This window comes from Pseudacidovorax sp. DMC4, from assembly GCF_056314265.1.
This window is the reverse complement of sequence record NZ_JBQUYR010000006.1, coordinates 115,344-169,966: the sequence shown is the minus strand read 5'-3', so window position 1 is coordinate 169,966 and position 54,623 is coordinate 115,344. Positions and strand designations below refer to the sequence as shown.

Sequence of the window (54,623 nt, the reverse complement as noted above, 5' to 3'; positions counted from 1 at the left end):
GGCGCCCCCGACCACCAAGCGCCTGGGCGATGCCGCCGAGGACGCCGCACTGGCCCACCTGCGCAAGGCCGGGCTGGGGCTGGTGGCGCGCAATTATCGAACCCCGGGCCGCGGCGGCGGCGAGGTGGACCTGATCATGCGCGAGCCCGGCGGCACGCTGGTCTTCGTCGAGGTGCGCAGCCGCTCCCGCGCCAGCCATGGCGGCGCAGGCGCCAGCATCACCTTCGCCAAGCAGCGGCGCATCATCTTCGCGGCGCGGCACTACCTGATGCGCCTGCCTTCGCCGCCGCCCTGCCGCTTCGACGCGGTGCTGGTGGAGGACGAGATCCGGTGGTTGCGGGGCGCGTTCACCGTGGAATAACCGCCCAGGCGGCGCGCTTCGCGTTCCGCCGCCTGCTTTTGCAAGGGGCCAGGAGGCGCGTCTTGCGAAATGGCCCGCTCCGGCATTGGGTGCATCGGTCGTGGAAGTCTTGCGGGTGTTGCCGCGACGCCTTGTTGCCAACTGGCGGGAACCTGACACGGCCGCGGCAGTCGCAGGCTGGGCCCCTTGGCCCGAAAAGCGCACGTCTATGATTCCGGACAGCATGGTTGAACAACGTCTACAACAACATTTCATCGACAGCGCCGATCTCAAATACCAGGCCGGGCCCGTGCTCAGCAAGCCGCTCGGGCTGGCCGTCCAGGCCCTGCTGGCGGGCGTGACCAGCGGCCGCAAGGTGCTGGCCTGCGGTGCCGGTGTCTCCGGTCTCCTGGCCGCCCAGTTCGCGGCCCAGTTTGTCGGCCGCTTCGAACGCGAGCGGCCTTCCCTCGCGGCCCTGGCGCTGCCCTGCATCCCCGACGATCCGCTGGCCGACACGCGCCAGTGCGCCGATGCGGCTGGCTTGGCCCGGCAGGTGCGGGCGCTGGGCGAGGCCGGCGACGTGCTGCTGGCCATCAGTCCGCGCGGCGAGTCGGCCGCCGTGCTGGCCGCCGTGGGGGCGGCGCACGAGCGCGACATGTGCGTCATCGCCCTGACCGGCGGCGTCGGCAGCGGCGCGGGCGGTGCGCTGGGCCGGGCCCTGAGAGAAACCGATGTGCAGGTCTGCGTGCCGCATGACCGCCTTTCCCGCATCCACGAAGTCCACCTGGTGCTGCTGCACTGCCTGTGCGATGCCGTGGATGCCCAACTACTTGGTGAACAGGAGCTTTCCGCATGACCACCTCCCCGACGACGATCTTCCGACGTGGCCAGCGCCTGGCCTGCGCCTGCCTGGCCGTTGCCGCACTGGGCGGCAGCCTGGCGGGTTGCGTTCCGCTGGTGGTGGGCGGTGCCGCGGCCGCGGGCATCGGCACCCTGGCGCTGGACCGTCGCAGCTCCGGGGCGCAGCTCGACGACCAGGCCATCGAGTTGCGCGCCGCCGCCCGCATCCGCGAGATCGCCAACGACGACATGAACGTCACGGTGATCAGCTTCAACCGCACGGCCCTGCTGACCGGCACCGTGGGCAGCGAGGCCGACAAGCAGCGCGCCGGCGAGGTGGTGCGCACCGCGCCCAATGTGCGCGCCGTCGTCAACGAGGTGGTGGTGGGGCCGGCCCTCAACATCGCCCGCCGTTCCAACGACACCTACCTGACCACCAAGGTCAAGGCCTCGCTGCTGGACGCGTCCGACGTGCCCGCCAACTCGATCAAGGTGGTGACCGAGGGCGGGGTGGTCTACCTGATGGGCCTGGTCACCCGCCGCGAGGCCGACCGCGCGACCGACATCACGCGCGGCATCTCCGGCGTCGAGAAGGTGGTGCGGGTCTTCGAATTCGTCGGCGACGACGGCCAGTCCCTGCCCGGCGGCGTCGGCCCCTCGCAGACCGTGCCCGGCACCGACGGCTCGCGGGTGCCGCTGCCGCCCATGGCGCCGCTGCCCGCCCCCGCCGCTCCTGCCGCCGCACCGGCACCCGTGCCCGGCGTGGTCACTTCGCCCGTGCGCTGATCGGTTCCTGCAAACCGACCGTCCGCGCAGACCACTTGAGCGCGTGCGCACTGTTGGGCCGGCAACAGGCGGATGCGCCAAGGCGTTCGCAACGCCAGCCGCGCTGGTGCTCGACTGACTCGAGAGGCCGCGGAGCAGGCCACGCCAGTGCACCCCAGGAACTGGCTTTGCCAGGCCTGCGGGTGCGCCCCCCTCCAAGCCGAAGGCGTCAGAGAGGGGGGAGCCGCGAAGCGGCATGGGGGGTGTTCTCTACTTCAGTCGCGTGATGAGGCTGGAGGTGTCCCACCGGGCGCCGCCGGCCTGCTGCACGTCGGCATAGAACTGGTCCACCAGCGCCGTCACCGGCAGGCGCGCGCCGTTGCGCTTGGCCTCGTCCAGCACCAGGCCCAGGTCCTTGCGCATCCAGTCCACGGCAAAGCCGAAGTCGAAGCGGCCGGCCACCATGGTCTTGCCGCGGTTGTCCATCTGCCAGCTCTGGGCGGCGCCCTTGCCGATCACCTCCAGCACCTTCTCCATGTCCAGGCCGGCACGCTGGCCGAAGGCGATGGCCTCGGACAGGCCCTGCACCAGCCCGGCGATGCAGATCTGGTTGACCATCTTGGCGAGCTGGCCGGCGCCGCTGTCGCCCAGCAGCGTGACGGCGCGGGCGAAGGCACCGATCGCGGGCTCCACCTGCGCGAACACCGTCGCGTCGCCGCCGCACATCACCGTGAGCATGCCGTTCTGCGCGCCGGCCTGGCCACCGGAGACCGGGGCGTCGATGAAATGCAGGCCCTGGGCGCTCGCGGCGGCGGAAAGCTCGCGCGCCACCTCGGCCGAGGCCGTGGTGTGGTCCACGAAGACCGCGCCGGGCTTCATGCCGGCGAAGGCGCCCGTCTCGCCCAGCACCACGGAGCGCAGATCGTCGTCGTTGCCCACGCAGCAGAACACGATGTCGGCGCCGGCCGCCGCCTCGCGCGGGGAGGGCGCCGAGGCGTGCGCGGCGCCGAATTCCTGCACCCAGGCGGCCGACTTGGCGGCATTGCGGTTGTAGACGGTGACGCGGTGGCCCGCGGCGGCGAGGTGGGCCGCCATGGGATAGCCCATCACGCCGAGGCCGAGGAAGGCGACGGAGCGGGCCGATACGGCGGCGTAGGACTTGGGGTGGAAGGAGGGGGAGGGTGTGCTCATCCCCCGAGCTTAGCGGCGCTGCGCGGCCTGCGGTGCCGCCGGCCTCGTCAGACCACCGACAGGTGCTCGGTGCCCGAACTCAGGTCCCGGCTGCGCGCGCGCTGGCTGTGCAGCTTGATCTGCAGGCGCAGGTCGTTGGTGGAGTCGGCGTTGCGCACGGCATCCTCGTACGAGATGGCGTACTGCTCGAACAGGTCGAACAGCGCCTGGTCGAAGGTCTGCATGCCCAGGTTGCGGCTCTTGCGCATCACTTCCTTCATCTCGCCGACCTGGCCCTTGAAGATCATGTCGGCGATCAGCGGCGTGTTGAGCATGATCTCCACCGCCGCCACGCGGCCGCGGCCGTCTTCGGTGGGCACCAGCCGCTGGGAGATCATCGAGCGCAGGTTGAGCGACAGGTCCATGAGCAGCTGCTCGCGCCGGTCGTCGGGGAAGAAGTTGATGATGCGGTCCAGCGCCTGGTTGGCGTTGTTGGCGTGCAGCGTGGCCAGGCACAGGTGGCCGGTCTCGGAGAAGATGATCGCGTTCTCCATGGCCGTGCGGTCGCGGATCTCGCCCATCAGGATCACGTCGGGCGCCTGGCGCAGGGCGTTCTTGAGCGCCGTCTCCCAGCTGTCGGTGTCGATGCCGATCTCGCGCTGCGTGACCACGCAGTTCTTGTGCGCATGCACGAACTCGATCGGGTCTTCGACGGTGACGATGTGGCCCTGGGTGTTCTCGTTGCGCCAGTCCAGCATGCCGGCCAGCGTGGTCGACTTGCCGGAGCCGGTGGCGCCCACCACGATCACCAGGCCGCGCTTGGTCATGGTGACTTCCTTGAGCACCTGCGGCAGGTTCAGCCCGTCGATGGTGGGTGGCGTGGTCGGGATGGTCCGCAGCACCATGCCCACGCGGCCCTGCTGCACGAAGGCGTTGACGCGGAAGCGGCCGTAGCCGGCGGGCGAGATGGCGAAGTTGCATTCGCGCGTGCGCTCGAACTCCGAGGTCTGCCGGTCGTTCATCAGCGCCCGCGTCAGGGCCAGCGTGTGCTGCGGCGACAGCGGCTGCTGCGAGATCTTGACCACCTTGCCGTCGATCTTCACGGCCGGCGGGAAGTCGGCCGTGATGAACAGATCGCTGCCCCCGCGGCTGACCATGAGTTTCAACAGGTCGGTGATGAACTGGCTGGCCTGATCGCGTTCCATGGTGGCTCCAGAAAGGTGGGAATGGGGGACGGGCGGGACGGCAGAGGGGGCGCCCCAGGGAATGGAGGAAGGGCGCCGCCCCGGGTCAGCCTGGGAAATTCTCGGGCGTCTTGGCCTTGCCGCGGGCCTCGGCCGCGCTGATGACCCCGCGCCGCACGAGGTCGACCAGGCACTGGTCCAGCGTCTGCATGCCCATGCTCTGGCCGGTCTGGATGCTCGAGTACATCTGCGCCACCTTGGCCTCGCGGATCAGGTTGCGGATGGCCGGCGTGCCCAGCATGATCTCGTGCGCCGCCACGCGGCCGGCGCCGTCCTTGGTCTTGCACAGCGTCTGCGAGATCACCGCCTGCAGCGATTCGGACAGCATCGCCCGCACCATCTCCTTCTCCTCGCCTGGGAAGACGTCGATGATCCGGTCGATGGTCTTGGCGGCGCTGGAGGTGTGCAGCGTGCCGAACACCAGGTGGCCCGTCTCGGCCGCCGTGAGCGCCAGGCGGATCGTCTCCAGATCGCGCAGCTCGCCCACCAGGATCGCGTCCGGGTCCTCGCGCAGCGCCGAGCGCAGGGCGTTGGCGAAGCTCAGGGTCATCGGCCCGACCTCGCGCTGGTTGATCAGGCACTTCTTGGACTCGTGCACGAACTCGATCGGGTCCTCCACCGTCAGGATGTGGCCGTACTCGGTTTCGTTGAGGTGGTTGACCATCGCCGCCAGCGTGGTCGACTTGCCCGAGCCGGTCGGCCCCGTCACCAGCACCAGCCCGCGCGGCTTGAGCGCCAGCTCGCCGAAAATCCGCGGCGCATTCAGCTGCTCCAGCGTCAGCACCTTCGACGGAATCGTCCGGAACACCGCCGCGCAGCCGCGCTGCTGGTTGAAGGCATTGACCCGGAAGCGCGCCAGGCCCTCGATCTCGAACGAGAAGTCGATCTCCAGGAACTCCTCGTAATGCTTGCGCTGCGCGTCGTTCATGATGTCGTACACCATGGCATGCACCTCCTTGTGCTCCATGGGGTCGAGGTTGATGCGGCGCACATCGCCATGCACGCGGATCAGCGGCGGCAGGCCGGCCGAGAGGTGCAGGTCCGAGGCCTTGTTCTTGACGCTGAATGCCAGCAACTGGGTGATGTCCACGCGCGACCTCTCTAGACTTCGTGACGTTTTGAAACGGTTTCAGCAATTATGACTACGACGAGTGAGCAGCTCCAGCAGGTTCATGCACGGATCGTGCGCGCCTGCGAGGCGACCGGCCGCGATCCGGCCGGCGTGCGGCTGCTGGCCGTCTCCAAGACCTTCGGCCCCGAGGCGGTGCGCGACGCCTTTGCCGCCGGACAGCGGGCCTTCGGCGAGAACTACGTGCAGGAAGGCCTGGACAAGATCGCCGCCCTCGGCGACCTGCGCCCGCAGCTCGAATGGCACTGCATCGGCCCGCTGCAGAGCAACAAGACGCGGCCGGTGGCCGAGCAGTTCGACTGGGTGCACAGCGTGGACCGGCTCAAGATCGCCCAGCGGCTGTCGCAGCAGCGGCCGGCCGGTCTGCCGCCGCTGCAGGTGTGCCTGCAGGTCAACATCGACGGCGGGGCCAACAAGTCGGGCGTGGCGCCCGAGGAGGCGGTGGCGCTGGCACGCGAGGTGGCGGCGCTGCCGCAGCTGGCGCTGCGGGGGCTGATGGCCATTCCCGAGCCGCAGCCCGATGCCGCGGCCGAGCGGGCGGTCTTCGCCGAGGTGGCCGATCTGGCCGTCCGGCTGCGCGACGCGCTCGGCCTGCCGCTGGACACCCTGTCGATGGGCATGAGTGCCGACCTGGAATCGGCCATCGCCGCCGGCAGCACGATGGTGCGGGTGGGCACGGCCATCTTCGGCGGCCGGCCGCGCGCCGGGGCCGCCGCCGCGCCGGCCGCCTGATGCAGGGCCCGGCGGCGAGGCGGCCGGACTGATCGAGCGCCCGGGCGCCCCGCCTTGCCGCTCGCGCATAAGGTCCGCCGCCGGCTGCATGGCCACTGGCGCGGCGCGGGCGGCCGGCCTATCGTCGCGGCCATCCGCACCACCGAGGCCTCCTCACCATGCAGCAGTCCAGCGAACTCTCGTACGTCCACCCGTCCTCCACCAGCCCCTGGGGCACCTACCTGTCGCAGGTCGACCGGGTGGTGCCCTACCTCGGCCACCTGGGCCGCTGGGCCGAGACCCTCAAGCGTCCGAAGCGTGCGCTGATCGTGGACGTGCCGATCGAGATGGACGACGGCACCATCGCCCACTTCGAGGGCTTCCGCGTGCAGCACAACCTGTCGCGCGGCCCGGGCAAGGGCGGCGTGCGCTTCCACCCCGACGTCACGCTGGAAGAGGTGATGGCCCTGTCGGCCTGGATGACCGTCAAGTGCGCGGCCGTCAACCTGCCCTACGGCGGCGCCAAGGGCGGGATCCGCGTCGATCCCAAGAAGCTGTCGCAGAACGAGCTGGAGAAGATGACCCGCCGCTACACCAGCGAGATCGGCCTCATCATCGGCCCGCATTCGGACATTCCGGCGCCGGACGTCAACACCAACGGCCAGATCATGGCCTGGATGATGGACACCTACTCGATGAACACCGGCTCGACCGCCACGGGCGTGGTCACCGGCAAGCCGATCCACCTGGGCGGCTCGCTGGGCCGGGTCAAGGCCACCGGCCGGGGCGTGTACGTGACCGGCCGCGAAGCGGCGCGCCGCCTGGGCCTGCCGCTGCAGGGCGCGCGCGTGGCCGTTCAGGGCTTCGGAAACGTGGGTTCGGTGGCGGCCGAACTGTTCGCCGAGGCGGGCGCCAAGGTGGTGGCCGTGCAGGACCACACCGGCACCCTGGTGAACGAAGGCGGCTTCGACATGCCGGCGCTGATGGCCCATTCGCGCCGCACCGGCGGCATCGCGGGATTCGGTGCTGGCGAGCAGGTGGACAACGAGGCCTTCTGGGACGTGCCCACCGACATCCTGATCCCGGCCGCGCTGGAAGGCCAGATCAGCGCCGAGCGCGCCCGTCGCATCACGGCCCGCCTGGTGCTCGAAGGCGCGAACGGCCCGACGGTGCCGCAGGCCGACGACATCCTGGCCGAGCGTGGCGTGCTCGTGGTGCCCGACGTCATCTGCAATGCCGGCGGCGTGACGGTCTCGTACTTCGAATGGGTGCAGGATTTCTCCAGCTTCTTCTGGACCGAGGACGAGATCAACCAGCGGCTGGACCGGATCATGGTCGGCGCGCTGGAGCACATCTGGAACAAGGCCGACGAGCACCACATCGCACTGCGCACTGCGACCTTCGCGGTGGCGTGCGAGCGCATCCTGGCCGCGCGCCAGGAACGCGGACTGTATCCATGACCCACCCCGTTTGGTTTTCTCACTGCGTGTAGAAAACCCATCCCCCTCAAGGGGCACACCCGCGGGCCCGGCAAAGCCGGTTCCCAGGGTGCACTGGCGTGGCCTGCTCCGAGGCCCTCCCGGCACGAGGGAGCGCGTGTCAGACCGGCGGTAGAAGTCGCGCGGTGCGGTGTGGCGCGCTTGGGTCCAGCACGGCAGCGGGACGGCGCTGCTACGGGGAACCGGGCCCATCTCGCGGCATCCAAGCCACGCCCCGGCCGTCGGCCGGGCGACACTTGCGGGATGACGACGATGCGAACTAAAGCGGGGCGCGGCTGGAGCGCCGTGGGGATGGTGGTGCTGGCCGCCGTGCTGACCGGTTGCGGCAGCGCGCCGAAGGGCAAAGGTGCCAAGGACCTGGCGACCGAAGACTTCGAGGCGACCAACACCCACACTCGCATCTACGATGCCACGGTGGGCCAGACCTGCGAGGCGGCGCGGCGGGCATTGCTGAGCCAGGGCTACATGATCACCGCGGCGGCCGCCGAGCAGGTGACGGGGCGCAAGAGCTTCCAGCCCGAGGGCGAGGTGCATGTGGAGGTCGAGTTCCGCGTGGTCTGCGCCCAGGAGCAGGGCGACAACGGCCAGCCGGCCGCCATCGCCTTTGCCACCGCCGTGCAGGACCGCTACGGGCTCAAGAAGGTCAACAACTCGGCGAGCGTGGGCGTCGGGGCCTTCGGGTCGCTGTCGCTGCCCTTCACCTCCAGCAACGACGCCATGGTCAAGGTGGCCAGCCAGACGCTCACCGACGACCGCTTCTACGAAGGCTTCTATGCGCTGCTGGAGCGCTACCTGGCCCGCACCGAACCGGCGGTGGCCACGCCCGTCACCGAGGGGGCGGCGAAGCCGACGCCATCCCCCCGCTAGCCGGCGTGGCCAGGGCATCGGCCAGCGCATCGATGCCGAAGGGCTTGCGCAGCCATTGCGTGTTGGCCGGCAGCTCGCGTGGAGACGGCCGGCCGGTGGCAAAGATGATGCGCACCGGATCGCGCACGCCCAGCGCCTCGGCCAGCTCCAGCCCCGACAGCGCCGGCAGCCCCACATCGATCATCACCACATCGAAGGCGCCGTCGAGGTAGCGGTCGCGCGCGGTCTCGGCGCTGCTCACCCCGGTCGCCCAATGGCCCAGAAGCTTCAGCATCTCCAGCGTGGTCTGCAGCACGTCGGGATCGTCTTCGACAACCAGGACGCGCAGGGCAGAACCAGGGGGAGAGGCGGATTCGGGCATGGGTGAGAGCGGGCGCAGCAGGGGTGATACGACTATGGGCTACCCGCGACATTCACTGTCGCCCGAGCGGTCGACGAAGCGTGTAGGAACAACGCCCTTTGTCAGCAGACGTGACGCAGACGCCCGAGCGCCCAATCGCCCAGTGGCTCAGCCGCGCGCCAAAGTGGACTTGCCCAGCAGGCTTTCGATGAGTTCCACCGCGATCTCCGCACTGCGGTTGCGCACGTCCAGCGCAGGGTTGAGCTCCACCACATCCAGCGAGCCCAGGCGGCCCGTGTCCGCGATCATCTCCATGCACAGCTGCATCTCGCGATAGCCGGGGCCGCCGCGCACGCCGGTGCCCACGCCGGGCGCGACGTCCGGGTCCAGGCAGTCGATGTCGAAGCTCACGTGGAGGTGGGTGTCCTCGTCCATGCCGTGCAGGGCCTCGGTCATGGTGGTGCGCATGCCGTGCTCGTCGATGTGGCGCATGTCGAAGACCGTGAGGCCGAGGGTGCGGATGGCATCGCGCTCCGCCGCGTCGACGCTGCGGATGCCGATGAAGCGCAGCGCCTCGGCCTGCAGCGCGCCCGGCGTGCCGCTCCAGCCCGTCAGGGCGGCCGGCCCATGGCCCAGCAGGCAGGCCACCGGCATGCCATGGAGGTTGCCGCTGGGCGAGGTGGCCTCGGTGTTGACGTCGGTGTGGGCGTCGAGCCACAGCACCCGCAGTGTCTTGCCACGGCGGCGCGCATGCCAGGCGACGGCGCTGATGGAGCCGATGGCCAGGCAATGGTCGCCCCCCATCAGCAGAGGCAGATGGCCCGCGCCCAGCGCTGCGTCGACCGCGTCGTACACGCTGCGGTTCCACGCCACCGCCTCCTTGAGGTGGCGCAGCCCGCCTTCGGGCGCGCGCCAGGGCGTGGCGGGGCCAGCCAGATTGCCCCGGTCGACCACCGTCAGGCCCATGCGGGCCACGCACTCGGCCAGGCCCGCGACGCGCAGGGCATCCGGTCCCATGCCGCAGCCGCGCACGCTGGCACCCACGTCGGTGGGTGCGCCGATCAGGGCCACGGTGGTGGCTGCAGGGCTGGCGCTGGGGTCGAAGGTGGCTTGCATCGGCTCAGTCTAGGCACGGACGGTGAACACCGCATGCCAGCCAATGCCGACAACGGCGGTGCAGGCCGCCGGGACGCGCCGCGCTCAGCCGCCCGGCCGCACCATCTTGCAGTCGGTGCCCTGGGCGAGTTCGTTGCCGCTGTAGACCGCCTCGGTGCGGAAGCCGTAGTTGGTCCCTTCCCAGCCCGTCCTGACCGTCTTGCCGTCCACCGGCGCGATGGTGTTGACCACCTGCGGCAGCAGCAGCTGATGGTCTTCGCCGCGCATGCGCACCGGGCCCACCACCGAGTCGAAGCTCAGGTCTTCCATGGCACGGGCGACCGCCACCGTCTCGGTGCTGCCGGCCTTGTCGATGGCGGCGGCGAGCAGGCGCGGCGTCATGTCGATGCGCGGCGCCAGGAAGTCCTTGCCCATCCTGGCCTTGTAGGCCTTGGCCAGCGCATCCACGCGCGGGCTGTCGGCCTGGCCCGGGTGCCATTCGGCCACCCACGTGAGTTGCCCCAGCTTGGCCTGCGACACGGCCAGCACCGTGCCCGGCACCGAGCCGGCGCTGTGGTTGAAGTAGCGAAGGTTGTAGCCGGCATCGCCCGCGGCCTTGAGCAGCAGCGTCATGTCCTGGCCCCAGTTGCCGGTGATGACCGAGTCGGCGCCCGAGGCCTTGATGTTGGCCACGTAGGGGGCGAAGTCCTTGACCCGGCCGATGGGATGCAGCGCCTCGCCGACGAACTGCACGTCGGGCCGCGCCAGACCCACCAGCTGCTTGCCATAGCTGGCCCACTGCTTGCCGTGGGCATAGTCCTGGTTGAGCAGGTAGACCTTCTTCACGTCGGGCGTCTTCTTGATGAAGTTGGCCAGGGCCTTCATCTTCATCGCCGTGTTGGCCTCGGTCTGGAAGTGCCAGAAGCTGCAGGCCTTGCCGGTGAGTTCGGGGTCGATGGAGGAATGGTTGAGGACCAGGATCTCCTTGCCCGGGTTGCGCTGGTTCCAGCGGTTGACGGCCTGCACCAGCGCCGTCACCACCGAGGAGCCCGAGCCGCCGGTGACGATGGCGCGCGCGCCCTGGTCGATGGCGGCCTGCAGGGCGCTCTGGCTTTCCTGGGCGGAGAGCTTGCTGTCGAACTGCAGCAGCTGCAATTTGGCCTGGCCCTTGAGCACGCCGCCCTTGGCATTGATGTCGTCCACGGCGTACTGCACATGGGCCAGCATCAGCTCGCCGACGTTGGCGAAGGGCCCGGAGAGTGGGTCGATGTAGGCGATCTTGTAGACCTTGCCGTCCTGGGCCGAGGCACCGCCAGAGGCGGCGAGAAGCAGGGCGGCGGCCAGGGGCGCAAGCCGGGCGCGGAATGTCATGGTGTGTCTCCGTTCGTTGTCGTTGGCATGGAAGGATCAGGCGGCGCGCGTGCGCAAGCCGATCACGCGCGTGGCAAGCACGGTCAGCTCGTCCACGATCTGCTCGGGGCCGAGCCGGCCGCCCGGCTGGTACCAGCTGTACAGAAAGCCCGGCAGGCTGCAGGCCGCCAGCGCGGTGATGCGCGTCTCGTTGAAGTCGAGGTCGCCGTCGCGCCGGCCCTGCTCCAGCAGCGGCGTGAGCTTGTCGTAGAAGTGATGGGCCAGCTTCTTCATCGCGGCGTTGTATTCGGGCCGGTAGACCTGCGGCTCGCGGTAGGGAAAGAAGGCCGCCGGGTAGTGCATGACGGTGGCGCGGATCAGCCGCCGCAGGCCTTCCTGCACCTTCTGCGCCGCCGGGCGCGGGTCGTCGTCGGCGAAGTCCAGCGCGGTGAAGCAGTCCACCGTGGGCCGCCACGACAGCACCTCGAACAGCTCCTGCTTGTCGCGGAAGTAGTAGTAGATGAAGGGCTTGGTCACCTGCAGCGCCTGCGCCACCTGCGCCAGCGTGGTGTTGGCGTAGCCCTGGGTCGCGAAGAGCCGCGTGGCGGCCTGCAGGATGCGCTCGCGCTGCACGTCCGTGCCGGCGGTGGCCGAGCGCTGACGGCCATTGCCGTGGGTGCGTGCAGGCCCGTCCACAGACGCATGACTGGCCGGGCCGTCAGGCGCAATGGCTTTGGGTTTGTGCGGTGTCTCCGATGTTCTACCCATCGGTAGGATTGTTCGTGCACCATGCAATGCATGACAAGGGTCGACGGGGTTCGATGCGCTATCGCTAACCCTGATCGGCAGACGCCACGGAGACACCCATGAGCCTCGACACCCCGCCCGATTTGGCGGCCGGCGCGCTTCCCGAGCGCCCCCGCCAGCCCCTGCACGAGTACCTGCGCGCCCACGCGCGCGAGCGCGGCGACCATGTCGCCTGCTTCTGGTACGGCCACCGAATGAGCTATGCCGAGCTCGACCGCGCCAGCGACGCCTTCGCCGCCCGGCTGCAGGCCCTGGGCGTGGCCAAGGGCGAGCCGGTGGTGCTCTTCCTCAACAACTGCCCCCAATACCTGGTGGCCCATTACGGCATCCAGAAGATCGGCGCCATCGTCTGCCCCAGCGGTCCGCTCAACAAGGCCCATGAGCTGGCCTACCAGGTGGGCGACCTCAAGGCGCGCGTCATCGTGGCCGCCGCGCCGCTGCTGCCCGTGGTGCAGCAGGTGCAGGCCGAGGCGCCACACCTGGCCCATGTCTTCGTCGTGCACTATGCCGACCTGCTGCCCACCGAGCCGGTGCTGGACCTGCCCGCCGAGCTGCAGGCCGCGATGAAGGAGGCGCGCACCGTGCCTGCCGGCTGCGAGGACTTCCGAGAGGCCAGCGCTGGCGATGCGAAGCCTGCCCCGGTCGCGCTGTCGCTGGACGATGTGGCCCTCATGACCTACACCTCGGGCACCACCGGCCTGCCCAAGGGCGCGATGCTGAGCTACGGCAACGCCCTGTTCAAGACGCGCATCGCGGCCGACTGCAACGGCGTGCAGGCCGACGACGTGCTGTTGTCGGTGGCGCCGCTGTACCACATCGCCGGCATGCTGATGGCCGTGAACGTGCCGGTGCTGGTGGGCGCCACGCAGGTGCTGCTGCACCGTTTCGACCCGCATGCGGTGCTGCAGGCCATCGACCGCCACAAGGTCACCTGGTGGTACAGCATCGCGCCCATGAACGTGGCCTGCATGCAGCTGCCGGATGCGCGCGATTTCGACCTGTCCAGCCTCAAGGTCAACCCGGTCACCAGCTTCGGCATCGCCTTCACCGAGCCGCTGGCGAAGCAGTGGCAGGGCTTCGCCCCCCACTGCACCTCGCACGAAGCCGCCTACGGCCTGTCGGAGACCCACACCTGCGACACCTACACGCCGCGCCATGCGCCGCGCTGGGGCACGCAGGGCGTGCCGGCGCCGGGCGTGACCATCCGCATCCTCGATCCCGAGACCGGCCGCGACCTGCCTGCGGGCGAGGTGGGCGAGATCGTGCTGACCAGCGAAGGCACCTTCAAGGGCTACTGGAACAAGCCCGAGGCCACCGCCGCCACACTGCGCAACGGCTGGGTGCACACGGGCGACATGGGCAAGCTGGATGCCGATGGCTACCTCTGCTTCATCGGCCGCTTCAAGGAGATGATCAAGGTCTCGGGCTACAGCGTGTTCCCCGAGGAGGTCGAGACCATCCTCATCAAGCATCCGGCCGTGGCCCAGGCCGCGGTCATCGCCCAGTCCGATGCGGAGAAGGGCGAGGTGGTCAAGGCCTTCATCGTGCGCAAGCCGGGCGCCGACACCACGCCCGAGGCCATTGCCGCCTGGGCGCGCGACAACATGGCGCCCTACAAGGTGCCGCGGCAGGTGCGCTTCATCGATGCGCTGCCAGCCACCGGCGCGGGCAAGGTGCTGCGCCGCCTGCTGAAAGACATCGAGTGAGGACGGGCGCATGTTCAAGAAAGTTCTGATCGCCAACCGCGGCGAGATCGCCGTGCGTCTGGTGCGCGCCCTGCAGGACCTGGGCATCGCCAGCGTGGCCGTGCATGCGCAGGACGATGCACAGGCCCTGCATGCGCAGCTGGCCGATGTCGCCGTGCCACTGGCGGCCACCGGGCCGTCCGCCTATCTCGACATCGACGCGCTTCTGGCCATCGCCCACGCGCAGGGCTGCGATGCGGTGCATCCCGGCTATGGCTTCCTGAGCGAGCGGGCCGACTTCGCGCAGGCCTGTGCGAAGGCCGGGCTGGTCTTCATCGGGCCGACGCCGGAGCAGCTGGCGCTGTTCGGCGACAAGGCGCGCGCCCGCGCACTGGCCCAGCAATGCGATGTGCCGGTCATGCCGGGCAGTGCCGGCGCGGTCACACTGCAGGAAGCCCAGACCTTCTTCGCCGAGCAGGCGAAGGACGGCGCGGGCGTGATGATCAAGGCCATCGGCGGTGGCGGCGGCCGGGGCATGCGCGCCGTGCTGCGTGCGGAGGATGTGGCCGACGCCCATGCCCGTTGCGTCTCCGAGGCCCGCGCGGCCTTCGGTGTGGACGGCGTGTACGTCGAGCGCCTGATGCCACGCGCACGCCACATCGAGATCCAGGTGCTGGGCGACGGTGAATCGGTCGCCAGCCTGGGCGAGCGCGAATGCACCCTGCAGCGCCGCTTCCAGAAGCTGGTGGAGATCGCGCCCAGCCCGACCTTGTCCGAGCCCCTGCGTGCCGCCCTCACACAGGCGGCGCTGCGCATGGCGCAGGCCGTGGGCTACCTGGGCCTGGGCACCTTCGAGTTTCTGGTGGACGAGGGCTCGGCCATGCTGCCCTGGGTCTTCATCGAGGCCAACCCGCGTCTGCAGGTGGAGCACACGGTGACCGAGGCCGTCACCGGGCTCGACCTGGTGCAACTGCAACTGGCCGTGCTGGCCGGTCAGCGGCTGGGCACGCTCGGCATCGACACCGGGCGCACCGCCGCGCAGCAGGGCTTCGCCATCCAGTGGCGCATCAATGCCGAGACGCTGGACGCGCAGGGCAACGCACGCCCCGCTGGCGGCCGGCTGGCGCGCTTCGACCTGCCCTCGGGCCCCGGCGTGCGGGTGGACACCCACGGCTATGCCGGCCTGTCGCCCTCGCCGCACTACGACACGCTGCTGGCCAAGCTGATCGTCGCCAGCCGCAGCAACGACCTTGCCGACGTGCGGCGCCGCAGCCTGCGCGCGCTGGCCGAATGCCGCATCGAGGGCATGGCCACCAATCTGCCGCTGTTGCGCGCCATCGGCGAACGGCCGGAGTTCGCACAGCAGGACGTGCACACACGCTTCGTCGAGGCGCATCTGGGCGAGCTGCTCAAGGCGGCAGAGACGATGGTCGCGCCGGCTTCGCTCACGCCGTCGGTGGCCACAGCGCCTGTCCCGGCAACGGATGACCAAGGCTACGAGGGCTTCCTCCATATCCGCGCCCCCATGCCCGCCCGCCTGGTGCAGTTCGACGTGGCCATCGGCGACGTGGTGCCGGCCGGTGCACAGCTGGGCGTGCTGGAGGCCATGAAGATGGAGCACCTGCTGCAGGCTGCCGAGCCCGGCCGCGTGGTCGCGTTGCTGGCCGCCGCCGGCGACTACCTGGCCGAAGGCCAGCCGCTGGTGCGGCTGGAGCCCGTCGACGCCCAGCAGGCCGGCGAGCAGCAGGGCGCTGCCGTCGATCCTGGCCACATCCGCCCCGACCTGCAGCGCGTCATCGACCGCCATGCGCCCACGCTGGACACCAACCGGCCGCAGGCCGTTGCCAAGCGGCATGCGCAGGGCGGCCGCACGGCGCGCGAGAACATCGCCGACCTGTGCGCGCTCGATGCCGACCCGGGCAATTTCATCGAATACGGCCAGCTCGCCATTGCCGCGCAGACCCGCCGCCGCAGCCTGGAGGACCTGGTCGCCAACACGCCGGCCGATGGCATGGTGACGGGCATCGGCAGCGTCAATGCCGAGCTCTTCGGCGCCGAGGCCTCGCGCTGCGTGGTGATGGCCTACGACTACACCGTGCTGGCCGGCACCCAGGGCATGCGCAACCACCACAAGAAGGACCGCATGCTGGCGCTGGCCCACCAGCTCAGGCTGCCGGTGGTGCTGTTCGCCGAAGGCGGCGGAGGGCGGCCGGGCGATGTGGACATGCCCATCGTCGCCGGGCTCAACAACCACACCTTCAGCCAGTACGCCGCGCTGTCGGGCGTGGTGCCGGTGGTGGGCATCGCGCATGGTCGCTGTTTCGCGGGCAACGCGGCGCTGCTGGGCTGCAGCGACGTGATCATCGCCACGAAGAACAGCAACATCGGCATGAGCGGCCCCGCCATGATCGAGGGCGGGGGGCTGGGTCGCTTCGCGCCCGAGCAGATCGGGCCCAGCGCGGTGCAGTCGCGCAACGGCGTGATCGACATCCTGGTGGAGGACGAGGCCGAGGCCGCCGCCGCGGCGCGGCAGTACCTGTCGTACTTCCAGGGCCGTACGGCGAAGTGGGAGGCCGGTGACGCGCGACTGCTGCGCCAGGCCGTGCCCGAGAACCGGCTGCGCGTGTACGACGTGCGGGCCGTCATGCGCGGCCTGGTAGACACCGACTCGCTGCTGGAACTGCGCGCCGGCTTCGGCGCCGGCATGGTGACGGCGCTGGCCCGCATCGAGGGCCGGCCGGTGGGCGTGCTGGCCAACAACCCCCGTCACCTGGGCGGCGCCATCGACGTCGACGCCGCCGACAAGGCTGCGCACTTCATGCAGCTGTGCAATGCCCACGGCCTGCCGCTGGTGGCGCTGTGCGACACACCCGGCTTCATGGTGGGGCCGGACGTCGAGGCCCAGGCCCAGGTGCGGCATGTGTCACGCATGTTCATGGTCGCCTCGCACCTGCGCGTGCCCTACTTCACCGTGGTGCTGCGCAAGGGCTACGGCCTGGGGGCGCAGGCCATGGCGGCAGGTGGCTTCGATGCGCCGGTGTTCACCGTCGCCTGGCCCACGGGCGAGTTCGGTGCCATGGGCCTGGAGGGCGCCGTGCGCCTGGGCTTTCGCAAGGAGCTGGAAGCGGTGCCCGAAGGCGCCGAACGCGATGCGCTCTTCAAGCAATTGGTCGACCGGCAGTACGCCGACGGCCAGGCCGTCAACATGGCGCAGACGCTGGAGATCGACGCCGTGATCGATCCGGCGGACACCCGCGCCTGGCTGGTGCGCGGTCTGGCCTCGGCCGGGCGCGTGCAGGAGTCGCCCAAGCCCTACGTCGACACGTGGTGAGCCCTGGCAGGCGCGACGCCGCGCCTGCGCCTATCGTGCGGAGTTCTTCACTGCGGCTTGCACGATGTTCCTCTTCCGTTGTCGGGGCCTTGTTGCCGCGCTCGTCCTTGGTCTGGCCGCAATGGGTGCGCATGCCGCGCCGGGCTGGACCGCCGCCTGGGCGGCCGCGCCCCAGAATTTCGACGCCCTGCCGCAGTTGCCCGGCGTACCGGCTGCACCCAAGTGGATGGTGCAGGGCACCGTGCGCCAGCAACTCACCGTGGCGCTGGACGGCAAGCAGGTGCGGGTGCGCTTCTCCAACCGCTTCGGCCAAAGGCCACTGCGCATCGCGGCTGCCACCGTCGCCCTGGGCACCGGGGGCGGCAACCTGTCGCCCGGCACGCGGCAGCCCCTCGCGATGGGCGGCCGCGCCGCATTCGAGGTGCCAGCCGGGCAGGAGCGCTGGACGGACGGCGTGGCCCTCGCAGTGCGCGCGGGGCAGCCCCTGGTGGTGAGCTTTGCGCTGGCCGAATCCGTGCCCGCCACCGTGGTGCACCGCCTGCCGCCGGAGGGGGCCTGGCTGGCACCCGGCAACCAGACGGGCGCCGCGCAACTGAAGGACGTCCAGCGCAAGCCGTGGAACCTGTTCGTCACCGGCCTCGACGTCAAGCCGCCCAAGCCGGCGAATGTCGTGGTGGCTTTCGGCGACTCGATCACCGAGGGCTCCGGCGCGGAAAGTGGGGCCGATGCGGCCCGCTATCCGCAGCGCCTGGGTGTGCGGCTTCATGGTGTCGCCGGGCGTACGCCCGTGGCCGTGATCAACGCCGGCATCGGCGGCAACCGCCTGCTGGCGGATTTCACCGGACCCAGCGGCATTTCGCGATTCGACGCCGACGTGCTGCAGCAGAGCGGTGCGACGCATGTGCTGGTGCTCATCGGCATCAACGACATCGGCTTCGGCACCTTCCAGGGCAAGCTGCTGCCGGGCTTCGACCCGCCCCCTGCACAGGCGCTCATCGACGGGCTCCAGCAATTGGTCGACCGTGCCCGCGTGCGCGGCCTGAAGGTGCTGCTGGGTACGCTGCTGCCTTTCGAGGGCTCTGGCTATTGGAGTGAGGCGAACGAGGCGAAGCGCGACGCGGTCAACCGCTGGATCCGCGGCAGGCAGGACGTGGCCGTGGTCGACTTCGACGCCGCATTGCGCGACCCGGCCGATGGGCGCCGGCTTGCCGCGCGCTACGACAGTGGCGATCACCTCCATCCCAACGCCGCGGGAACGGCCGCCATGGCACAGGTGGCCGACGTGCCGCTGTTGAGGGAATGAGGCGGGGTGCGCGGCCTTCCCGCCGCCTCAGGTGCGGGATACAGCTTCACACAAGCATTTGCCTTGCACTGACGTGCCGTTGACACCCGCAGCGCACCATCGAGGCTCCAACACTTCATGAGGAAGCAACCCATGAAAAAGAGCATCACCGCCGTCGCCCTGTCCCTGGGCACCGCCACCCTTCTTTCGCTGGGCGCCATCGCCGTCCCGGCTTCCGCCCAGGCCCAACCGGTCATCAATGTGCAGATCGGTCAGCCCCCGCCTCCGCCCCGCGCCGAGCGCATGCCCCCGCCCCGCCGCGGCTTCGTGTGGGCGCCTGGGCATTGGGAAGCCCGTCGCGGCCAGTACGTCTGGGCGCCGGGCCACTGGGTCAAGGCACGTCCGGGCTATGCCTACCGCGCGCCGGAGTGGCGTGAGCGCGGTGGCCGCTGGGAATACAACCGCGGCCGCTGGGACCGCGATGGTGACGGCGTGCCGAATCGACACGACCGTCGGCCGAACAACCCGAATCGGTATTGACGACAGCCCCATGCCGCTTCGCGGCTCACCCTCCCTGGCGCCTTCGGCTTGGAGGGGGCGCACCCGGAGGCCTGGCGAAGCCAGTTCCTCGGGTGCACTTGCGTCGCCTGCTCCGCGGCGTTTCGATCTCTGGGTAGGGCGTCAACCGAAGAGCCGGAAGATCAGCGGCATGAGCAGGGCAGCCAGCACCACCTGCAGGCCCAGCGCCAACCCGGCATAGGCACCCGCGTCGGCGTTCACCTGCAGGGCCCGCGCGGCGCCGATGCCGTGCGCGGCGGTGCCCAGCGCAAAGCCGCGGGCGGTCCAGCCCGAGCCGGCTGCAGGCACGCGCAGAAGATCAAACAGGTACTTGCCGCTCAGCGCGCCCACCATGCCTGTCAGGACGGCAAAGACCGCGGAGAGCGCCGGCACGCCGCCGATCTTCTCGGCGATGCCCATGGCCACGGGCGCCGTCACCGACTTGGGCGCCATCGACAGCACCACATCCTTGGGCAGGCCGAAGAGCCACGCCAGCAGCACGGCCGATGCGCCCGCGGCGCCGCCGCCCAGCAGCGCGGCCAGCAGCAGGCGAGGACCGCGCGCGCGCAGTTCGGCCCGGCGTTCCCACAAGGGCCAGGCCAACGCCACCACGGCGGGGCCGAGCAGGAAGTGGATGAACTGCGCCCCCGAAAAATAGGTCGGGTACTTCACCCCGGTCGCCGTCAGCAGCAGCGCCAGCACCACCACCGACCACAGCACCGGATTGGCCCAGGGCGCACCCTGCATGCGGCCATAGAAGGCCTGCGCCAGCAGGTAGACCACCAGCGTGGCCGTCAGGCCGAACAGCGGCGTGGCCGAGAGGTAGACCCAGAGTTCGACGAAGTGGGGCATCAGCGCTTCTCCTGTTCTTCCTTCGGGCGGCCGGCATGCAGCACCAGTGCGGTGACCGCCAAGCCGATCCAGGTGGAAAGGGCGACGACCAGCAGGATGCGCAGCCCATAGTCCGCGAACAGGCCCAGGTGCGTCATCACGCCCACGCCCACCGGCACGAAGAGCAGCGACAGGTGCGACAGCAAAAACTGCGCGCACACGGCCACTGCCTCGCGGATGGCGGCCACGCGCAGCGCCGGCAGCAGCATCAAGAGGCCCAGCACGGGGCCGGGCAGCGGCAGATGAAGGCCGCGAGAGATCAGCTCGCCCAGCGACTGGAAGACCAGCAGCCAGGCCAGGCCGCGCAAGCCCTGCATCAGAACCGCGGCAGCTCGGGATGCGGCAGCCGCCCGCCGCGCACCACCTGCTTGCCGTATTCGGCGCAGCGCGCCAGCGTCGGGATCACCTTGCCGGGGTTGAGCAGGCCGGCAGGGTCGAAGGCGGCCTTCACCGCGAACATCTGCGCGTTCTCCTCGGCGGTGAACTGCACGCACATGCTGCTGAGCTTTTCCACGCCCACGCCATGCTCGCCCGAGACGGTGCCGCCCATGGCGACGCTGGTCTCCAGGATGTCGGCGCCGAACAGCTCGCAGCGGTGCAGCTCGTCGGGGTCGTTGGCATCGAACAGCACCAGCGGATGCAGGTTGCCGTCGCCGGCGTGGAAGACGTTGCAGCAGCGCAGGCCGTACTTCTTCTCCATCTCCGCGATGGCGAGCAGGATGTCGGCCAGGCGCTTGCGCGGGATGGTCGAGTCCAGGCACATGTAGTCCGGGCTGATGCGGCCCGAGGCGGGGAAGGCGTTCTTGCGGCCGCTCCAGAAGCGCAGCCGCTCTTCCTCGCTCTGGCTCACGGCGATGGCCGTGGCGCCGCAGCCGCGCAGCACTTCGCTCATGCGGCCGATCTCCTCATCGACCTCCTCGGGCGTGCCGTCGGATTCGCACAGCAGGATGGCCGCGGCCGTGAGGTCGTAGCCGGCATGCACGAAGTCCTCGACGGCGGCCGTCATGGGCTTGTCCATCATCTCCAGACCTGCCGGGATGATGCCGGCGGCGATCACCGCCGCCACGGCGTCACCGGCCTTCTGCACATCGTCGAAGCTGGCCATGATGCAGCGTGCGAGCTGCGGCTTGGGCACGAGCTTGACGGTGACTTCAAGGGTGACAGCCAGCATGCCTTCGCTGCCCACGACCAGCGGCAGCAGGTCCAGGCCCGGCGCGTCCAGCGCCTCGCCGCCGAACTCCACCTGCTCGCCATCGGCCAGGAAGCCGCGCACCCGCAGCACGTTGTGCAGCGTCAGGCCGTACTTGAGGCAGTGCACGCCGCCGGAGTTCTCGGCCACGTTGCCGCCGATGGTGCAGGCGATCTGGCTGGAGGGGTCGGGCGCGTAGTACAGCCCGTAGGGCGCGGCGGCCTCGCTGATGGCCAGGTTGCGCACGCCGCACTGCACGGTGGCGGTGCGGGCGACGGGGTCGACCTTCAGGATCTGGTTGAAGCGGGCGAGCGACAGCGTCACGCCCTCGCCGTGCGGCATCGCGCCGCCCGAGAGGCCCGTGCCCGCGCCGCGCGCCACCACCGGCACGCCCAGGCCATGGCAGGTGCGAAGTACCGCCTGCACCTGGGCCTCGGTCTCGGGCAGGGCCACCACCAGCGGGCGCTGGCGGTAGGCCGTCAGGCCATCGCATTCGTAGGGCGTGGTGTCCTCGTCCTGCCACAGCAGGGCATGCGCGGGCAGCAGGGCGCCCAGGGCCCGCACCACCTGGGCCTGTCGTTCCGCGCGCTGGAAGTTCGATTGCTGGACGGAGGTGGTGGGAGCGTTCATGGCGGGGTCGCGAGGAGGAGGGCTAACGGAAGATCACCGTGCGGTGGCCGTTGAGCAGCACGCGGTGCTCGCTGTGCCACTTGACGGCGCGGGCCAGCACCAGGCTTTCGGTGTCGCGGCCGCGGGCCGTGAGGTCCTCGACGGTGTCGGTGTGGTCGGCGCGGGCCACGTCCTGCTCGATGATGGGGCCTTCGTCCAGGTCGGCCGTCACGTAGTGGGCGGTGGCGCCGATCAGCTTCACGCCGCGGTCGTGCGCCTGGTAGTAGGGCTTGGCGCCCTTGAAGCTGGGCAGGAAGCTGTGGTGGATGTTGATGGCCCGGCCGGCCAGCCGGCCGCACATCTCGTTCGACAGGATCTGCATGTAGCGCGCCAGCACCACCAGGTCCGCGCCCTCGGCCTCGATGATCTCCAGCTGCTTCGCCTCGGCCTGGGCCTTGGTGGCGGCGGTCACCGGGATGTGGTGGAAGGGCACGTTGTAGCTGGCGGCCAGCTGGTAGAAGTCGCGGTGGTTGCTGATGATGGCGCGGATGTCCACCGGCAGCAGGCCGCTCTTCCAGCGGAACAGCAGGTCGTTGAGGCAGTGGCCTTCCTTGCTGACCAGCAGCACGGTCTTCATCGGCTGCTGGGCGGCGTGCAGCTTCCAGGCCATGCCGAAGCCGTCGGCCAGCGAGGCCAGCTGACTGCGCAGCTCGGCCTCCGGCACGCCCTCGCAGGCGAAGCGCACGCGCATGAAGAACAGGCCCGTGCCATGGTCGTTGTACTGGGCGGCCTCTTCGATGTTGCCGCCCCGCTCCATCAGGAAGCCCGAGACGGCATGCACGATGCCGCGGCGGTCCGGGCAGGAAAGGGTCAGGATGTACGCGCTCATGAGGGGGCGGATTGTCGCAGCGCCGGCAGCGGGGCGTCGGCGGGCGCAGCGGCGCGGTCGGCGGGGCTCAGAGCTCGCCCGGCGAGAGCGCCGCCAGCGCGGCCCGGCAGTTGCGGGCGATGAGTTCCTGCCGCTGGCGCGGCATGCGCTCCAGCGTGGAGGCGACGCTGATGCCCGCCACCGCCTCGCCGCGCGCGTTGCGCACCGCCATGCCCACGGCCAGCACGTTGCGCGTGGCATGGTTGCCGATGACCGACCAGCCGCGCTCGCGCGTGGCCCGCACCAGGATGCGCAGCCGCTCGGGCGTCATGCCGCCGTAGCGCGGCAGCTGCGCGGCGTTGGCGGCAATCACCTCGTCCACCTGCGCATCGGGCAGGGCGGCCAGCAGGGCCAGCCCGGCCGCGCCCACGCCCAGCGGCTGGCGCGTGCCCACCTGGATCACCAGCACCTGCACCGGGTGCGTGCCCACCTGACGCGCGATGCAGTGGGAGGCCGCACCCTCGCGCACGATGGCGAAGGCCGCATCGCCGCAGGCGCGGCTCACGCGTTCGAGCACCGGCTGCAACTGCACCGCCATGTTGGGCTGCCGGGCCGCAGGCTCCAGCGCGCCCCAGCGCGGGCCCGGCACGTAGAGGAAGCGGCCGCGTTGCGCCACATGGCCGCCCTCCTTCAGCGTGGCCAGCAGCCGGTAGACCGGCGCCCGCTCCAGGCCGGTGGCGCGGCACAGGTCGACCACACGCAGGCCCTCGGGCCGGGCCATCACGGCGTCCAGGATCTGGAGCCCGCGGCGCAGGGTGCGGCTGCCGGGGTCCTCCGTGGCCTCGGCGGGATCGTCCGGCTGCCGGACGTTTTCGTTCGTGTTTCGGGAGGCCATCTCCAAGAATCCGCCCATCCAAAAGCCTGCAGTGTGCCGCGCATCGCGCGCTGCGCCGACGGGCTCTGGCATTCGAACATCACGGAGACAACGACCATGCCTGCATCCTCACCCCGTCCCTCGCCCTGGCCCGCCCTGCGCCCGCAACGCGCCGGCCGCCGCCTGTTCACCTTGGCCGCCCTGGCCGCCGCCGTGGTGCTCGGCAGCGCGACGGCGCCAGCCGCCGCCCAGCCGGAGGCCTGGCCGGCCAAGCCGATCCGGCTCGTCGTCGGCTATGCCGCCGGTGGCGCCACCGACGTGGTGGCGCGCCTGGTGGCCGTGAAGATGGGCGAACAGCTGGGCCAGCCCATGCTGGTGGACAACCGCGCGGGGGCCAACAGCAACCTCGGCGCCGAGATCGTGGCCCGCGCCGCGCCCGACGGCTACACGCTCTACGTCTACACCATCGCCAACACCATCAATGCCTCGCTCTATCCCAGGCTGGGCTACGACCCGGTGAAGGACTTCGAGCTGGCGGGCCTGATGGCCAAGATCCCCAACATCCTGGTGGTCAATCCCAAGTTGCCGATCCGCTCGGTGGCCGACTATGTGCGCTACGCCAAGGCGTCGAAGGAGGGCCTCACCTTCGCCTCGTCCGGCGCCGGCTCGTCCATCCACCTGTCGGGCGAGATGTTCAAGATGCAGTCGGGCCTCAACATGCTGCATGTGCCCTACAAGGGAAGTGCGCCCGCCATCACCGACCTGATGGGCGGCCAGGTCGACTCGATGTTCGACAACGCGCCCTCGTCGCTGCCGCATGTGCAGGCCGGCAAGCTGCGCGCCATCGCGGTCACCAGCGCCCAGCGCCTGCCGCAGTTGCCCGATGTGCCCACGCTGGCCGAGTCGGGCTACGCGGGCTTCGACGTGCAGTCCTGGTTCGCCCTGGCCGCGCCGGCCGGCACGCCGCGGCCGGTGATCGACCGGCTCAATGCCGCCCTGGCCAAGGTGCTGGCCGCGCCCGACGTGCGCCAGCGCCTGCAGGACCTGGCGGCCACGCCGGCCAGTGGCACGCCCGAGCAGGCGCGCGCCTTCGCCGCGGCCGAGATCCAGCGCTGGCGCGAGGTCGTCAAGGCCTCGGGCGCCAGCGCCCAGTAAGCGCAGGCGCGGCGCGCGCATCCCGCCGCCGCGCCCTGCATCACGCCCGAGCGGGCCGTTTTCCTTCCTGACCATGTACCCCATCGACTTCTTCTGGCGGGCCGCCCAGCGCTGGCCTGCGCGCACCGCCATCGACGCCCCCGAGGGCCTGCTGCGCTACGACGCGCTCGCCGCCCGGGTCGCCGCCCTGGCCGCCGGCCTGATGGCCCTGGATCCGGCGCCGCAGAGCCGCGTGGGCCTCTGCGCCGCCAACAGCACGGATCACATCGCCGCGCTGCTGGCCGTGCTGGCCTGCGGCAAGGTGTGGGTGCCGCTCAACCCCAAGAGCACGCGGCCGGAGATCCGGCGCATCGTCGATGCCACCGAGCCCTCCATCCTGGTGCTGGACGCGGCCCATGCCGACCTGCTGGACGGCGCGCCGGGTGCCCGCGTGCTGACGGGCGATGCGGTGCCATCCGCCAGCGCCACCACGCTGCAGGCGCTGGAACAGGCCCACGCGGGCGCCCCGCCGCCGCGCCTGGCGCTGCCCGGCGACGCCACGCAGGCCATCAAGTTCACCGGCGGCACCACCGGTCTGCCCAAGGGCGTGATGCAGCCCTACCGCGCGTGGATGGCCACCATCGCCAACCAGATCCACGCCTGGGGCTTCGACGAACACGAGCGCTATGTGGTGGCGGCGCCCATCACCCACGGCACGTCGACCTACCTGCTGCCCATCCTGGCGCAGGGCGGCTGCCATGTGCTGCTGGCGGGCGCCGGCGCCGAGGCCGTGCGCACCGCCTTCCGCGAGCGCGGCGGCACCGCCTGCTTCATGCCGCCCACGCTGGTCTACATGCTGATGGCGCTGCCGGAGGCGAGCCGCGACGACTTTCCCCAGCTGCGCCGTCTGATCTACGGCGGCGCCCCGATGCCGCCCGAGAAGATCCGCCAGGTGCGCGACTTCTTCGGCCCGGTGCTGGGCACCACCTACGGCCAGACCGAGGCGCCGCAGATCCTCACCGTGATGCGGCCCGAGGACTTCGACGACCCGCGCAACTGGCCCGCCGTCGGTCGCACCACCTGGTTCAGCGACGTGGCCATCATGGCGCCCGACGGCCGCCTGCTGCCGCCCGGCGAGGTGGGCGAGGTGGTGGCCCGCGGCGACCTGCTGATGACCGGCTACTGGCGCCTGCCCGACAAGACCGACGAGACGCTGGTGGACGGCTGGCTGCACACCGGCGACCGCGGCCTCATCGACGAGCGCGGCTACCTCTTCCTCAAGGACCGGCTCAAGGACATGGTCATCACCGGTGGCTTCAACGTCTACCCGGTGGACGTGGAGAACGCCCTGGGCCAGCACCCCGCCGTGCACGAATGCGCCGTGTTCGGCCTGCCCGACGACAAGTGGGGCGAGACGGTGCAGGCCGCGGTGCAGCTGCGCCCCGGCGCCGACGTGGGCGAGGCCGAGCTGATCGCCTTCGTGCGCGAGCGCCTGGGGCCGGTGCAGACGCCCAAGCGCATCCACTTCCATGCCAGCCTGCCGCGCTCGCCGGTGGGCAAGGTGCTCAAGACCGCCGTGCGCGACGCCGCCCTGGCCGCCAACTGACCCCTCCACGGAGACACCGATGACCGACAAGAACGCCACCCCCGTCACCCGCCTGTGCACCCACACCCTCACCAGCCTGCACTACCGCGCCGCGGACCTGGTGCAGGACCTGATGGGCCAGAAGACCTTCACCGAGGTGATGCTGATGCAGATCCTCGGCCGCACGCCGCGCCCGGTGGACATGCGCATCACCGACGTGGTGCTGATCGTGCTGATGGAGCATGGTCTCACGCCCAGCGCCATTGCCACGCGGCTGATCTACATGAGCGCACCCGAGAACCTGCAGGGCGCCGTCAGCGCCGGCCTGCTGGCGGTGGGCAGCTCCTTCGTGGGCACCATGGAGAACTGCTCGCGCCTGCTCGACCGCATCATGGCGGCCGAGGATCCGCAGGCCGAAGCCGCCGCCATCGCCCAGCACCACAAGGCGCAGAAGAGCGCCGTACCCGGCTTCGGCCACCACCTGCACAAGCCGGTGGACCCGCGCGCCTACAAGCTGCTGGAACTCGGCCGTGCAGAGCCCGAGCTGGCCGGCCGTCACATCCGCGCGCTGGAGATGCTCTCGGCCGCCGTCGATGCCGCCGCGGGCCGGCCCATCACCATCAACGCCACGGGCGCAGTGGCCGCACTGCTGGGCGAGATCGGCGTGCCCACCGGCGTGATGCGCGGCTTCGCCGTCATCTCCCGCGCGGCCGGCCTGGTGGCGCACATCGTCGAGGAGCAGCAGAGCCCCTCGGGCCGCTTCATCTGGGACACGGTGGAGCACGCCATTCCCTACGTGGGCGAGGGCGGTCGCTGAGCGGCCTTTGCGCCGCCGTTTTCAGGGTTTGGCCGGCGCGGCGGGCTTGCGCAGCTCGGCGCAATAGTCCCTGGGCGGCATGGCGGGCGTGGCCCAGAGTGCGTTGAAGCGCTGGCGGTCGGCACCCGCGCCGCCAGCGGCCATGCGCACGCTGCGCACCTTCAGGTCGGTCGGCAGGTGCTGGGGCACGCCCAGCGCCGGGTCAGCATGGCCGGCGCCGGTGATCAGCAGCACCACCCGGCTGGGCGCCGCCGCCTGCGTGGCCTGCGCCACAGTGCGCGCCATCTCGCGGTCGCGGGCGATCTGGATGCGGGTCATGGGCTGGATCTGCGATTCCGGCAGCAGGCCGCAGTGGCCCTCGCGCACCGCGGCCACCTGGGCCTGCCAGGCGGGCGGGGGCAGCTGGGCATCGAGCGAGACGTCGGCCATGGCGTCCTTCATGCGGGCGCGGGGCAGGTTGGCGCCGAGCACCGGCACGCCGGCGCCCACCGCGGCCATCACCACCGGGCCGTAGGCAGACCAGGGCCAGGCGCGGTCGTTCCAGGCCAGGGCGGCGCGAGCCTGCGCCTCGGTGGCGGTCGGGGGCAGCGCGGCGGTACTGCGGCCGCTGTCGGCCATCTCCAGCGCGACGGCCGCCAGGCGCTGGCGGGCGGCTAGCTGTTGCACCGTCTCGCGCTCGAGCGCATGGTGGGCGTCGGCATCGTGCTGCTCGCCGAGGATCAGCACCTGCGCGGGCAGCAGGGCATCCAGGCGGCGGGAGAGCGGGGTGTCGGGCGCGTCTGCCGCCATGCCGGCGCAGCCCGCGGCCAGCACGGCGGCCATCGACAGCGCCGCACAGCGGCAAAGCAGGGGCAGGGGAGACAGCATGCCGCGGATACTAGGTGCACCGTCGGCGGCCTGCCTGTCCGTGCGATTCGCTTTCTTTCTCCGCTTCATTCCAGTCCCTCGCCTCCCGTGCCGTCCTCCGCTGCCGCTGCTTGGCGCCCCCCTCCCTATGTGTTGCGCGTGCTGGGCACGCTGCTGCTGGCCCTGGCGGCCGCCGGTCTGTGCCTTCTTCTGCACACGCCGCTGCCCTGGATGATCGGGCCCATCCTGGCCGTGTCCTTCGCCTCGATGGCCGGCCTGCCCACCGCGAGCTGGGCGCCGCTGCGCAACGGCGGGCAATGGACCATCGGCGCGGCCCTGGGCCTGTATTTCACGCCCGAGGTGACGGCGCTGGTGGCCAGCCTGTGGTGGGCCATCGTGCTGGCCATCGCCTGGGCGCTGGCGTTGGGCACCGGCTTCGGGCTCTGCCTGGACCGGGTTCACGCGCGCCACATGCCCCAGCTGCCGCCGCGCACGCTGAGAGCCACCACTTACTTTGCAGGCGCCATCGGTGGCGCATCGGAGATGACGCTGCTGTCCGAACGGGCGGGCGCGCGCACCGACCTGGTGGCTGCCGCCCACAGCCTGCGGCTGGTGATCGTGACGGTCAGCATTCCCTTCGGCCTGCAATGGGCAGGCCTGCATGGGCTGGACAGCGTGCCCGCCGCGCTGCGCGAGGTGCGGTGGGGCGGCTTCGCGCTGATGGCGGTGGCCACCGCCGCGGGGGCCTGGCTGATGCGGCGGCTGGGGCGCGCCAACCCCTGGTTCCTGGGCCCGCTGCTGGTCACGGCGGGCATCTCGATGAACGGCGTGACACCCTCGGCCGTGCCGCAGTGGCTGTCGAATTCGGCGCAGTTGGTGATCGCCGTGAGCCTGGGCGTGCGCTTCTCGCGGGAGTTCGTGCACACCGCGCCGCGCTGGCTGGCCTCCGTGGCCGCCGGCACCCTGGCCATGATCGGCGCCTGTGCCCTCTTTGCCGAGGTGCTGGCCTGGGCCACCGGCCTGCGCTGGACCACGCTGCTGCTGGGCACCTCGCCGGGTGGCATCGCCGAGATGTCGATCACGGCCAAGGTGCTGCAGCTGGGAGTGCCGGTGGTGACGGCCTTCCAGGTCTGCCGGCTGGTGGCGGTGCTGCTGTTGACGGGGCCGCTGTTCGAGCGGCTCTACCGGCGGCGCTGAGGCCTGCGCCGCAAAAGCAAAAGGCCCGCGATGCGGGCCTTTGTCACGCTGGCGCTGCCGGCTTCGGCCGGCAGAACCTGGCGTTGCGCATCTCAGTGCATCAGCACCGGGTTCTGTGCCAGCTCGGCATAGCCTTCGAGCGTGTCTTCCACCTCTTCCTGGGTGGGGGTGTTTTCCTGCCAGGCGGCGATCTGCTGCTGGAACAGCTCGGCCCAGGAGCCGTCGAGGTAGACCTCCTTGCCGGAGCGCTTGTCCACGATCTCGAAGCCGTCGCGCGACAGCATCGGATGGCTGCCGGCGGGGCGGCTGCCTTCCTCCGGCTGCACGTGGACGACGACGAAGCTGTCGGAGTCGTAAAGCATGTGCATGGCGGGGTGCTTCAGAGAGTCGATGAGGGACATGGTCATGTATTTAGCAATCAATGCGCCAGATTCAAGAGCTGCCGATCTCGTGTGGGCCAATGCGCCGCCCTAATGTACGCGGCACATCGCGGGCCCGTCCGCAAAGGGTCTCCCGTGGGGCGCCGCTGTTGCGGCGGCGCATCTCACTGTGCCTTGTCGGCGCTGCGCAGCTGCAGGTCGGCGAAGTCGCCGTTGGCCTCGGTCTGGCGGATGCGCACCGGCAGCCAGCCGAGGTCGGCCGCGAGCCAGACCTCGATCTTCTGGTCGTACTCGCGCCGCGGCAGGCGAACCAGGCGGCGGGCCAGGTGCTCACCGGAGGGCGTGGCGACGGTCTCGTCGCCTTCGACGCGGAAGGTCCACACATCGGCATCGCGCGGCCCCGCCACCTGCAGGCTGATCGTGCGGCCGGACGTGTAGCGCGCCGGGTCGCCGCCCACCAGCGCCGTCAGCTGCATCAGGATGCTCAGGCGGTCCTGCGCGCCCGGCTGCAGCGGCACGCGCGTGTTGACGCTGCTGAAGACGATCTCGCCCGTGTCGCGCACGAAATGCGTGGCCACCTCGCTGCGGCGGCGGTCCGAGAAGCGCTCCGGCGCGATGCCTTGCGGGCCGATGCGGCCCTCGCTGGTCTGCGCCCGGATGGTGCGGAACAGCACCTTGAGCGAAAGCCGCGCGTTGTAGCGGTCACCGTCCTGCAGCCAGGTGAGTTCGCCGAACACGCCCGACATGGGCTGCATGCCCTGCTGGCCGGTGGCGTCGAAGTCGAGCTTCACCGAGCCCGGCAGCTGCAGCGGCACGGTGGCGCCGGCCGTGGGCGTGCCGGCTGTCGGGCCCGAGGGAGCGTCGCCACTGCCGCCGGTGCCATCGCCGCCGCCCGGCCCGAGCAGTCCGCCGCGTTGCGATCCGCCGCCGTTGTCGGTGTCGGCCGACACCACCTCGGCGGGCGCTGACGCCGCGGCCTGCGGGGCGGGCGCCGAGGGGGCCGGCTCCGGCGCGGTGGCCACCTCGACGGCGGGCAGGGCGGGCGCTGGCGGTTCAGGCTCGGCCAGCGGGCGCGGCGCCGCCACCGGCGCGGCGCGTGCAGGCGCAGCCGCTGCCGCTGCCGCTGCCGGTGCCGGTGCGGGGGGCGCGATCACCACCTCGCGCGTGCTGAAGCTGTGGGCCAGCGGCAGGGGCGGCGGCTCGCTGCCCAGCGGCAGCAGGCCCAGCAGCAGCACGTGCGCGAGCGCCACCGCCGCGGCCAGCAGGGCCAGTGCGCGCCAAGGCCTGCGGCGGGGGGCGGGAAGGTCGGTGGAGGAGGCGCTCGGCGTCATCGGCGGCTTCGGCGGAACAGCGGCTGGCTACACTGCCCCGTCCTGGGGGATGGCCCTCGCCGATCGCGCAGCCCGTGGGCAGAAGGCACACGGCGCGGCGATGGCAAACGGCATCCCGATGAGTTTAGTCAGCGCGTGCGGCCCACCTCCGGCCGCGTGCCGCATCCCCTTCACGCCTCCATGAAACTCGCCACCCTCAAGGACGGCTCGCGCGACGGCCAGCTGGTCGTGGTCTCGCGCGACCTGACGCAGGCCCATTACGCCACCGGCATCGCCCACCGGCTGCAGCAGGTGCTGGACGACTGGGGCTTCATGAGCCCTCAGTTGCAGGACCTGTACGACCTGCTCAACAGCGGACGCGCACGGCATGCCTTTCCCTTCGATCCGGCCCAGTGCATGGCGCCGCTGCCACGCGCCTACCAGTGGGCCGATGGCTCGGCCTACCTGAACCATGTGGAACTGGTGCGCCGGGCTCGCGGCGCCGAGATGCCGGCCAGCCTGCGCAGCGACCCGTTGATGTACCAGGGCGCCAGCGACGACCTGCTGGGTCCCTGCGACGACATCGTGGTGCCCAGCGAGGCCATGGGCATCGACTTCGAGGGCGAGGTGGCGGTCATCACCGGAGATGTGCGCATGGGCGCCTCGCCCGAGCAGGCGCTGGATGGTGTGCGCCTGCTCATGCTGGCCAACGACGTCTCGCTGCGCAACCTGATCCCGGCCGAGCTGGCCAAGGGCTTCGGCTTCGTGCAGGGCAAGCCCGCCACCGCCTTCAGCCCCGTGGCCGTGACGCCCGACGAACTGGGCGAGGCCTGGCGCGAGGGCCGGGTTCACCTCACGCTGCAGGTGGCCTGGAACGGCCGCACCGTGGGCCTGTGCGAGGCCGGCCCGGACATGCATTTCCACTTCGGCCAGTTGATCTCGCATCTGGCGGCCACCCGCCGCGTGCGCGCCGGCAGCATCGTCGGCAGCGGCACGGTCAGCAACCCGGGCGTGGAAGACGCGGCGGGCCGGCTCGACTGGCCGCGCGGCTATGCCTGCATCGCCGAGAAGCGCTGCATGGAGACGCTGCAGGACGGCGCCCCGCGCACCGGCTTCATGCAGTTCGGCGACACGGTGCGCATCGAGATGAAGGGCCTGGACGGCCGCTCTGTCTTCGGCGCCATCGATCAGGAGGTCGTGCCGCCCGGCGGCCGGCCACGCGCCGAGGCGCAGCCCGCCGGGGGCGACGGCGGCGACTGATCCGGCGCGGCGGCGCTGGCGTAAGGAGAGGGCGGCGTCCCACCCGCCGGTGGCGGATGTCGCGCCAGCATTGCCCCGGAGGTCCTGCCCATGAATGCTCCTTCTCTTTCGATGAACCCGCCTGCCTCGTCCCGCGCCCGCCAGGTGCTGGGCCTGGTCGGCTGGCTGCTGCTGTGTTTTGCGGCGGCCGGTGTGGGCGGACTGGCCTCGGCCAACGCGGCCGGCTTCTACGGTGAACTCATACGGCCCGACTGGGCGCCGCCGGCCTGGCTCTTCGGCCCGGTGTGGAGCGCGCTCTACACGCTGATGGCGATCTCGGCCTGGCTGGTCTGGCGCCGCGGCGGCTGGGCGGCTGCGCCGGGCGCGCTCGGCTTGTTCGTGGTCCAACTCGCGGTCAATGCTTCGTGGAGCTGGTTCTTCTTCGTGTGGCACCTGGGCGCCGCATCGCTGGCGGTGCAGGTCGTGCTGGTGCTGCTGGTACTGGCGACGCTGGTCGCCTTCTGGCGGCGCTCGGCGCTGGCCGGTGCGCTGCTGCTGCCCTATGTGGCGTGGCTGGGCTTTGCCGGCGTGTTGATGACCGTGATCTGGCAGCTCAATCCGGCGCAGCTGGGTTGATCGCAGGCGCCCGATGGCGCACGCCGACGAGGGGCATGCGCGTCCCGTGAACGCCGGCCGTGCCAGGCGGGCCGTCGCGAGAAAGTGGCGCCGCGCACGGTGGGCCGATGGCCGACGCCGCGCACGTCGCCCGCTCGGGTAAGCTGGCACGCCGGCCGCCCGCCCCAGCGGCGAGCCCACGATGCCGCCGCCGTGCGCGCCCGATCCGCCTTCGAATGCCCGACAGGAGACGCCCCATGTCCGATGCCAGCCCGCCCCCCTTCAGCAGCTTTGCCCAGTTCGTGCCGGGCTTCGACTTCCTGCGCAACCTGGCCGCGGGCGGTGCCTCCGCCGCCAGCGCCATGCCCGGACTGGGCGGCATGTCGAGCTGGGTCGCGCCGACGCTCAGCGTGGAGGAGATCGACAAGCGCATCCAGGAGCTCAAGGCCGTGCAGTACTGGCTGGAGCAGAACGGCCATGCGCTCAAGGCCACCATCCAGGCGCTCGAAGTGCAGCGCATGACGTTGTCGACCCTGCGCGGCATGAACGTGCGCATGGAGGACCTGGCCCAGGCCTTCGCCGATTCGACGACCCGCGCGGCCGAGGCCGTTCGCGAGGCCACAGCGGCGGCCACGGCGGCACCTGCGGCGCGCGATGCAGCGCCAGAGCCCGCGCCCGCCCCGGCTCCCTCGGCCGAGGCCCCGGCGGAAGAGGAGGCCGACGCCCCTGCCGCCGCGCCCGGCGTCATCGACCCGCTGCAATGGTGGGGCTCGCTCACCCAGCAGTTCCAGCAGATCGCCAGCCAGGCCCTCAAGGAGGCCTCGGCCATGCAGATGCCGATGGCCGCGGTCGGTGCGATGCCCGAGGCGCCGGCCGCTGCAGCCAAGTCGGCCGGCCGCAAGGCGCCGGCCAAGAAGGCCGCGTCCCGCAAGACGGCGGCGCGCAAGAAGCCGGCGGCCTCCAAATCCACCGCCGGCAAGAAGCCGGCGGCCTCCAAATCCACCGCCGGCAAGAAGCCGGCCGCCGCCTCCACCGCCGCCAGTGCCCGCCGCACCGGCGGCAACCGGAGCACCGGATGAAGCTCTTTCCCACTGGCCACGCCACCCATCCCGACTGGCGCATGGCCGCCGGCCTGGTGCTGGCGCAGTTGCGCGCCCAGATGGCGCTGCCCGACTACGAATCCTTGCCCTCGCTGGGCCTGCTCTACGTCACCGACCACTACACGGCCGAGGCGGCCGACATCCTCGACCTGCTGGCGGCCGAGCTGCCCGAGGTGAGCGACTGGGCCGGCGCCGTGGCGGCCGGCATCGTGGCCAATGCCGCCGAGTACATCGACGAGCCCGCCATCGGCGTGATGCTGCTGGGTGTGCCGGCCGACCAGTACCGGGTGTTCTCGGGCGTGGCGCCGCTGGCCGCCTCCGGCCATGCGCCGGGCGACGGGCCCAACGCCGGCTTCAGCGCCCGCTGTGCGCTGGTGCATGCCGACCCCGAGACCCCCGAACTGCCCGAGCTGATTGCCGAGGTCGCCGGACGCACCGACGACGGCCTGCTCTTCGGCGGGCTGGCGTCGGGACGTGCCGGCGCGCTGCAGTTCGCGCTGGGCGGCAACGGCACCATGGCGGGCCAGGGCGCCACGCGCGGTGTGTTCGAGGGCGGGCTGTCGGGCGTCGCCTTCGGCCCCGAGGTGGAACTGACCACACAGGTCACGCAGGGCTGCCAGCCCGTCTCGCGCCAGCGCGAGATCACCGGCGCCGACGAGAACCTGCTGCTCACGCTCGACGGCCGACCTGCCCTGGACGTGCTGCTCGAAGACCTGGGCATCTCGCTGGAGAAAGACCCGCAGCAGGCCATCGACACCGTGCGGGCCACGCTGGTGGGCCTGTCGGCCGCCGGCACCGACGGCGTGCGCATCACCGGCGACCTGGGCCCGCACGCGCGGGTGCGCCACATCATCGGCCTGGACCCCAAGCGCCGCGCCGTCGCCATCGCCGACCGGGCCGAGGCCGGCATGCGCATGAGCTTCTGCCGCCGCAACGCCCAGGCCGCGCGCGCCGACCTGATGCGCATCTGCGCCGAGATCCGAGAAAGCCTGGAGCCGCAGGAGCAGAGCCTGGCCACCGCGCAGGCGCTGGCCCTGTCGGAGACCGATGCCTCGCCGCACCCGGCGCGGCGCATCGCCGGCGCGGTCTACATCAGCTGCGTGGGCCGCGGCGGGCCGCATTTTGGTGCGCCCAATGCCGAGCTGCAGATCCTGCGACATGCGCTGGGTGATGTGCCGCTGACCGGCTTCTTCGCCGGCGGCGAGATCGCCGGGCATCACCTCTATGGCTACACCGGCGTGCTGACGGTGTTCACCGCGGAGTGACGCGCTCGGATGGGGCCGAACGGCGGCCTCAGGCGCCCGCCAGCTCGGCCCGGTAGGCCGTCACTTCCTCGGCGAGCCAGTGGCCGAAGGCCGTTGGCGGCCCTCGCCGCCCGCCCGTGGTCGGCCACACCAGCCAGTACGGATAGGGATAGGGCACGCGCACATCGGTCAGCGCCACCAGCTCGCCGCGCTGCAGCAGGCCGTGCACGATGCTCCGCCGCTCCAGCGCCACGCCCTGGCCCAGGCGCACGGCCTCGATCGTGAGGTTGGAGTCGTTGATCCACAGGCCCGCGAGCGGCGGCGGTTCGGGCAGGCCCACGGACTCGCACCAGCTCGACCAGGATTCGGCCGAGCGCACCGGCGGGCAGGCCAGCACCTCGGCCGGCGTGGCCGGCAGCCGGCCGCCGCGGAAATGCGGCGCCGCCACCATCAGCAGCTCGTCCTCGAACAGGGGCTGCTGGCTCAGGCCTTCCCAGGGGCCATGGCCCATGCGGATGGCGACATCCGCCGCGCCCTGGCACAGGTCCTGCACGTCCAGGCCGGCCTGCAGGCGGATGCGCTCATGCGGATGGCGCTCGGCAAAGCGCGGCAGCCGGGGAAGCAGCCAGTGCAGGCCGAAAGAGGGAATCACCGACACCACGAGCTCGCCCTCGCGCGGGCGCACCCGCAGGCTGCGGGTGGCATCGCCGATGTCCGAAAGCGCGGCGCGCACCTGCAGCGCATAGAGCCGGCCGTTCTCGGACAACCGAAGTCCGCGCCCTTCGCGCTCGAACAGCGACAGGCCCAGCAGCGATTCGAGGTGCCGCAGCTGCTGGCTCACGGCCGAGTGGGTGACGTGCAGCGTCTCGGCCGCGCGGGTGACGCTGCCCAGCCGGGCCACGGCTTCGAAGCATCGCAGGGCTTGCAGGGGCGGCAGGTCGCTCATGGAAGGCGGGGGTCGTTGAAGAAGAACTAACGGATTGGCGCAGAACAAGTCGATGGTGCCTGCGGCGGCCAAAGGGTAGATTGAAAGGCGCGGCACTGATGCCTGCCTGACTCTCTGAAGTGGAACTGAAATGATGCAACTGATCGGCATGCTGGACTCGCCCTACGTCCGGCGCACCGCCATTGCCCTGGACCTGCTGGGCCTGCCCTTCGAATCGAAGCCCGTCTCGGTCTTCCGGCAGATGGAGGAATTCCGCCGCCACAACCCGGTGGTGAAGGCGCCCACGCTGGTGCTGGACGACGGCCAGGCGCTGATGGATTCGACCCTGATCCTGATGCATGCGGAGCAACTGGCCGGCCCGGGCCGCAGCCTGTGGCCGACCGATGCCGCCGACCGTGTGCGGGCCCTGCGCCTGACCGGCCTGGCCCTGGCCGCCTGCGAGAAGGCGGTGCAGGCCGTCTATGAGCGCGAACTGCGCCCGGCCGAGCGGCAACATGCGCCCTGGTCGGAGCGCGTGACGGGTCAGATGCGCACGGCCTGGCAGTTGCTGGAGGCCGAGATGCGCCGCGCGCCCGTGCCCGGCGGCGCCCGTGCCGGGGCCATCGGTCATGCCGGCATCGCCATTGCCGTCAGCTGGCATTTCACGCAGCAGTCGCTGCCGGGCGTGCTGGCGCCCGCGGACTTTCCGATGCAGACGGCTTTCTCGGCCGAGGCCGAGGCGCTGCCGGCTTTCACCCGCTGGCCGCACGCCTGAAAGAGCCGGCCCGCGCCGACCCGGCGGCGTCGGCGGGCCGTGCGATCATCCCGCGATGCACTCCCGCTCCGCCCGCGCCATCCGGCTGGTCGCCCTCATCGAAGCCTTCAAGGGCGTGCTCGCCGTCGCTGCGGCGTCAGGGCTGCTCCTGCTGCTGCACAAGGACCTGCGCACGGTGGCCGAGCACCTGGTGCACCACCTGCACCTGAACCCGGCCTCGCACGAGCCGCAGGTCTTCATCGACTTCGCAGCCCATCTGCAGAACGGCCGGCTGGCGCTGCTGTCGGCGGGGGCTGCGGCCTATGCGCTGGTGCGCTTCACCGAAGCCTATGGCCTGTTCCGCGAACGGGCCTGGGCCGAGTGGCTGGGCGCCCTCAGCGGGGGCATCTACCTGCCCTTCGAGGTGCTGGCGCTGGTGCGGCACATGCACTGGCTGGATGTGGTCACGCTGACGGCCAACCTGACGGTGGTGGGCGTCATGGTGCGGGCGCTCTGGTTACGGCGGCGTGCGGCTGCGCCGGGCCTCCCGATGCGGGTCAACTGACCCGACACCGCTCGGGTTGAGCAGGTCGACGCCTGGGCATCCTCCCTTCGACCCTTCGGCAAAACCCGGACAGGCCAGGCACAGGGCCGCCAGGCCGTCTCAGCCCACCACGCCGAGCAGCCGCGCCAGGTCGCCCGCCGTCTCCGGCCGCGAATCGAAGGCCAGCTGCGACTCCAGCCGCGTCAGGTGCTCGTGCATGCGCCTGGCCGCCTCCGGCGCATCGCGCAGGCGGATGGCGTCGATCAGCGCCCGGTGCTCGCGGCAGCCGCAGGCCGTGGCCTCCTCGCGCTCGTCGGCATGGGCCGAGCTGTAGGTCATCAGGATCAGCGAGGTGCGCGAGATCAGCTCGCGCAGGATGCGGCCCAGCGTCTGGTTGCCCGAGCGCTCGGCGATGGCCAGGTGGAAGTCGCCCGCCAGCCGGATCGCGCGGCGCATGTCGCCGCTGGTGCGGGCGGTCTCCTCCGCCTCGGCCGAGGCGCGCAGGCGCTGCACGTCGGCATCGCTGGCGCGGGCCACGAACAGCTCGACCAGCGTCGGCTCGATCAGCCGCCGCGCGCCGAAGACCTCGCGCGCTTCTTCCTGAGTGGGCTCGGCGATGGTGGCGCCGCGGTTGGGCGTCAGCGTGACCACCTGCTCGTTGGCCAGGCGCACCAGCACCGGACGGATGCGCGTGCGCGAGACGCCGAAGGCGCTGGCCAGCTTGTCCTCCACCAGCTTGGTGCCGGGCGGCAGCTTGTGGTCGAGGATGGCCGAGACGATGCGCTCGTACATCTGCGCCTCGGTCAGCGCCGTGGTGGCGGCGGCGGGGCCGCTGTCCCCCGACGTCATCGGCGGCCCGGCGTCTGGCGGCGGCGCAGCAGCAGCGCCAGGCCCACGGTGAGGCCCATCACGCCCAGCGACACCACGGTGGTGACCGTGCCCAGCGCATAGATGGCCGGCGTGGTGACGGTGGAGGTCAGGCCCTGCAACTCCAGCGGCAGGGTGTTGACGTCGCCGATGGCCTGCGAGGTGCGGGCGATCTCGTCCCAGCTCAGCGTGAAGCCGAACATGCCGATGCCGACGATGGAGGGGCCGATCAGCGGCAGCACCACATGGCGGAAGCTCTGCCATGGCGTGGCGCCCAGGTCGCGGGCGGCCTCCTCGTAGGCGGGATTGAAGCGGTTGAACACGGCGAACATGATGAGCAGGCCGAAAGGCAGCGTCCAGGTGAGGTGGGCGCCCAGGGCCGAGGTGAACAGGCCGAGCGCAGTGCCGTAATTTTCGAGCATGCCGTCCGCGCCCAGCGCGGCCAGGGCCGACTTGAGGCCGGTGTCGATCAGCCGGAACTGCAGGCCGATGCCCAGCGACACGATGATGGACGGCATGATCAGGCTGGCGATGCTCACGTAGAACAGCGCCCCGCCGCCCGCCAGCCGCTTGCGGAAGGCCAGCCCCGCCAGCACCGACAGCCCCACCGTGAGGGCCATCACCGCCGTGCCCAGCGCCAGCGAGCGCCGGAAGGCTGCACCGATATCCACCGTGCCCAGCCCTTCCGCGAGCTGCCGGAACCAGTGCAGCGACACCCCCCGCATCGGAAAGGTCAGCCCACCCTCCGGCCCTTGGAAGGACAGCACGAAGATGGTGAACATCGGCCCGTACAGAAACAGCACGAACAGCACGAACACCGCCGCCAGCGGCCAGAACCCCGGCGCACGCGCCTCAGAAACCCGAGCCTGCATGAAAGTCACTCCTGTCGTTGCTATCGTTGCTGTCGCCGCCGGTCTTCGCGGGTGGCACCGCGGAACCGGCTCCGCCGGGCCGCTGGTGCCGCCCCCTTGAGGGGGAGGCGCCGAAGGCGCCACGGGGGTGGGCCCAAGTGCTGGCTACAACTCTTTCCGGATGTCGACCACCCGCGTCAAGGCCCAGATGATCATCAGCACCACCGCCAGCAGGATCACCGCATTGGCCGCCGCCAGCGGGAACTGCAGGTAGCTGGTCTGCACCTGGATGATCTTGCCCACCGAAGCGATCTGCTGGCCGCCCATCACGCCGATGGTCACGAAGTCGCCCATCACGATGGTGATGACGAAGATGGAGCCGATCAGGATGCCGGTGCGCGACAGCGGCACGATCACGTTCCACAGCGTCTGCCAGCCCGAGGCGCCGCAGTCGTCGGCCGCTTCGAGCAGGCTGCGGTCGATGCGCATCATGCTGTTGAAGATCGGCACGATCATGAACATGGTGTAGAGGTGCACGAAGGCCAGCACCACCGAGAAGTCGGAGAACAGCAGCCACTCCACCGGCTCGTGCACCAGCCCCAGGCCCATCAGCGTCTGGTTGACCAGGCCGTTGCGGCCCAGCAGCGGCACCCACGAGATCATGCGGATCACGTTGCTGGTCCAGAAGGGCACCGTGCACAGCACGAACAGCAGCGTCTGCATGCCCGGCGAGCGCACGTGGAAGGCCAGGAAGTACGCCACCGCGAAGCCCAGCACCAGCGTGATCGCCCACACCAGCAGGCAGAACTTGAAGGTCGACAGATACGTCGACAGCGTCACGCACAGATCGCCGTTGTCCGTGAGGTGCGAGCAGCCCTCGAAGATCGCGAGGTAGTTGCGCAGCGAGACCGCGGGAATCAGCTCGTACTCGTTGAAGTCCCACAGGCTGACCATGCCGATCAGCACCAGCGGCACCACGAAGAAGAGCAGGAACACCAGCGCGAACGGTGCCGCCTGCCACCAAGGCTTGGCCCCGCCCTCCATCGGCGCAGAAGCATGGACGCTGGATGTGGGAGCACTCATGGCAGTCAGGGATGAGGAGAAAGCGCCGAAGCGCGAAAGATGAAGCAGGGGGCGTCAACGCCGCCAATGCGAAGCGAGGCGAAGCGAAAAGAGCGTCAACCCCCACGCGCCCGCTCCAACCCACAAGAGCGATCACCCCGGCAAGCGCAGCGAGCCGCCGCGGGAGCACCCGCGGAACCGGCTTTGCCGGGCCGCTGGGTGCGCCCCCTTGAGGGGGGAGGCGGCTACACGAAGTGAGCAAGCAACGGGGGTGGTCCCTTTATGCGGCGACGAATTCGTTCCATTTCCGGACCATGTATTCGTTCTCATCCATCACCGCGTTCCAGCACGCGATGCCGCCCATGCGCTGCTCGTAGCTGCCGCCGTCGCGCACGCTGCCCGCCTTGGCGATCACCACGCCCTGCGGGCTCTTGATGTCCTGCGTGGCCGGCTTGCCTTCCATCCAGTAGGCCCACTCGTAGGGTTCCATCTTGGCCTTGGCCGTCTCCAGCACGGCGCTGTAGTAGCCCTGGCGGTTGAGGTACGCGCCGGCCCAGCCGTCGAGGAACCAGTTGATGAACTCGTAGGCGGCGTCCAGCTTCTTGCCCGACAGCGTGGCCGGCAGGCCGAAGCCGGATGCCCAGGCGCGATAGCCTTCCTTCAGCGGCTGGAACACGCAGTCGATGCCCTTGCTGCGCACCGCGGTCACGGCGGGGCTCCACATCGACTGGATCACCACCTCGCCCGAAGCCATCAGGTTCACCGACTCGTTGAAGTCCTTCCACAGTGCGCGGAACTGCCCGGCCTTCTTGGCTTCGATGAGCGTCTTGATCGTCAGGTCGATCTCGGCCTTGCTCATGTTGCCCTTGTCCTTGTACTTGTGGATGCCCTTGGCCTCCACCACCATCGCCGCGTCCATGATGCCGATGGAAGGGATGTTCAGGATCGCGGCCTTGCCTTTGAACTCGGGGTTGAGCAGCTCGGCCCAGCTCTCGATCGGGCGCTTGATCAGGTCGGGACGGATGCCCAGCGTGTCGGCGTTGTAGGTGGTGGGGATCAGCGTCATCCACTGCGTGGGCGCCTTGGCGAAGACCTTGCTCTTCTCGCCTTCGAGGAAGATCACTTTCTTGGGCGCCGTGCCCTGGTCACCCACGGCCTTGCCGGCGACTTCGCCCTTGGTGAAGAGCGAGGTGATCTTGTCGGCGTTCTTCACGCGCTTGACGTCGATGCCCTTCAGGTTGCCGGTGGGCACGATCTTCTTGAGCGAGAAGAACTCGGTGTCGATCAGGTCGAAGCTGTTGGGCGCGGTGACGGCGCGCTTGGTCACGTCGTCGGTGGTCACGGCCACGTACTGGATCTCGATGCCGGTGTCGGCCTTGAACTTCTCGGCGATGGCCTTGTCCTGGTTCACCGCGGTGCCCAGGTAGCGCAGCACCATCTTCTCCTGCGCATGGACGAAGGGCGCCGCCCCCGTGGCCAGGATGCCGGCCATGCCGGCGCCGCCTTGCAGCAGGCTGCGGCGCGAAAGGCCGGGGGTGCGGGGATCGAGCGTGTCGGACATCGAGGACTCCTTGTTGGGGGATGAGGAAGCGCGAGCGCGGTTGGAAAAAAGAAAGGGCAGAGGCGACGGCTTGGGCGTGCGGCTCAGGCCGGCAGTGCATGTGCCTGGTGCGGCGCCCAGAACAGGTGCACGTCTTCGCCCAGGGCATAGGGCCGTTCGGCGAAGCGGGCTTCGGGCAGCATCACCGACACGCCGTTGGCGCCAGCCGCGTCCTGCGCCTGCAGGCCGAGCAGCACGTAGGTGCCCTGGTATTCGACGTCGGTGACGGTGGCGCCCATGCCAGGCACTGCCACGACGGCGGCGTCGCCCGCGGCCGGCCGGATCTGCAGGTGGTCGTTGCGCACGGCCACCTTGCCCGTGCCGGTCTGGATCACGTTGTGGCCGCCCATGAAGCGCGCCACGAACTCGGTGGCCGGGGCGTTGTAGACCGCATGCGGCGAGCCGACCTGCTCGATGCGGCCGTGGTTCATCACCACCATGGTGTCGGCCAGCGCCATCGCCTCTTCCTGCGAATGCGTGACGTGAATGAAGGTCAGGCCCAGCTCCTTCTGCCAGCGGCGCAGCTCGGCGCGCATCTGCACGCGCAGGAAGGGGTCGAGGGCGGAGAGCGGCTCGTCCAGCAGCAGCACGCGCGGCTGGGTGATGAGGGCCCGGGCCAGCGCCACGCGCTGCTGCTGGCCGCCGGACAGCTCACCCGGCTTGCGCTGCGCCAGGTGGCCGAGCGAGACGCGCTCCAGCAGGTCCTGCGCGCGGGCCTGGCGCTCGGCCCTGGCCACGCCTTTCATCTTGAGGCTGAAGGCGACGTTGTCCAGCGCCGACAGGTGCGGGAAGAGGGCGAAGCTCTGGAACATCATGGCCGTGCCGCGCGCGGCGGCGGGCAGGTCGGTGATGTTGCGGTTCTCCAGCAGGATGTCGCCGCTGGTCACCGACTCGTGCCCCGCGATCATGCGCAGCGTGGTGCTCTTGCCGCAGCCCGAGGGGCCGAGCAGGCAGCAGTAGCTGCCGCTGGCAATGCGCAGGTCGATGGCGTCCACGGCTGGCGCGCCCTGCGCATAGCGCTTGGTCAGCGCGACGAGCTCGATGGCGGCGGGCGATGGCGTGGCGATGGCGTCCATGCCGATGGCCTACGCAAGGCGTGTGCCAGCGTGCGCTCATTGTTTGCACGCAATCGCCGCCAAAAATTGCGTACAAAAAGCACCGCCGCAGTGCGCGGCGGGCCGGTTCAGCGCCGAAGCGGTGCCAGCGGCTGCGCGTCCGCCGCGTCGCCGTCGATCAGGAAGTGCCCGCCCGCCACGTGGTGCAGGGTGCGCAGCGCGTCGTGGCCGTCGAAATGCCAGCGGCCGTCCGAGAAGACGCGCGCATCGGCCTGGGCGGCCACCACCTCGCCCAGGAACAGGTCGTAGCGCTGCTGGATCGGCGGCTCGGGCAGCAGCCGGCATTCCAGCCAGGCGGCGCAGCCGTCCAGCAGCGGCGCGTCCGTCGCGCTGCCGGCAAAGGTGGCCAGGCCATAGGCCGCGAACTTGTCGAGGCCGCCCAACGCATCGGCATCCCGGCCCGAGACGCTGCCCAGGGCGTTGCACAGGTCCAGTTGCGCCCGCACCGGCACCTGCAGCGCGAATTCGCCGCTGGCTTCCAGCAGTTCGCGGGTGAAGGTGCTCTTGTCCAGCACCACGGCCACCTTGGGCGGGTCGAAGTCCAGGGGCATCGCCCAGGCGGCCGCCATGATGTTGCGGCGTCCGCCCGCCGCCGCGCTCACCAGCACGGTGGGGCCGTGGTTGAGCAGGCGGTAGGCCTTGGCCAGGTCGACGGGGCGGCGGTGGTGGGCGGTGGTCATGCGGCCGACGATAGCGCGCCCGTGTGTCGGAGCCGATCAGGCAGCGCTAGCGAGCGGTCCGGGCACGTTGCCCACGCGGGTCGCGGCGGTGAAGGCGAATTCCACCTCCGGCGCCAGTCCGCTCACAATGCGCGCGATGGACTGGCCCGAGCCGCAGGCATGCGTCCAGCCCAGCGTGCCGTGGCCGGTGTTGAGGAACAGCCGGCCGATGCGGCTGGCGCCGATGATCGGCACGTTGCTCGGCGTGGCCGGACGCAGGCCGCTCCAGAACTGGGCCCGCGCCGTGTCGCCCGCACCGGGAAAGAGCTGCTCCACGCGGCGCACGATGGCCTCGCAGCGCACGGTGTTCAGGTCGCGGTCGTAGCCATTGAGCTCGGCCGTGCCCGCGATGCGCAGGCGGTCGCCCTGCGGCCCGGTCAGGCGCGAGAACACCAGCTTGAATTCGTCGTCCGTCAGCGAGACCTGGTGCGCGCGGCTGGCGTCCTTGACCGGCATGGTCACGGAATAGCCCTTGGCCGGGTAGATCGGCAGCCGGATGCCCAGCGGCGCCGCCAGCAGCGGGCTGAACGAGCCCATGGCCAGCACATAGGCATCGGCGCGCAGGCGCTGGTAGCGGCCTTCCACGTCGGTGGCTTCCACATGGTCCAGTTCGCCGGCCACCTCGCGCAGCGCGGTGATGGTGTGGCCCATCAGGAAGCGCACGCCGGCGGCCTCGGCCTTCCTGGCCAGTTCGCGCGTGAAGCGGTTGGCGTCGCCCGACTCGTCCTCGGCCGTGTAGGTGGCGCCGGCGAGTTGCGGACGGATGTGGGCGAGGGCGGGTTCCAGGCGCACGGCATGGTCGGCGTCGATCACCTGCCGCTCGCAGCCGAGCTGGCGCATCTGCTCGGCCGGTGCCTGGGCGGCGTCGAATTCCTTCTGCGAGGTATAGAAGTGCAGGATGCCCTGCGTGCGCTGGTCGTAGGCGATGCCGGTGTCGCGGCGCAGCTGCTGCAGCACGTCGCGGCTGTAGGTGCCCAGGCGCACGATCTGTTCGATGTTGTGGCGGGTGCGCGCGGGCGTGCATTCGCGCAGGAAGGCGAGGCCCCAGAGCCACTGCCGCAGGTCGGGCCGCAGGCGGAAGAGCAGCGGCGCGTCCTCGCGGCCCAGCCACTTCAGTAGCTTGAGCGGCGCGCCGGGGTTGGCCCAGGGTTCGGCATGGCTGACGGAGATCTGCCCGCCGTTGGCGAAGCTGGTCTCGGCGCCGGGCGTGGCCTGGCGGTCGACGACGGTCACGTCGTGGCCGAGCTGGGAGAGGAAGTAGGCGGAGGTGGTGCCGAGCAGGCCGGCGCCGAGGACGATCACGCGCATGGAAGAACCCCTTTCAGGTTGCAGCGCATGAACGCGGCAGCGGGGACTCGTCCTTGGAACACAAAGGAGCAACCGCCGCATGACGCGTTCAGGTTGCCGCTCCCCCTGTCCTTGGTACCTGAGAGTTTCACCCGCAGCGCGCGCGGCGGGTTTGCTCCTTCGGTGCGCCACATCGCGTGGCGGCTCTCCAGACGGCGTGATGGATGTTGCAGTACGGGCCCGTTGCCGGACCGACCTGAGCGTTTATGGGAGTTTGCGCCTTCGGTAGCGCCGCCCGGCCGGTGCCGGTGGGCGGTGCGTTCTCCTGCGGGGCGCGATTCTAGGGGCGGATGCGCTGGCGCCAAAGCCCTTCATCGCCGCAGCTGGGTGAACTGGGCGAACTCCCACTCCCGCATGGCCAACAGAAGGGTGTAGCCCTCCAGCTCGCCAGCGGGCAGCTTCTGGTCGGTCTGGTGCTGCTGGGCGAAGTCCTGCGCCACGCGCTGCAGCCGCTCCAGGAAGGCCGGCGCCAGTGCCCGCGAGATGGAGCCGTGCACCAGCAGCAGTCCCTCGGCCGGGCCGTCGAAGCCGCCGGCATAGTAGTCGAGCACCACCTCCTCACGGAAGAACTGCATCACCGGCCCATGCGGCCGCCAGCGGAAGGTCTTGGCCACCTTGAGGCGGTAGCGGTTGAGCGGCCGCAGCTCGATGATGCCGATGCGGTCCAGCTGCGCCAGGTAGCCGATGCATTCGGCCTCGGTGATCCGGTAGGTGCCGACGATCTGCTCCAGCGTCCACTGGCTCAGCACGTTGATGGCGACCAGCAGCAGCTTGCGGTCGCGCACCACGGCCTGCTCCTGCTCCTGCGTCAGCTCGCGCAGCAGCGGCTGGCTGTCGGCCACGCGCCGCGCCAGGTCGGCGAAGTCGATACGCAGGGCGCGGCAGATGGCGTCGATGCGCGCCAGCGGCATGTCGCCCCGGGCCAGCATGCGCTTGACGCTGGATTCGGCCAGGCCAAGCGCCGCGGCCAGATCGGCGTAGGTCATCTGCGCCGCCTTGAGTTCGCGCTTGATGGCGCTGACGAGGTCCTGGGTGGTGCTCACGGGGCGAGGCGGTATCGGCAGGCGATACCTGGAGTGGTTCTGTCTGCCACTGTATTGGAATATGAGCCTCGGCGGCGAGGGTGGGCCGGGAGACTGCGCCACCTTCTTCAAGTCCTCCTGCTGGCCATGTCTTCATCCACCGCCTCCGCTGCCGACCCCGCGCCTACCATCACCGACGCCGCCCTTCTGCCACGCGGCCTCGGGCTGGCGCTGGCCGGCCTGCTGCTGCTCTGGCTCGCCGCCTGGCTGGCCGGGCCGGCCTTGCTGGCGGCGCTCGGCCTGCCCCTGGATGCGCACGGCCACTTGCAGGCACATGCACCGGCCGTGGCCGCACCCTTCGCCGACGTGCGACCACGCTGGGGCATCCCCAACGCCTTCGACGTGCTGAGCAACCTGCCTTTCGCCCTGGCCGGCCTGTGGGGCCTGGCGCGACTGCGGGCGCGAACTTTGCCGGCGGCCGGCCGGCTGGCGGGCGACCGGCTGGGCATGGCGGTCGCCTTCGCGGGGGTCTGGGCGTTGGTCGTGGCCGAGCGGTTGACGCTGGCGGCGGTGCGGCCCGTGCTGTGGGGTGTGCTGTTGCTGGGAGCGGTGTCGGCGGCGTGGCCCCAGGTGGACGGCAACGTGCTGCCCTGGGCCGTGGTGCAGTACGGCGGCATCGGTTTCATCGTCTGGGCCTGGCGTCGCCCCATGGCGGCCGGTGCACTGGGCCTGCGCATCGGGGCCGTGCTGGCGGCCTACCTGTTCGCCAAGCTGCTGGAGATGAATGACTTTGCCCTCTTCGAGGCGACCGGGCAGGCGGTGTCGGGCCACAGCCTCAAGCACCTGGCGGCGGCGCTGGCGGCACTGCCCGTGCTGGCCGCCGTGGGGCGGGCCCCGCTGCGGCAGAATGCGGCGGGCGCCGGTACCCCACGTGCCCATCGGCCATGGGCGCGGGCCGGACTTCAGGACCAGACCATGCGCACCGACGCCCCACCGGCCGCCGCTTCTCCGGCGCACGCCAACCAGTTCGCCCTGCTGCGCCAGCGCCGCTTCGCACCCTTCTTCTGGACGCAGTTCGCCGGGGCCGCCAACGACAACCTGTTCAAGTTCGCCTTCACGGTGATGGTGACCTACCAGCTGCAGGTGGCGTGGCTGCCGCCCTCGCTGGCGGGGCTGGCGATCGGGGCGCTGTTCATCCTGCCCTTCCTGCTGTTCTCGGCCACGGCGGGGCAGCTCACCGACAAGTACGACAAGGCCCGCATCATCCGGCTGGTCAAGACGCTGGAGATCGCGATCATGGCGCTGGCCGGCTGGGGCTTCGTGGCTGCCAACGTGCCGGTGCTGCTGGGCTGCGTCTTCCTGATGGGGCTGCATTCCACGCTGTTCGGCCCGGTCAAGTTCGCCTACCTGCCGCAGGCGCTCGACGCGCATGAGCTGACGGGTGGCAACGGCATGGTGGAGATGGGCACCTTCGTCGCCATCCTGCTGGGTCAGGTGGCGGGCGGCCTGCTGGTGGCGCTGCCTGGCATCGGCCACGGCACCGTGGCGGCGGCCTGCGTGGCGGTGGCCGGCATCGGCCGGCTGACGGCGCAGGCCGTGCCCGCGGCGCCGGCCACCGACCCGGGCCTGGCCGTCAACTGGAACCCGGTGACCGAGACCTGGCGCAACCTCAAGCTCGCGCATGGCAACACGGTGGTGTTCCGCTCGCTGCTGGGCATTTCGTGGATGTGGTTCTTCGGCGCCATCTTCCTGTCGCAGTTCCCGAGCTTCGCCAAGGAGGTGCTGCACGGCGACGCACAGGTCGCCTCGCTGCTGCTGGTGGTGTTCTCGGTGGGCATCGGCGCGGGCTCGCTGCTGTGCGAGACGCTGTCGCGCCGCCAGGTCGAAATCGGCCTGGTGCCGCTGGGTGCCATCGGCATGAGCGTGTTCGCCATCGACCTGTACTTCGGCTCGCGCGGGCTGCCGCCCTCGGCCGAGATGGGCCTCGCCGCCTTCCTGGCCCAGCCGGCGCACTGGCGGGTGATGGCCGACCTGGCGCTGCTGTCGCTGTTCGCGGGCCTCTACAGCGTGCCGATGTATGCGCTGATCCAACTGCGCAGCCAGCCCACGCACCGGGCGCGGATCATCGCGGCCAACAACATCCTCAATGCGCTGTTCATGATCGCCAGCGCCGTGATCGCCGGGGCGCTGATCGGCGCCGGCTTCAGCATCCCGCAGGTCTTCCTCTTCACCGGCATTGCCAATGCGCTGGTGGCGGGCTACATCTTCCTGCTGGTGCCGGAGTACCTGCTGCGCTTCATCGCCTGGGTGGCGTCGCGCTTGGTCTACCGCTTCAAGGTGCGTGGCGACGAGCAGATCCCCGACCAGGGCCCGGCCGTGCTGGTGTGCAACCACGTGAGCTTCGTCGACGCCGTGCTGCTGATGGCGGCCAGCCCGCGGCCGATCCGCTTCCTGATGGACCACCGCATCTTCCGCGTGCCGGTGCTCGGCTGGCTGTTCCGGCTGGCCAAGGCGATCCCGATCGCGCCACAGAAGGAAGACCCGGCCGCCTACGAGCGCGCCTTCGACGAGGCGGCCCAGGTGCTGCGCGAGGGCGACCTGCTGGGCATCTTTCCCGAAGGCGGCATCACGCGCGACGGCACGCTGCAACCCTTCAAGGGCGGCGTGATGAAGATCCTGGCCCGCGCGCAGGAGGACGGCCTGGCCGTGCCGGTGGTGCCGATGGCGCTGACGAATCTGTGGGGCTCGTACTTCAGCCGCATCGAGCTGCGCGGCGGCGAGCCGGTGGCCATGGTGCGGCCCTTCCGCCGCGGCTTCTGGAGCCGCGTGGGCCTGAACGTGGGCGCGCCCCTGCCGGCTTCGGCGGTGCAGCCCGAACTGTTGCAGGAGCGGGTCGCCGGCCTGCTCGCCCAGCCCTGACGCCTTGTCGATGAACGCTTTCCTGAACTGGCATGCCCTGACCTGGCTGGGCGACAGCAGCCTGATGATGCCGATGGCGCTGGCCATCACCGCCTGGCTGGGCTGGGCGCGGCGGACGCGGCCCGTGATGTGGCTGTGGCTGCTGTGCGTGGGCGCGGCGGGCGCGACGGTGGTGGCGGGCAAGCTGGCGTTCATGGGCTGGGGGCTTGGCGTCGCCGCCATCGACTTCACGGGATTCAGCGGCCACACGACGCTGTCGACCACCCTCTGGCCGGTGGCGCTATGGCTGGCGGTTTCCAGCTTCGCGCATCGCTGGCGTGTGGCGGCCGCCTTCGCGGGCTGGGCCCTGGGCATGGCCATCGGCTATTCGCGTCTGGCCCTGGACGCGCATTCGGTGTCGGAGGTGGTGTCGGGCTTCCTGCTGGGGCTGTCGGCCAGCGGCTTCTTTCTGTGGCGCCAGCGGAGCAAGCCGCATCCCAGGCTGCGCCTGCTGCCGGTGCTGCTCACGCTGGTACTGCCCGCGCTGGTGATTCAGCCCGGCACGCGCGCGCCGACGCACGAACTGATCGGTCGCACTGCGGCCTGGATGGCTGGCAACGAGCGCCCCTTCGTACGGGCCGACCTGCATGCCGGCACGCGACCGTCGCGGCGGGCGGCCGGCTGAACGGGCGCTGCGCGGTGGTATCGCCTGGCGATACCTGAAGCCGCAAATTCCGAGCGAGGTACAGCCCGACACTTCCGTGAGATCAAAGCCCGGGCACGATGCGATTCATCTCGGGCGGCGGGCGAGCGGCTGGATCCCCCAAGCGCTGTCCAACGGCCGAGCCTGAAAGGAAATCGCCCATGAAGACCTCCCTGCGCCTGTCCGAAGCCTGGTTCCGTCGTGGCCTGTGGCTGTTGTCCCTGGTGTTCGCCAGCTTCCTGATCGGCCTGGGCGGCACGGTGGTGGGCGACCTGCCGCGGGTGGAGCGCCAGTTGCAGCTGGACGACTTCATCGACCGGCCGGCCGCTCAGGCCCAGCGCGACGCCCTGGCCCGCGCGCAACAGGCCCAGACCGAGGCCGACGAGGCCCTGGCGCAGGCGCAACTGCGCGCCCGGACGGCCCAGGCCAACACCCGTTCGGCCCAGGCCAGCCTCGGCGACTGGCTGGCCACGCGCAGCGCCACCGCCCGGCCTGAGCAGGACCCGGCCCTGATCGAGCGCACGCGCGCCCTCGACGAACTGCGTGCCGCCCAGCGGCAGGCCCAGGCGGCGGCCGAGCGCCAGGAGCAGCGGGCACTCGACGCCCGCCAGGCCGCTGCACGCAGCCAGCGCCAGCTGGATGAACTGGAAGCCGCCGCCGCCGCGCGCCTGCAGGCGGCCGAGCGGCGGCAGGAGCTGCGCGTCTTCGGCTACCGCCTCGCCCTCACGCTGCCGCTGCTGGCCGTCGCCGGCTGGCTCTTCGTGCGGCACCGCAAGGGCAACGGGTGGCCCTTCGTCTGGGGCTTCGTCTTCTTCGCCCTCTTCACCTTCTTCGTGGAGTTGGTGCCCTACCTGCCCAGCTATGGCGGCTATGTGCGCTACGGCGTGGGCGTGCTGCTGACGCTGCTGGCGGGCCGCTGGGCCATCGCTGCGCTTCAGCGCTACCTGGCGCGGCAGCAGGCGGCCGAGGCCCGGCCCGAGCCGGCACGGCGCCAGGCCCTGGACTACGACGTGGCGCTGGCGCGCCTGGCCAAGGGCGTCTGCCCGGGCTGCGAGCGGCCGGTGGACCTGAAGAACGCGGCCATCGACTTCTGCCCGCACTGCGGCATCGGCCTGTTCGACCGCTGCGGGGGCTGCGGCACCCGCAAGAGCGCCTTCGCGCGCTTCTGCCACGGCTGTGGCAAGGCGGCGGAGACCCGGCCGACCGTCACTCCCGGTCCAGATACAGAGTTAAGCAACATTTCTTCGCAGAAGCCGGCAGAAGATCACGAACACGGCCGCCGCTGACGCAGGGCCACCCCGCACAGGTGCTAGAACCGGGCACCCGCCGCCGAGCGGTGACGGTTCCTCCCCATCCGACCCAGGAGTCATGCCCGTGAGCATCTTCAGCAGCATCCTTTCCAAGATCTTCCCCGGCGCCCAGGCTGCGCCCGCCCCGGCCCCCGCGCCCGCCGCACCGTCGGCGACCGCTGCGCCAGCTCCGGCGGCGGCGCCAGCCGTGCCCGCGCCACCGCCGTCCATCCCGCTGGGTGAGGTGGCGCCCATCCTCGATGCGAAGCCAGGTGCGGCCCAGCTGAACTGGCGCACCTCCATCGTGGACCTGCTCAAGCTGCTCGGCCTCGACAGCAGTCTGGCCGCCCGCAAGGAACTGGCCAGTGAGTTCATCTACACGGGCAATGCCGAGCCGGGCTCCGCCGAATGGAACATCTGGCTGCACAAGCAGGTGATGACCCGCATCGCGGCCAACGGCGGCACGCTGCCGCCAGAGATGCGCTGAGCGCGTCGCGCCCCAAAAAAGAAAAGCGGCCTGCGGGCCGCTTTGTCGTTGTGGCAGAGGACCTTCTCAAACGCCCCGCGCCCGGTCGCTCGCGAACTGCCGCCGGAATTCGCCGAAGCGCCCCGCGTCCAGCGCCTCGCGGATCTCCCGCATCAGGTTCAGGTAGTAGTGCAGGTTGTGGATGGTGGTGAGCATCGGCCCCAGCATCTCGCCGCAGCGGTCCAGGTGGTGCAGATAGGCGCGCGAGAAGCCGCCGCGGCCACCGTCGGCCCAGCTCACGCCGGCCGTTCCCGCGCAGGCATGGCAGGTGCAGCTGGGGTCCAGCGGCTGCGGGTCGTTGCGGTGGCGGGCGTTGCGCAGCTTCAGGTCGCCGTAGCGCGTGAAGATGGTGCCGTTGCGCGCGTTGCGGGTGGGCATCACGCAGTCGAACATGTCCACGCCCTGGGCCACGCCCTCGACCAGGTCCTCCGGCGTGCCCACGCCCATCAGGTAGCGCGGCTTGTGGGCCGGCAGACGGTGCGGCGTGTGGGCGGTGATGCGGCGCATGTCCTCCTTGGGCTCGCCCACACTCACGCCGCCGACGGCGTAGCCGGGGAAGTCCATCTCCACCAGCGCAGCCAGCGATTCCTCGCGCAGGTGCTCGAACATGCCGCCCTGCACGATGCCGAACAGCGCGTTGGGGTTCTGCAGCCGCGCGAACTCGGCCTGGCACCGTCTGGCCCAGCGCAGGCTCAGCTCCATCGACCGCCGCGCCTCGGCCTCGGTGGTGATGCGGCCCTGGGTCTCGTAGGGCGTGCATTCGTCGAACTGCATGACGATGTCGCTGTTCAGCACCGTCTGGATCTGCATCGACACCTCGGGCGTGAGCAGCAGCTTGTCGCCGTTGACCGGCGAGGCGAACTTGACGCCTTCCTCGCTGATCTTGCGCATGGCGCCCAGGCTCCAGACCTGGAAGCCGCCCGAGTCGGTGAGGATGGGCTTGTTCCACTGCTCGAAGGCATGCAGGCCGCCGAAGGCGCCCATCACGTCCAGCCCGGGGCGCATCCACAGGTGGAAGGTGTTGCCCAGGATGATCTGCGCGCCCATCTCCTCCAGGCTGCGTGGCATCACGCCCTTGACGGTGCCGTAGGTGCCCACGGGCATGAAGATCGGCGTCTGCACCACGCCGTGGTTGAGGGTCAGCGTGCCCCGGCGCGCATGGCTGTCGGGGTCGGTGGCCAGCAGGTCGAACTGGAGGGCGGTCATGGTTTGGCGGACGAAGAAGAAGGGGCGGCGGAGGGCTGCAGGGGCAGCAGCATCAGCACGGTGCGGTTGAAGTCTTCCACCACCAGCAGGCGGCCGGCGCGGTCGATGGTGAGGCCGGTGGGGCGGCCCATGGGCCGCATGCCGTCCCTGGCCTGCCAGCCGGCGAGCCAGTCGATGGCGGGGCCGGCGGGCAGGCCGGTCTTGGCATCGAGCTTGAAGCCGACCACGCGGTGGCCGCTGGCCTGCGGGCCGCGCCAGGCGACGAGCAGCTGGCCGGCGAAGGGCGTGCCGGCGGGGCCGAGCGTCATCTGCAGCGGCGCGGCATGCGCTGGCCACAGGGCCAGCGGCGCCTCGCTCTTGCTGCAGTCGTAGCGGCCTTCATAGCCCTGGGCGTTCTTGCGCGGGCCGACGCAGTAGGGCCAGCCGTAGAAGCGGCCGCGCTGCAGCAGGTTCAGCTCCTCGGGCGGGCTCTGCGCGTCGCGGTAGTCGATGCTGTTCTCGCCCTGCAGCACGCGGCCTTCGGGCGCCGCCGGCGTGGCGGGCAGCGCGGCCAGCGCCATGCTGTTGCGCAGGCCGGTGGCGAAGGGCGCGAAGCGCTGCACGGCGCGCTGCGGGCCGCCGAGTTGCGCCTCGTACACGGCGGCGCGGGGCTTGCCCCCTTCGCCATCGGGGCAGGGCAGGGCGGGCGCGTCCTTGCCGCTGCGGCAGTTGTCGCTGCTGGAGCCGACGTTGACGTAGAGCCGGTCGCCGGGGCCGAAGGCGATCTCCTTGAGCGGATGGGTGCCGTCATCGGGCAGCTGGTCGATCACGGTCTCGCGTTGCGGCTCGGCGCCGGCGGCGCCGACGGGCGTTCGCCAGATCCGGCCGGCCTCGCCGACGTAGACCTTGCCGTCCGGGCCCATCGCCAGGCCCGAGGGCCGGTCGAGGCCGCTGGCCAGCACGGCGATGCGCGCGCGGCGCGGGGCGGGGCCGTCCGCGGGCAGCGTCATTTCCAGCAGCCGGCCGCGCTTGGGCTCCCAGGAGCCCATGTCGGCGATCCAGTAGCGGCCGGGCGCCACTTCCAGAATGCGGCGTGGCGCACGCAGGCCTTCGGCCTCGTCGGCCAGCAGCGCGACGCAGGTGCCGGCGGGGCTGGCGATGTCCAGCCGCGCGAAGTCGCCGCAGCGGCCGGCGGGCGTGTAGCCGCGCGCGGCGGCGAGCAGCGGCAACCCCAGCGCACACAGGAGGGCCGTGTGCAGCAGTCGCCTCGCCGGGCAAGCTGCGGCTTCGCCGAGGTTGCGTGCGCCCCGCGGCGCAGACGGGCGGGCGTTCATGCCGCGCGCTCCAGCAGCATCGCGTCCCCGTAGCTGAAGAAACGGTAGCGCTCGCGGATGGCGTGGGCATAGAGCGCCATCACGCGCTCGTAGCCCGCCAGGGCGCTGACCAGCATCATCAGCGTGCTCTTGGGCAGGTGGAAGTTGGTGACGAGCAGGTCCACGTGTTGGAAGCGGAAGCCCGGTGTGATGAAGATCTGCGTGTCGCCCTGCGCCTGCCCGCTGGCGGCCCAGGATTCGAGTGTGCGCACGGTGGTGGTGCCCACCGCCACCACGCGGCCGCCGCGGGCGCGGCAGTCGGCAATCGCCTGCTGCGTGGCGGGTGGCACGTCATAGCGCTCGGCATGCATCACATGCTCGGCGATGTTCTCGGTCTTGACGGGCTGGAAGGTGCCGGCGCCCACGTGCAGCGTGACGTTGGCGCGGCGCACCCCGCGCGCCTCCAGCTTCGCAAGCAGGGCCTCGTCGAAATGCAGCGCCGCGGTGGGCGCGGCCACGGCGCCGGGCACGCGCGCGAAGACGGTCTGGTAGCGGCGGGCGTCCTCGGCGGCTTCGCTGACGCTTTCGTGTGCCTGCTGGCGCTCGATGTAGGGCGGCAGGGGCACGTGGCCGTGGCGCTCCATCAGCGTGTAGGGGTCGGCGCCGTCGTCGCTCTCCAGCGCGAAGCGGAACAGCGGGCCGCCTTCCTCGGGCCAGCGGCCCAGCAGTGTGGCGCGGAAGGCCGGCTGGCCGGGGCCGGCGTCCATGCGCAGCACGGTGCCGACAGCGGGCTTCTTGCTGACCTTCATGTGGGCCGCCACGACTTGGCCTTCGAGCACGCGTTCGATCAGCAGCTCCAGCCGGCCGCCGGTGGGCTTTTCGCCGAAGAGACGGGCCTTGACCACCTGCGTGTCGTTGAAGACGAGCAGGTCGCCGTCGCGCAGCAGCGTGGGCAGGTCGCGGAAGATGCGGTCGGCGGGTTCGGGGCCGGT

At 70.8% G+C, this 54,623-nt stretch carries 51 protein-coding genes and 1 riboswitch (2 of these 52 cut by a window edge); of the genes, 24 read left to right on the top strand and 27 right to left on the bottom strand.

Features of this window, described 5'->3' with window-relative positions:
• The 3 genes from ACT54X_RS13170 to ACT54X_RS13160 form a co-directional block, all read left to right on the top strand.
• Positions 1-361: the 3' portion of a YraN family protein gene (locus ACT54X_RS13170; RefSeq protein WP_234193137.1), read on the top strand. 32 nt of this gene lie to the left of the window's left edge; 361 of the gene's 393 nt are visible here — the last part of the coding sequence; its start codon lies off the left edge, out of view; the stop codon is at positions 359-361.
• A 223-nt stretch (positions 362-584) separates the two neighbouring features.
• Complete coding sequence (locus tag ACT54X_RS13165) at positions 585-1,196, top strand: SIS domain-containing protein (protein WP_234193136.1); 612 nt, start codon at positions 585-587, stop codon at positions 1,194-1,196.
• Entirely contained in the window at positions 1,193-1,966 is a 774-nt protein-coding gene (locus ACT54X_RS13160) for a BON domain-containing protein (protein WP_294368031.1), read from the top strand. Before ACT54X_RS13165 ends, ACT54X_RS13160 begins: the two co-directional genes overlap by 4 nt.
• A gap of 249 nt (positions 1,967-2,215) precedes the next feature.
• On the opposite strand, the gene ACT54X_RS13155 is transcribed toward ACT54X_RS13160, so the two are convergent.
• The 3 genes from ACT54X_RS13155 to ACT54X_RS13145 all read right to left on the bottom strand — a co-directional run bounded on the left by ACT54X_RS13155 (position 2,216) and on the right by ACT54X_RS13145 (position 5,449).
• Positions 2,216-3,136 carry an NAD(P)-dependent oxidoreductase gene (locus ACT54X_RS13155; RefSeq protein ID WP_476346928.1) on the bottom strand — a complete coding sequence of 307 codons (921 nt, stop codon included), beginning with the start codon at positions 3,134-3,136 and terminating at the stop codon, positions 2,216-2,218.
• Positions 3,137-3,183: 47 nt separating this feature from the next.
• On the bottom strand, positions 3,184-4,320 hold the full coding sequence (locus tag ACT54X_RS13150) for a PilT/PilU family type 4a pilus ATPase (RefSeq protein WP_234193133.1): 1,137 nt from the start codon (positions 4,318-4,320) through the stop codon (positions 3,184-3,186).
• An 85-nt stretch (positions 4,321-4,405) separates the two neighbouring features.
• Positions 4,406-5,449: a type IV pilus twitching motility protein PilT gene (locus ACT54X_RS13145; RefSeq protein WP_234193132.1), complete on the bottom strand. Its 1,044-nt coding sequence runs from the start codon at positions 5,447-5,449 to the stop codon at positions 4,406-4,408.
• A gap of 48 nt (positions 5,450-5,497) precedes the next feature.
• Here ACT54X_RS13145 and ACT54X_RS13140 point away from each other — a divergent pair, with 48 nt between their 5' ends.
• From ACT54X_RS13140 to ACT54X_RS13130, 3 genes are all read left to right on the top strand, one after another.
• Complete coding sequence (locus ACT54X_RS13140) at positions 5,498-6,220, top strand: YggS family pyridoxal phosphate-dependent enzyme (RefSeq protein WP_354320426.1); 723 nt, start codon at positions 5,498-5,500, stop codon at positions 6,218-6,220.
• A 158-nt stretch (positions 6,221-6,378) separates the two neighbouring features.
• Positions 6,379-7,659 carry a Glu/Leu/Phe/Val family dehydrogenase gene (locus tag ACT54X_RS13135; protein ID WP_294368042.1) on the top strand — a complete coding sequence of 427 codons (1,281 nt, stop codon included), beginning with the start codon at positions 6,379-6,381 and terminating at the stop codon, positions 7,657-7,659.
• A gap of 291 nt (positions 7,660-7,950) precedes the next feature.
• Positions 7,951-8,565, top strand: coding sequence for a DUF2242 domain-containing protein (locus ACT54X_RS13130; RefSeq protein ID WP_294368045.1), 615 nt, complete (start codon positions 7,951-7,953; stop codon positions 8,563-8,565).
• Here the strand turns inward: ACT54X_RS13130 and ACT54X_RS13125 are convergent.
• From ACT54X_RS13125 to ACT54X_RS13110, 4 genes are all read right to left on the bottom strand, one after another.
• The gene (locus ACT54X_RS13125; RefSeq protein ID WP_294368047.1) at positions 8,525-8,926 is read right to left on the bottom strand and encodes a response regulator; all 402 of its coding nucleotides are present in this window, start codon (positions 8,924-8,926) and stop codon (positions 8,525-8,527) included. The two genes, ACT54X_RS13130 and ACT54X_RS13125, sit on opposite strands and share 41 nt — an antisense overlap.
• Positions 8,927-9,073: 147 nt before the next feature.
• Positions 9,074-10,021 carry an arginase gene (gene rocF / locus ACT54X_RS13120; RefSeq protein WP_294368049.1) on the bottom strand — a complete coding sequence of 316 codons (948 nt, stop codon included), beginning with the start codon at positions 10,019-10,021 and terminating at the stop codon, positions 9,074-9,076.
• Positions 10,022-10,105: 84 nt separating this feature from the next.
• Positions 10,106-11,371, bottom strand: coding sequence for a branched-chain amino acid ABC transporter substrate-binding protein (locus tag ACT54X_RS13115; RefSeq protein ID WP_294368051.1), 1,266 nt, complete (start codon positions 11,369-11,371; stop codon positions 10,106-10,108).
• Positions 11,372-11,407: 36 nt separating this feature from the next.
• Positions 11,408-12,118, bottom strand: a complete 711-nt coding sequence (locus ACT54X_RS13110) for a TetR/AcrR family transcriptional regulator (RefSeq protein ID WP_294368055.1) — start codon at positions 12,116-12,118, stop codon at positions 11,408-11,410.
• 98 nt (positions 12,119-12,216) lie between these two features.
• Between ACT54X_RS13110 and ACT54X_RS13105 the strand changes: the two genes are divergently transcribed.
• The 4 genes from ACT54X_RS13105 to ACT54X_RS13090 all read left to right on the top strand — a co-directional run bounded on the left by ACT54X_RS13105 (position 12,217) and on the right by ACT54X_RS13090 (position 18,995).
• On the top strand, positions 12,217-13,863 hold the full coding sequence (locus ACT54X_RS13105; RefSeq protein WP_294368057.1) for an AMP-binding protein: 1,647 nt from the start codon (positions 12,217-12,219) through the stop codon (positions 13,861-13,863).
• A 10-nt stretch (positions 13,864-13,873) separates the two neighbouring features.
• Entirely contained in the window at positions 13,874-17,173 is a 3,300-nt protein-coding gene (locus ACT54X_RS13100) for a carboxyl transferase domain-containing protein (protein WP_476346924.1), read from the top strand.
• Between the two features lie 121 nt (positions 17,174-17,294).
• Positions 17,295-18,476 (top strand): SGNH/GDSL hydrolase family protein, encoded by a 1,182-nt coding sequence (locus ACT54X_RS13095; protein WP_476346922.1) that lies wholly within the window; start codon positions 17,295-17,297, stop codon positions 18,474-18,476.
• Between the two features lie 132 nt (positions 18,477-18,608).
• A complete protein-coding gene (locus tag ACT54X_RS13090) occupies positions 18,609-18,995 on the top strand; it encodes a YXWGXW repeat-containing protein (RefSeq protein WP_017757069.1) in 387 nt (128 codons plus the stop codon).
• 141 nt (positions 18,996-19,136) lie between these two features.
• Here ACT54X_RS13090 and ACT54X_RS13085 read toward each other — a convergent pair whose 3' ends face one another.
• From ACT54X_RS13085 to ACT54X_RS13065, 5 genes are all read right to left on the bottom strand, one after another.
• Positions 19,137-19,865: an LrgB family protein gene (locus tag ACT54X_RS13085; RefSeq protein ID WP_476346920.1), complete on the bottom strand. Its 729-nt coding sequence runs from the start codon at positions 19,863-19,865 to the stop codon at positions 19,137-19,139.
• Positions 19,865-20,221 carry a CidA/LrgA family protein gene (locus ACT54X_RS13080; RefSeq protein ID WP_017757071.1) on the bottom strand — a complete coding sequence of 119 codons (357 nt, stop codon included), beginning with the start codon at positions 20,219-20,221 and terminating at the stop codon, positions 19,865-19,867. The genes ACT54X_RS13085 and ACT54X_RS13080 overlap by 1 nt, the downstream gene beginning before the upstream one ends.
• Positions 20,221-21,723 (bottom strand): FAD-linked oxidase C-terminal domain-containing protein, encoded by a 1,503-nt coding sequence (locus ACT54X_RS13075; protein WP_294368075.1) that lies wholly within the window; start codon positions 21,721-21,723, stop codon positions 20,221-20,223. Before ACT54X_RS13075 ends, ACT54X_RS13080 begins: the two co-directional genes overlap by 1 nt.
• Before the next feature lie 22 nt (positions 21,724-21,745).
• Positions 21,746-22,591 carry a formyltetrahydrofolate deformylase gene (gene purU / locus ACT54X_RS13070; protein ID WP_076507512.1) on the bottom strand — a complete coding sequence of 282 codons (846 nt, stop codon included), beginning with the start codon at positions 22,589-22,591 and terminating at the stop codon, positions 21,746-21,748.
• Between the two features lie 67 nt (positions 22,592-22,658).
• Positions 22,659-23,465 carry an IclR family transcriptional regulator gene (locus ACT54X_RS13065; protein ID WP_294368078.1) on the bottom strand — a complete coding sequence of 269 codons (807 nt, stop codon included), beginning with the start codon at positions 23,463-23,465 and terminating at the stop codon, positions 22,659-22,661.
• A 96-nt stretch (positions 23,466-23,561) separates the two neighbouring features.
• On the opposite strand from ACT54X_RS13065, the gene ACT54X_RS13060 reads away from it, so the two are divergent.
• The 3 genes from ACT54X_RS13060 (at position 23,562) to ACT54X_RS13050 (ending at position 26,980) form a co-directional block, all read left to right on the top strand.
• Positions 23,562-24,599: a Bug family tripartite tricarboxylate transporter substrate binding protein gene (locus tag ACT54X_RS13060; RefSeq protein ID WP_294368081.1), complete on the top strand. Its 1,038-nt coding sequence runs from the start codon at positions 23,562-23,564 to the stop codon at positions 24,597-24,599.
• 73 nt (positions 24,600-24,672) lie between these two features.
• On the top strand, positions 24,673-26,184 hold the full coding sequence (locus tag ACT54X_RS13055; protein ID WP_294368083.1) for a class I adenylate-forming enzyme family protein: 1,512 nt from the start codon (positions 24,673-24,675) through the stop codon (positions 26,182-26,184).
• Positions 26,185-26,203: 19 nt separating this feature from the next.
• On the top strand, positions 26,204-26,980 hold the full coding sequence (locus tag ACT54X_RS13050) for a citryl-CoA lyase (RefSeq protein ID WP_294368086.1): 777 nt from the start codon (positions 26,204-26,206) through the stop codon (positions 26,978-26,980).
• A 21-nt stretch (positions 26,981-27,001) separates the two neighbouring features.
• On the opposite strand, the gene ACT54X_RS13045 is transcribed toward ACT54X_RS13050, so the two are convergent.
• Positions 27,002-27,847, bottom strand: a complete 846-nt coding sequence (locus tag ACT54X_RS13045; protein WP_294368090.1) for a ChaN family lipoprotein — start codon at positions 27,845-27,847, stop codon at positions 27,002-27,004.
• Between the two features lie 87 nt (positions 27,848-27,934).
• On the opposite strand from ACT54X_RS13045, the gene ACT54X_RS13040 reads away from it, so the two are divergent.
• Positions 27,935-29,023, top strand: coding sequence for an AbrB family transcriptional regulator (locus ACT54X_RS13040; RefSeq protein ID WP_294368092.1), 1,089 nt, complete (start codon positions 27,935-27,937; stop codon positions 29,021-29,023).
• Positions 29,024-29,115: 92 nt separating this feature from the next.
• Here ACT54X_RS13040 and ACT54X_RS13035 read toward each other — a convergent pair whose 3' ends face one another.
• Positions 29,116-29,391, bottom strand: coding sequence for a BTH_I0359 family protein (locus tag ACT54X_RS13035; protein WP_076507731.1), 276 nt, complete (start codon positions 29,389-29,391; stop codon positions 29,116-29,118).
• Between the two features lie 176 nt (positions 29,392-29,567).
• Positions 29,568-30,734, bottom strand: coding sequence for a DUF3108 domain-containing protein (locus tag ACT54X_RS13030; RefSeq protein ID WP_476346915.1), 1,167 nt, complete (start codon positions 30,732-30,734; stop codon positions 29,568-29,570).
• Positions 30,735-30,914: 180 nt separating this feature from the next.
• Between ACT54X_RS13030 and ACT54X_RS13025 the strand changes: the two genes are divergently transcribed.
• From ACT54X_RS13025 to ACT54X_RS13010, 4 genes are all read left to right on the top strand, one after another.
• Positions 30,915-31,973 carry a fumarylacetoacetate hydrolase family protein gene (locus ACT54X_RS13025; protein WP_294368098.1) on the top strand — a complete coding sequence of 353 codons (1,059 nt, stop codon included), beginning with the start codon at positions 30,915-30,917 and terminating at the stop codon, positions 31,971-31,973.
• Between the two features lie 90 nt (positions 31,974-32,063).
• The gene (locus tag ACT54X_RS13020; protein ID WP_294368101.1) at positions 32,064-32,588 is read left to right on the top strand and encodes a TspO/MBR family protein; all 525 of its coding nucleotides are present in this window, start codon (positions 32,064-32,066) and stop codon (positions 32,586-32,588) included.
• A 236-nt stretch (positions 32,589-32,824) separates the two neighbouring features.
• Positions 32,825-33,646: a PhaM family polyhydroxyalkanoate granule multifunctional regulatory protein gene (locus tag ACT54X_RS13015; RefSeq protein ID WP_294368102.1), complete on the top strand. Its 822-nt coding sequence runs from the start codon at positions 32,825-32,827 to the stop codon at positions 33,644-33,646.
• Positions 33,643-34,932, top strand: a complete 1,290-nt coding sequence (locus ACT54X_RS13010; RefSeq protein ID WP_294368105.1) for an FIST signal transduction protein — start codon at positions 33,643-33,645, stop codon at positions 34,930-34,932. The genes ACT54X_RS13015 and ACT54X_RS13010 overlap by 4 nt, the downstream gene beginning before the upstream one ends.
• Before the next feature lie 28 nt (positions 34,933-34,960).
• On the opposite strand, the gene ACT54X_RS13005 is transcribed toward ACT54X_RS13010, so the two are convergent.
• Positions 34,961-35,857 (bottom strand): LysR substrate-binding domain-containing protein, encoded by an 897-nt coding sequence (locus ACT54X_RS13005; protein WP_294368108.1) that lies wholly within the window; start codon positions 35,855-35,857, stop codon positions 34,961-34,963.
• Positions 35,858-35,990: 133 nt separating this feature from the next.
• Between ACT54X_RS13005 and ACT54X_RS13000 the strand changes: the two genes are divergently transcribed.
• Positions 35,991-36,611 (top strand): glutathione S-transferase family protein, encoded by a 621-nt coding sequence (locus ACT54X_RS13000; RefSeq protein ID WP_294368408.1) that lies wholly within the window; start codon positions 35,991-35,993, stop codon positions 36,609-36,611.
• A gap of 55 nt (positions 36,612-36,666) precedes the next feature.
• Entirely contained in the window at positions 36,667-37,155 is a 489-nt protein-coding gene (locus tag ACT54X_RS12995) for a DUF2127 domain-containing protein (protein ID WP_294368110.1), read from the top strand.
• A 99-nt stretch (positions 37,156-37,254) separates the two neighbouring features.
• On the opposite strand, the gene ACT54X_RS12990 is transcribed toward ACT54X_RS12995, so the two are convergent.
• From ACT54X_RS12990 to ACT54X_RS12955, 8 genes are all read right to left on the bottom strand, one after another.
• Complete coding sequence (locus ACT54X_RS12990) at positions 37,255-37,983, bottom strand: GntR family transcriptional regulator (protein WP_294368114.1); 729 nt, start codon at positions 37,981-37,983, stop codon at positions 37,255-37,257.
• Entirely contained in the window at positions 37,980-38,873 is an 894-nt protein-coding gene (locus ACT54X_RS12985; RefSeq protein WP_294368117.1) for an ABC transporter permease, read from the bottom strand. The genes ACT54X_RS12990 and ACT54X_RS12985 overlap by 4 nt, the downstream gene beginning before the upstream one ends.
• 144 nt (positions 38,874-39,017) lie before the next feature.
• Positions 39,018-39,935, bottom strand: coding sequence for an ABC transporter permease (locus ACT54X_RS12980; protein WP_476346911.1), 918 nt, complete (start codon positions 39,933-39,935; stop codon positions 39,018-39,020).
• A gap of 259 nt (positions 39,936-40,194) precedes the next feature.
• On the bottom strand, positions 40,195-41,475 hold the full coding sequence (locus ACT54X_RS12975; RefSeq protein WP_114801404.1) for an ABC transporter substrate-binding protein: 1,281 nt from the start codon (positions 41,473-41,475) through the stop codon (positions 40,195-40,197).
• Between the two features lie 83 nt (positions 41,476-41,558).
• A complete protein-coding gene (locus ACT54X_RS12970; protein ID WP_294368127.1) occupies positions 41,559-42,590 on the bottom strand; it encodes an ABC transporter ATP-binding protein in 1,032 nt (343 codons plus the stop codon).
• A 107-nt stretch (positions 42,591-42,697) separates the two neighbouring features.
• The gene (locus ACT54X_RS12965; RefSeq protein WP_294368130.1) at positions 42,698-43,309 is read right to left on the bottom strand and encodes a flavin reductase family protein; all 612 of its coding nucleotides are present in this window, start codon (positions 43,307-43,309) and stop codon (positions 42,698-42,700) included.
• Positions 43,310-43,345: 36 nt separating this feature from the next.
• A complete protein-coding gene (locus ACT54X_RS12960; protein ID WP_476346908.1) occupies positions 43,346-44,656 on the bottom strand; it encodes a D-amino acid dehydrogenase in 1,311 nt (436 codons plus the stop codon).
• 95 nt (positions 44,657-44,751) lie between these two features.
• Positions 44,752-44,857: riboswitch (glycine riboswitch) on the bottom strand.
• A gap of 149 nt (positions 44,858-45,006) precedes the next feature.
• Positions 45,007-45,738 carry a helix-turn-helix domain-containing protein gene (locus ACT54X_RS12955; protein ID WP_354320402.1) on the bottom strand — a complete coding sequence of 244 codons (732 nt, stop codon included), beginning with the start codon at positions 45,736-45,738 and terminating at the stop codon, positions 45,007-45,009.
• 954 nt (positions 45,739-46,692) lie between these two features.
• Between ACT54X_RS12955 and ACT54X_RS12950 the strand changes: the two genes are divergently transcribed.
• From ACT54X_RS12950 to ACT54X_RS12935, 4 genes are all read left to right on the top strand, one after another.
• Complete coding sequence (locus ACT54X_RS12950) at positions 46,693-48,636, top strand: MFS transporter (RefSeq protein WP_294368411.1); 1,944 nt, start codon at positions 46,693-46,695, stop codon at positions 48,634-48,636.
• Between the two features lie 10 nt (positions 48,637-48,646).
• On the top strand, positions 48,647-49,300 hold the full coding sequence (locus tag ACT54X_RS12945) for a phosphatase PAP2 family protein (protein ID WP_294368138.1): 654 nt from the start codon (positions 48,647-48,649) through the stop codon (positions 49,298-49,300).
• A gap of 179 nt (positions 49,301-49,479) precedes the next feature.
• Entirely contained in the window at positions 49,480-50,604 is a 1,125-nt protein-coding gene (locus ACT54X_RS12940) for a serine endopeptidase (RefSeq protein WP_476346905.1), read from the top strand.
• 88 nt (positions 50,605-50,692) lie between these two features.
• Positions 50,693-51,094 carry a DUF3597 domain-containing protein gene (locus ACT54X_RS12935; RefSeq protein WP_294368145.1) on the top strand — a complete coding sequence of 134 codons (402 nt, stop codon included), beginning with the start codon at positions 50,693-50,695 and terminating at the stop codon, positions 51,092-51,094.
• Between the two features lie 66 nt (positions 51,095-51,160).
• Here ACT54X_RS12935 and tgt read toward each other — a convergent pair whose 3' ends face one another.
• The 3 genes in view from tgt to queA are tightly spaced (each overlapping or abutting the next) and all read right to left on the bottom strand, a layout consistent with a single transcriptional unit that may run on beyond the window.
• A complete protein-coding gene (gene tgt / locus ACT54X_RS12930) occupies positions 51,161-52,339 on the bottom strand; it encodes a tRNA guanosine(34) transglycosylase Tgt (protein WP_294368147.1) in 1,179 nt (392 codons plus the stop codon).
• The gene (locus ACT54X_RS12925; protein WP_476346903.1) at positions 52,336-53,652 is read right to left on the bottom strand and encodes a PQQ-dependent sugar dehydrogenase; all 1,317 of its coding nucleotides are present in this window, start codon (positions 53,650-53,652) and stop codon (positions 52,336-52,338) included. The genes tgt and ACT54X_RS12925 overlap by 4 nt, the downstream gene beginning before the upstream one ends.
• On the bottom strand, positions 53,649-54,623 hold the 3' portion of the coding sequence (gene queA / locus ACT54X_RS12920; RefSeq protein WP_294368151.1) for a tRNA preQ1(34) S-adenosylmethionine ribosyltransferase-isomerase QueA. Its footprint extends 108 nt past the window's final position; 975 of the gene's 1,083 nt are visible here — the last part of the coding sequence; the start codon falls outside the window, past its right edge; it ends in the stop codon at positions 53,649-53,651. The genes ACT54X_RS12925 and queA overlap by 4 nt, the downstream gene beginning before the upstream one ends.

Coding starts and splice junctions, on each gene's coding strand:
- ACT54X_RS13165 (WP_234193136.1), top strand. CDS start 585: ATGGTTGAACAACGTCTACAACAACATTTCATCGACAGCGCCGATCTC.
- ACT54X_RS13160 (WP_294368031.1), top strand. CDS start 1,193: ATGACCACCTCCCCGACGACGATCTTCCGACGTGGCCAGCGCCTGGCC.
- ACT54X_RS13155 (WP_476346928.1), bottom strand. CDS start 3,136: ATGAGCACACCCTCCCCCTCCTTCCACCCCAAGTCCTACGCCGCCGTA.
- ACT54X_RS13150 (WP_234193133.1), bottom strand. CDS start 4,320: ATGGAACGCGATCAGGCCAGCCAGTTCATCACCGACCTGTTGAAACTC.
- ACT54X_RS13140 (WP_354320426.1), top strand. CDS start 5,498: ATGACTACGACGAGTGAGCAGCTCCAGCAGGTTCATGCACGGATCGTG.
- ACT54X_RS13135 (WP_294368042.1), top strand. CDS start 6,379: ATGCAGCAGTCCAGCGAACTCTCGTACGTCCACCCGTCCTCCACCAGC.
- ACT54X_RS13130 (WP_294368045.1), top strand. CDS start 7,951: ATGCGAACTAAAGCGGGGCGCGGCTGGAGCGCCGTGGGGATGGTGGTG.
- ACT54X_RS13125 (WP_294368047.1), bottom strand. CDS start 8,926: ATGCCCGAATCCGCCTCTCCCCCTGGTTCTGCCCTGCGCGTCCTGGTT.
- rocF (WP_294368049.1), bottom strand. CDS start 10,021: ATGCAAGCCACCTTCGACCCCAGCGCCAGCCCTGCAGCCACCACCGTG.
- ACT54X_RS13115 (WP_294368051.1), bottom strand. CDS start 11,371: ATGACATTCCGCGCCCGGCTTGCGCCCCTGGCCGCCGCCCTGCTTCTC.
- ACT54X_RS13110 (WP_294368055.1), bottom strand. CDS start 12,118: ATGGGTAGAACATCGGAGACACCGCACAAACCCAAAGCCATTGCGCCT.
- ACT54X_RS13105 (WP_294368057.1), top strand. CDS start 12,217: ATGAGCCTCGACACCCCGCCCGATTTGGCGGCCGGCGCGCTTCCCGAG.
- ACT54X_RS13100 (WP_476346924.1), top strand. CDS start 13,874: ATGTTCAAGAAAGTTCTGATCGCCAACCGCGGCGAGATCGCCGTGCGT.
- ACT54X_RS13095 (WP_476346922.1), top strand. CDS start 17,295: ATGGGTGCGCATGCCGCGCCGGGCTGGACCGCCGCCTGGGCGGCCGCG.
- ACT54X_RS13090 (WP_017757069.1), top strand. CDS start 18,609: ATGAAAAAGAGCATCACCGCCGTCGCCCTGTCCCTGGGCACCGCCACC.
- ACT54X_RS13085 (WP_476346920.1), bottom strand. CDS start 19,865: ATGCCCCACTTCGTCGAACTCTGGGTCTACCTCTCGGCCACGCCGCTG.
- ACT54X_RS13080 (WP_017757071.1), bottom strand. CDS start 20,221: ATGCAGGGCTTGCGCGGCCTGGCCTGGCTGCTGGTCTTCCAGTCGCTG.
- ACT54X_RS13075 (WP_294368075.1), bottom strand. CDS start 21,723: ATGAACGCTCCCACCACCTCCGTCCAGCAATCGAACTTCCAGCGCGCG.
- purU (WP_076507512.1), bottom strand. CDS start 22,591: ATGAGCGCGTACATCCTGACCCTTTCCTGCCCGGACCGCCGCGGCATC.
- ACT54X_RS13065 (WP_294368078.1), bottom strand. CDS start 23,465: ATGGCCTCCCGAAACACGAACGAAAACGTCCGGCAGCCGGACGATCCC.
- ACT54X_RS13060 (WP_294368081.1), top strand. CDS start 23,562: ATGCCTGCATCCTCACCCCGTCCCTCGCCCTGGCCCGCCCTGCGCCCG.
- ACT54X_RS13055 (WP_294368083.1), top strand. CDS start 24,673: ATGTACCCCATCGACTTCTTCTGGCGGGCCGCCCAGCGCTGGCCTGCG.
- ACT54X_RS13050 (WP_294368086.1), top strand. CDS start 26,204: ATGACCGACAAGAACGCCACCCCCGTCACCCGCCTGTGCACCCACACC.
- ACT54X_RS13045 (WP_294368090.1), bottom strand. CDS start 27,847: ATGCTGTCTCCCCTGCCCCTGCTTTGCCGCTGTGCGGCGCTGTCGATG.
- ACT54X_RS13035 (WP_076507731.1), bottom strand. CDS start 29,391: ATGCACATGCTTTACGACTCCGACAGCTTCGTCGTCGTCCACGTGCAG.
- ACT54X_RS13030 (WP_476346915.1), bottom strand. CDS start 30,734: ATGACGCCGAGCGCCTCCTCCACCGACCTTCCCGCCCCCCGCCGCAGG.
- ACT54X_RS13025 (WP_294368098.1), top strand. CDS start 30,915: ATGAAACTCGCCACCCTCAAGGACGGCTCGCGCGACGGCCAGCTGGTC.
- ACT54X_RS13020 (WP_294368101.1), top strand. CDS start 32,064: ATGAATGCTCCTTCTCTTTCGATGAACCCGCCTGCCTCGTCCCGCGCC.
- ACT54X_RS13015 (WP_294368102.1), top strand. CDS start 32,825: ATGTCCGATGCCAGCCCGCCCCCCTTCAGCAGCTTTGCCCAGTTCGTG.
- ACT54X_RS13010 (WP_294368105.1), top strand. CDS start 33,643: ATGAAGCTCTTTCCCACTGGCCACGCCACCCATCCCGACTGGCGCATG.
- ACT54X_RS13005 (WP_294368108.1), bottom strand. CDS start 35,857: ATGAGCGACCTGCCGCCCCTGCAAGCCCTGCGATGCTTCGAAGCCGTG.
- ACT54X_RS13000 (WP_294368408.1), top strand. CDS start 35,991: ATGCAACTGATCGGCATGCTGGACTCGCCCTACGTCCGGCGCACCGCC.
- ACT54X_RS12995 (WP_294368110.1), top strand. CDS start 36,667: ATGCACTCCCGCTCCGCCCGCGCCATCCGGCTGGTCGCCCTCATCGAA.
- ACT54X_RS12990 (WP_294368114.1), bottom strand. CDS start 37,983: ATGACGTCGGGGGACAGCGGCCCCGCCGCCGCCACCACGGCGCTGACC.
- ACT54X_RS12985 (WP_294368117.1), bottom strand. CDS start 38,873: ATGCAGGCTCGGGTTTCTGAGGCGCGTGCGCCGGGGTTCTGGCCGCTG.
- ACT54X_RS12980 (WP_476346911.1), bottom strand. CDS start 39,935: ATGAGTGCTCCCACATCCAGCGTCCATGCTTCTGCGCCGATGGAGGGC.
- ACT54X_RS12975 (WP_114801404.1), bottom strand. CDS start 41,475: ATGTCCGACACGCTCGATCCCCGCACCCCCGGCCTTTCGCGCCGCAGC.
- ACT54X_RS12970 (WP_294368127.1), bottom strand. CDS start 42,590: ATGGACGCCATCGCCACGCCATCGCCCGCCGCCATCGAGCTCGTCGCG.
- ACT54X_RS12965 (WP_294368130.1), bottom strand. CDS start 43,309: ATGACCACCGCCCACCACCGCCGCCCCGTCGACCTGGCCAAGGCCTAC.
- ACT54X_RS12960 (WP_476346908.1), bottom strand. CDS start 44,656: ATGCGCGTGATCGTCCTCGGCGCCGGCCTGCTCGGCACCACCTCCGCC.
- ACT54X_RS12950 (WP_294368411.1), top strand. CDS start 46,693: ATGCGCACCGACGCCCCACCGGCCGCCGCTTCTCCGGCGCACGCCAAC.
- ACT54X_RS12945 (WP_294368138.1), top strand. CDS start 48,647: ATGAACGCTTTCCTGAACTGGCATGCCCTGACCTGGCTGGGCGACAGC.
- ACT54X_RS12940 (WP_476346905.1), top strand. CDS start 49,480: ATGAAGACCTCCCTGCGCCTGTCCGAAGCCTGGTTCCGTCGTGGCCTG.
- tgt (WP_294368147.1), bottom strand. CDS start 52,339: ATGACCGCCCTCCAGTTCGACCTGCTGGCCACCGACCCCGACAGCCAT.
- ACT54X_RS12925 (WP_476346903.1), bottom strand. CDS start 53,652: ATGAACGCCCGCCCGTCTGCGCCGCGGGGCGCACGCAACCTCGGCGAA.